A 52,821-nucleotide genomic window follows, 5' to 3' on the forward strand; every position below is an offset into this window, starting at 1 on the left:
GAATTCTCCTTTCATGAAGAGAAAAAAGACCAGTGATAAAAACAATCTCGGCCATCAGGCGGTGGTCATGAACCCGTTGGCTTGAGATGTAGTGTCCGATCGCCGTGTATCTGATCCTTGCCTGGGTGATGAGGCTTTGTAAAGTTGGATGAAAAAACGATGTACTGGAAAGGCTGAGCTCGCCGAACTCAGTGCCCGGCCAGGTCATCAAGAATGGGGCAGTCCGGTCTGTCGTCCCCATGGCAGTTGTGCAGCAGGCTCATCAGCGTGCGGCGCATGGCTTGCATGCCTTCGATACGTGCCTGCAAGTCGTCGACATGGTGCTGGGCAATTTGCTTGACATTGGCGCTGGCACGGCCCCGATCGCGCCAGAGGCTGACCAGCTCAGAAATCTCTGCCATGGAAAAGCCCAGGTTGCGCGCCCGTTTAATGAAGCGCAGCGTGTGCACGTCCGCCGTGGTGTATTGGCGATAGCCGCTCTCGGTGCGAAGTACCTCGCCCAAAAGACCGAGGGATTCGTAGTGGCGCACCATCTTGGCCGACACGCCGGAGGCTCGCGCAGCATCACCAATGGCCACGGGAAGCGTGTCAGCCAGTGCTTTGTTCATGGTGCAACTCCATAGCCTTCACCCACTATGGCGGCTGCCAGTGTATCCCGGGGTTGCATAGACCCGACCTCTACCCGACCGGCCGTCAGATCTATGGTGATTTCAGCCTGTGGGTCGATGTTCTTGATGGCCCGAGTCACTGCTCGTTCACAGTGAGCGCAGGTCATGCCCGTGACGGAGAAAGTATGGTTGGCTAGGTTCATGGCATAAGCTCCTTGTAACTGGCCTCATTCTGAACCTTCCCACGATGGCAATGTCAAGTCCAAGGTTGTTCTTTGGATGTAGGGCGCTGCGGAGATTTGGAGATGGGCGCTCGAATCAGTTCACACCTTCTTAGCGAGTCAGCCATTCCGGATCAGGGTCCGGCAACGCAATAGCAGCAATCAGAGCCCTTGTGTAAGGGTGTGAAGGTCCGGCAAAAACTTGGTCGGCAGGTGCAGACTCAACGACCTCACCTGACCGCAGAATGAGCAAGTCATCACAGAGGCTTCGCACCAAGGAGAGGTCGTGGCTGATGAAAATCAGAGACAAGCTCATTTCCTGACGCAGCCCCTCAAGCAGACCGACAATCCGCGCTTGTGCAGACACGTCGAGCCCGGATGTCACTTCATCTGCAATTAGAACTTCGGGCTCAAGTGCAAGTGCGCGTGCGATGTTCACGCGTTGGCGTTGTCCCCCCGAGAGTTCGTGAGGATACCTACTTGCATAGCTGGAAGGAAGTCCAACGCGCTCTAAAAGAGCAGCTGCGATGCTCTCAGGCTTTCGCTTGTTCAGTCTGCCAAGCGCTTCGAGTGGTCGCACGATGCTGACCCCGACGCGTTTGCGCGGGTTCAGTGCGGACATCGGATCTTGAAAGACCAGCTGAACCCGAGCCCGGTAAGCAGTCAAGGCAGATCCAGTTAGTCCCATAATCTCCTGGCCATCAAACACGATGCTGCCAGCTTGCGGCGGCATGAGCAAAGTCAGTGCACGTGCAAGGGTGCTTTTCCCGCTGCCAGATTCCCCTATCACACCCAATGAGCCACCTCGCTCCAAGTTGAACCCAACGTTGTTCAGGATGGTCCTCGGTGCAAGCTTCTGATGTCCTCGACCCGCGCTGGGGACATCCAAACGAAGGCCATTGACTTGTAAGAGCGGGAGGGTCATCGCGTGGCCTCCAGAAGGTCAAGTTGTTCGGCCTCCGCCATCAGCCTTGCAATAAGCTCGTCGTCCACAGGCCGGAGCTTATGCCCGGGGCGATCGAAACGAGGTGTCGCAGAAAGCAGTGCTCTTGTGTAGTCATGCTGAGGGTTGGCATACACGTCCGCAACCGCTCCCTCTTCGAGAATGCGACCTGTGTGGATGACGCTCATGCTGCGTGCAAGCTTTGCTACAACGCCAAGATCGTGAGTGACCAGCAGCACACCCTGTCCCTCGCTCGCAAGCTCCTGAATCAACTTGAGCACTTCCTTTTGCACCGTCACATCCAGTGCAGTTGTGGGCTCGTCACACAGTATGAGCTGGGGCTTACAAGCCCAGGCGATGGCAATAACTACTCGCTGGCGCATGCCTCCCGAGAGTTCATGGGGGTATTGACTGAGCACACGCTGCGGGTCGCGCATATGTACCCGCTCCAGAAGTGCAAGCATCTCGCGCCTTAGAGCGTCCCCGCTCAGGCCGCGATGTCGACGAAGAACATCGGCAATTTGGGAGTCAATGCGACGCACCGGGTTCAAAGCAGTGAGAGGGTCCTGAAGAACCATACTGACCATCGTCCCGCGCACGCTGCGCCATTGCCGCTCGTTCCAGTGCGTCACGTCCTCGCCCGCCAATCGAATGCGACCTTTCACTATGTAAGCGTTACGCGGGAGCAGGCCGGTGGCCGCTCGCGTCACCATGGACTTGCCGCCTCCGGATTCACCCACGAGCGCGTGCACGCTACCCGACCCTACGGAGAGATTGACTCCGCGAAGCACGCGACTTACTCGGCCGGCCGTGCGAATCTCCACGTGGAGATCTTCTATTTCAAGAACAGGTTTCTCGTTCATCCACGCACCACAGGGTCAAGTTCCTGGCGCAGGCCGTCGCCGAGCGCGTTGAGGCCTAGTACGACAACCATTGTTGCCAATATGGGAAGCACCATCAAGGACGGAGCCTGGTTGACGTACAGACGTCCTTCTCCGAGCATCCCGCCCCAGGTTGAGGCGCCAGAAGCAACAGATAGACCAACAAAGCTAAGAATCGCTTCAACAACGACCGCGATCCCCATCTCCAGGGTAATCAAGGTGATGAGCAGTGGCATGACGTTGGGCAGGACTTCGGATATCAGGATCCGGAGCGGGGACATACCGAGCATGCGAGCAGACGTCACGTAGTCCAAGGCGCGTTGTCCTTGGGTTTCCGCGCGAACCACACGGGCAAAGCGGGTCCAATCCACGACTGCGATGGCGATCACCACGGAGGTCAGACCGGTGCCAAGCAGAGCCACTAGAACAACGGCCAACAGGACAGGAGGGAAGGCCATCCAGACATCAACCAATCGTGAGACGACGGCATCAATTCGTCCTCCGAAATATCCAGCAGCGGCGCCCAGAGCGGTCCCTGCGAGCGCGGCCAGTAAAGTGGCCGCTACTGCGACTATGAGCGCGGTGCGAGCGCCCCAGATTAGCCGAGAAAGCACATCCCGTCCCAGATTGTCGGTGCCAAGCCAATAAGGGGTCTTGCCTTCCTCGGCTGGCGGTGCTGCTGCAGACCAGGCTGGAGGCTGAAGTTGCGAGAGGAAGTCCTGCTCCATCGGATCATGGGGCGCAATCCAAGGCGCAAAAAGCGCGCTGAAAACCAGCAAAGCCATGACGATTCCGCCGACGACAACGCGGGGGTTACGCACCAGGCGAGCTACAAGCGGTACAGCAGCGCGGCTCATCGTGGGGCCCCTCTAAGTCTGGGGTTCAGTGCAAGGGTGAGAGCATCCACTAAAAGATTGATCGTGATGAATAAGACAGCGAAGGTCAACACCAGGCCTTGAATCAAGGGCAGATCACGAGCAATGACCGCATTGATGGCCAGGCTGCCAATCCCGGGGTAGCTGAAAAGGCGTTCGATGAGCACGGTCCCGCCAAGTAGAAAGGCGAACTGGACTCCCGTGATCTGAAGCGCAGGCGTGACGGCATTCGGAAGGGCTTCAGTCAGTAGGACGCGGGATACGGACAGCCCCTTTAGACGAGCTAGAAGAACGTAGTCGGACGAGAGAGCTTCACGCATGGATGCCTTCAGAACGCGAGCGATGATGGCGGCCACAGGAAGGGCCAGAGCCAGTGAAGGGGCAATCGAGTGTTGAAAGACCGAAGAAGTAACGTCCCATCGGCCACGCAAAAAGCTCTCCAGAAAGACGAAGCCCGAGCGAGCTTCAAACTGCAGAAGGGGGTCGACCCGTCCGGATATTGGAAGCCACATCCATACAACGCCGAACAGCAGAATGAATATGAGGCCCCACAGAAAGTCCGGTACTGCCTGCACCAGAGCTGCGACACCATCGATAGCAGACGACATCCAGCGACCGTGGGTTGCGGCCGATACGATGCCGGCCAGGCCCCCAGCAGCTACGGCCAGGAACAGGGCGGTGAAGCCTAACTCCAGCGTAGCGGGAAGCCGCGAGGCAATCAGGGAGACAACCTCCTGACGCTGACTGATGGAGGTCCCGAACTCACCCTGCAGCGCCTGGACGATCCATAAACCGTATTGCTCCGGGATAGAGCGGTCTAAACCGTAGAAGGCTCTGAGTCGTTGGATATCCTCAGGACCTGCTCCCGGCGGGATCATCATGGCGATGGGGTCCCCTGGCACCACGCGCATCAACACGAAGACAACAAGGCTCACGCCCAGGAGCGTGAGCAGGATGTGTACAAGACGGCGCAACCCGATCCCCTGTGACGGTCAGCGTCGTGGCGCCCAGAGCTTGACCTTGGAGTTCTTCTCGTAGGCCATTCCCTTGGGGTAGCTGATCAGCTCGAGTTGCATTCCCCACGGTGTGAAGATGTAGGTAATGGCCTGGCCGGCCGCCGGGCCTTCCTTGACTTCAAACGGCCCGAGAAGCGTCTTGACGCCTTGAGCACGAGCTTTGTCGACCGCTGCCTTCAAATCATTGACGTAGAACGCGATGTGATAGCCCGCATGGTCACTGTTTCTAGGGCGTTCGCTCTTCTGGTCTGGTGCGCTGTATTGAAAGAGTTCGATGTTTGAGCCATCACCACAGCGCATCAAGACAATCTCCTTGATTTCAGCGCGGGGGTGCACGTCAAGGAGGTCTTGCATCAAGTTGCCTTGAGGGTCGGCTATCGGTCCGAAGCTCATCGCCTTCTGGCAACCCAGAACTTCCTGAAAGAAATTCACTGCCTGGGTGATGTCCGGCACCGTGAACCCCACGTGGTCGATGCCACGAACGCCCGGTAGTTTTTTCTGGCTTGCGTGGGCGCCACCAGAGAGGAATGTTGCGGCCATCAAAAGGCCGCCCAGAATGCTTTGAATTTTCATGGTAGCGTCTCCAGATTCAAGAACGACCGACGGTTTGTGGCAGCACGAAGCCGGCGCCATGCGGCGCGAATTTCAGGCCCTTGCGGAAGACCACGGTCTGGCTGTACTGGAACAGTGGGATGACCAACGCTTGCTCCGCGATGTACTTGTCCACCGCCTTGTAGCCTGCGAGACGCTTGGCCTCATCCTTTTCTCCCCAGAGCGGTGCGATCTTCCCGTCCAGCGTCTTGGGGTCTTTCCAGGCCGAGTGTGGTGAGTGACTGAACATGGCAAATCCCGTGGAGGTTGACGGGTCACCAATTGAATTCCCCCAGTTGTAGAAAGCAGCTGGCGCAAGCTTGTGCTGGGACCGCAACTCGAAATGCTTGGCGACTTCGTAGACCTCCAGCTCCACCTCTGCACCGATGGCCTTCCACATGCCCGCGATGGCTTGCATCACCTCGAAGTCTTTAGGCTTGAAGCCGCGCGTGGTTTGCACCTTGAACTTGAGCGGCTTACTGCGTGTGTATCCGGCCTCCGCCATCAAAGCTGCGGCACGCTTAGGATCAAAAGGAGCCTTGATGCTGGCGTCGTAGGCCGCGTAACCCTTTGCTTGCAAAGTGTCGATGGGTACGACGTGACCTTTCAGAAGTCGCTCGGCAAGCGCCTTTTTGTCAATGGCGAGCGCTAGTGCCTGACGCACTTTGTCATTCGTCATGGGCTCGACGTTGGTCAGGAAAATCATGCCGATATCTGAGACGGGCGCAATGCTGGCAGTAAAGCCTTTCGCGCGCAGACGTTCGGCTTCTTCGTAAGGAACCTCGAGCGTCAGGTCAGAGCGTCCAGATTCGAGCTCAGCAACGCGTGCCGAGGGGTCGGTCGTGAACTTGATCACCACGGTCTCGAAAGACGGTTTTGGACCGAAATAGTCTTTGAACGCACGAAGGCGCATGTGTGAGCCCTGTACGAACTCCTCGACCTGGTAAGGACCGCAGCCCACTGGCTTTTTCTCGAAACCTGAGGCGCCGACCTTTTCGTAGTAAGCGCGAGGCAGCACGTAGCCCGTCAAGAAAGCCATCCATTTAAAGAACGCGGGCTCAAATTCCTTCACGTCGGCGATGACCTTGTCGCCTTGCACACGCACGTTTGCGATCTTGCTCCAGACAAACTGGATGGGGTTGCCAGTTTTAGCGTCCCCAGCACGACGCAACGACCAGGCCACGTCCTCGGCGGTCACTGCACTGCCGTCATGCCATTTGGCACCGCTTCTCACGGTCAGACTGATTTGAGTCTTGTCGGCATTCCAACCCCACGCTGAGAGAAGGTCAGGTTTGAGTGTTAGATCAGGATTCTGGTCAATGAACTGCGAGAAGACTGCTTTGTAGAGCGACTGAATCGTAGGATTGACCGCGGACGGACCTACTGTGGGATCCCAGGAGGGGAGGTCTACGTTGTATGCGATCGTCAGGGTGTTCTGCGTCTGAGCGAGCACTTGAAGTGGGCCGGCGCTGCCAAGAGCAGCAAGACTCAGTCCGCTGTAGCGTAGGAAGCTTCTACGGTCGAATTCGGAATCTACGAACATGCTCATCTCCAGATTGATGGGTATTGGGGGGGACGCGAAAATCTTCTTATGTGCAGTCATCGACGACTGCAGTGACTTCAATCTCGACGAGGGCTTCGTCGTGCATCAGGGATGCAACTCCTACGGCGGTCATGGGAGGGAATTCCCGGCCGATTTTTTTGCAGTAGGTCATCGCGATAGCGGGCAACTGCCGCTGGTACTCGCGCTTGTCCGTGACAAACCACGTCATGCGCGTGATGTGTTCCGGGCCGGCACCGGAGTGGGAGAGCAGAGCGAGGATGTTGTCGAGTGCCTGCCCCACTTGGTCGACCAAGGCGTCCGAAACGAAGTTGCCTTCTTCGTCCCAGCCCACTTGCCCAGCAAGAAAGATATGCCGTCCACTGGCGGTAACTCCACCCACATGGCCGATGGGCCTGACCCAGCCAGGGACTTCGATGAGGCGCTCGCGTTTCATGCGGTTAATCCCAATTCTTGGAGTTGTGCACCAAGCGCCAATCCCTGGGCATCACGCAGCGCGGCTTCTCGCAAGGAGCTGAGCGCTTTCCCAGCATCGGGGCGACCAGCAAGCTCGCGTGAAGCACGCATCAGAACGTCAAATCGACCGGTGCCGCGGGCGTGTGTGTCGCTGTAGCCTTTGATAAGACGTCTGCAGCGAAGCAACTCCAGCGCCAGTTCGAGGTCTTGGGGCAGGACCCGATGTACCTCGGCAAGCCACATCTCCAGATGAGCTTTCTCCTCTGCATGGCGGCGGCTGCCACGGCGCCAACGTCGCATGCTGGCCATGAATCTCAATTGAAGATGGCCGCGAAGAGTATGAGTTTGGATTCGGCGACTCTTGTCTATCAGTGGAGCCAACCTGTTCTTCAGCTTTTCGGACTGATCTAGCCAGTTCGCCAGGCCACGGGGCAGCAAGCCCATGATTTCTTCAAGCCTGGGATGGAAGTACTCCTCGCTGCCAACCACATCACCTGCCTTGGCTCCTACTTCTCTGCGCAAGCGTGCGGCACGCTCACCGCGAGTCTTCAGATCTGCAACGCGTATGACGTCGTCGTAGCTCATGGCCACAGCGATCCAGCGTGCTGCTTCGACGGCCAAGTCCTTGTTGACTGGGGCCGCATGCGTCGCCAGTATGTGGGCCACGCGATCCAGGTACTCATGCCCGTAAGCGACGTCTTGATAGTCCACGACGCGTGCTATTCCTTCTCCCAGCCAATTCCACGCGACTTGAGGAAAGTCGCGGCGGATGCGGTCCAGAAGGGGCTGGAGGTTTGGGCTCGCTGCAAGCTCTGGCAAAGGTCGAGCATCAGTGAGCATCGGATCCGCTGGGGGCGGGGGTGGTTCGCTGCGTTGTGCGACACCGACCGCAGCGCGTAGCGCAGCGATGCTTGGCTTCACGCCCACGCCGCTTCGCTCCACCACTGCTTCGAAATCAGAGACGGAAAAGGGGAGGGCTCCGCTCCCTGCGAGCGCACCGAATAGGCTTGCAGAGATAACGCTGCCCTGGCTCACAGCCAGCGCCTGCATGTCATCGATGACGAGCTGGCGCGCCTGCTTTCTCACGATGTCAAGCACAGCTTCGCTATTGGCCACCCCATTGCCTGGGACCATTTTTTCTTCCACCGAGAAGGTGCGGTGGCTGCTGGTGATAACGGTGGTGCGCTCTGGTGTGACAAATCCTCGCTGTACAGCGCGTCCCGCCTCCATGAGCTCGGCTGCGATCAGCACATCGACATCGCCGGGCACCGCCATCTGGGCCATCACGGGCCGCAGTCCAGGTGTGGGCTCGACCAGTTCGATGTAGTAGATGGTGGCGCCGGTGCGCTGCGCAACGCCGGCTACCGAGGTGGACTGGGCGGTCCAACCTGCGTGCTCGGCCAAGTCCACGATCCAGTCCACCAACACGCCACCGCCTTGACCACCTAGAGCCAGGATAGCCAGGTGGATGGTGCGGGGTTTCAGAGGGTTCAGCCGGCTCATTTCAAGGACTCCAGCGGGAACAGAGCGCGCTCAGAGCGCGCGCGCCACTGACGTGCCTGCAGCCAGCCCACGATGTGCTGGCGGAGGCTGTCCCGCCAACGTTCGAGGCGCCCCGGGTTGTTGACCTTGGTGGCCTTGTAGAACGAAGGGCAAAGGACAGCGGCGTCGGCGACCTCGCCGCAGTGACCGCAGGCCACGCAGTGTTCATCGACACTTGCCACTGGGTCTGGCTTGAGCGCATCGCCGCTAGGCGCCAGCGTAAGACTCGGGCACCCTGAAACGCGCATGCAGGCGTGGTCACCCGAGCAGACGGCGGCGTCAACACCAAAGCGCTCCTTGAGGACTCGCTCGCCCGATTTGATCGCCTTGGCCTTTGCAGGCTTTTCACGTCGCTGGCGATTTAGCATGCACTCGCTCTGCGCAATGACTACCTTAGGACCAGATGTGGGGGTGCTAAGGGCTTCCGTGAGAGCAGCACGCATACCGTTCACGTCGTAGGTGTTGGTGAGCGTTCGTACCCAGTCAACTCCCACACCGCGAACAGCTCGCTCAATGGCGTGCATGGTGCTGCGATTGGGGTTGACTGAGCGTGACGAAGGAATGTCTTGCCCACCGGTGGCCGCCGAGTAGTTGTTATCGACGATCACGAACACGTTGTCCTGCTTGTTGAACACCGCGTTGGCGATTCCAGATGTCAGGCCGTTGTGCCAAAAACCTCCATCGCCCATAAACGCGATCGCACGTTTGGAAGCTCCGAGTTGTGCACCTGCCGCGAAAGCTGAGGCACTGGACCCACCAAGGCCATAGCCCATGGTTGTGGCGCCCAGGTTGAACGGAGGCATGATGGAGAAAAGGTGGCAACCGATGTCAGCCGACACGTGGTGCATGCCCAGCTCTTGCTCGACCAACTTGAGTGAAGAGAAAATGGGACGCTCGGGGCAGCCCACACAGAGACCAGGCGGACGCGGTGGCAGCAAGGGCGCAAGCGCGACCGCTGCCGACAAAGGGGCTGCCACAGGCGCCTGATCCACGCCCTCGTCTACAACCGCGCGGCGAGTTGGCATCGCGAGTGCGACTGGCTTCGCGAACGCCGCAGGGTGATGCCGTTCCAGGAAACCGCGCACGCCCTTCTGCAGCACGTCCACCGTGTAGTCGCCGCCCATCGGCAGCAAGTCTTTGCCGTGTACGGCGGTGGCCAGTCCTTGGCGGCGCAAGATAGTGTTGAGATTCTGTTCAAGGTAGTCAGGCTGACCTTCCTCGATCATCAGCACTGCTCGCTTGCTTTGGCAGAAACGGACTACCTCCTCCTCAATCAGCGGGTACGCCACGTTAAGGATGTACATCGGTACCCGAGTGTTTCCAAACAGGTCCGCTTGATCCAGATTCTTCAGCGCCCGCATCACGTTGTTGCTCATGCCACCGAGCGAAATGATGCCAATGTGATCAAGATCCCCCTCAACAAATTCGTTGAGCTGATGCTGCTGTATGAATTGCACCGCTGCGGGCCAACGTTGCTCTAGCTTCTCCTTCTCGTGAAGGAAGGAGGCGGGCGGAAGAACAATTCTGTTGACGTCGCGAGTCGGATTTTCCAGGGCGTCTTTGAGGGTAAACCGAGGGCGCTTGTTCTCGCGCGTGATGAAACTTCCGTGCAAGTGGCACGAACGGATACGCAACTCCAACATCACAGGAGTGTTCGTAGCCTCTGACAGTGCGAAGCCGTCGTGGACAGCCTGGACAATCGCTGGCAGGTTAGGCTTGGGGTCGAGCAACCACATCTGTGACTTCATCGCGAAGGCGTGGGTACGCTCTTGCATGATGGAAGAGCCTTCGCCGTAATCCTCCCCTACGATGATCAGCGCCCCCCCGGTGACGCCTCCTGATGCCAGGTTGGCGAGTGCGTCCGAGGCTACATTGGTGCCTACTGTGGACTTCCACGTGACCGCGCCTCGCACGGGGTAGTTCACCGATGCTGAAAGCGCGGCGGCCGCAGCGGCCTCGCTGGCCGCAGGCTCGAAGTACACGCCCAGTTCGTTAAGAATGGGTTGGGCGTCGGCCAGTACGTCCATCAGGTGCGATATCGGCGAGCCCTGGTAACCGGTGACGTAGCTTACTCCCGACTCAAGCAAGGCCTTGGTAACGGCGAGGATGCCCTCACCGCGAAATTCGGTACCTGCGGGAACGCGCAACTGCTGCACTTCCCTGGCAAATGATCGCTCGGCCATGTGATACCTGAGAACCGTTCTGAAGTTCGTTTACTTGACGAGTGCCAGCACGCGCAGTGGGCTTCCCGAGCCGCCCTTGATCTTGAGTGGCGCGGCCAGGATCAGCGCGCCTGTAGGTGGCAACTGGTCGAGGTTTTGAAGGCACTGCAGGCCGTACTTGTTGGCACCGTGCATGAAGGTGTGGCAGGGGTAGGGGACAGGCCAGGCGTACGACTGGCCTGCATCTGTGTTGATGGTCTCGACGCCAAAGCCGCGCACGTCTCGCTCTTTGATTAGCCACTCCACTGCTTCTTGAGTGGGGCCTGGCGTGTGAGCGCCGTCCTCACGCATGTTCACGAAAGTCTCGGGCTGGTTGATGCGTTTCGCCCAGCCGGTCCGGAACAACAGCCATGCACCAGCGGGGATGCGGCCGTGCTTGTCCTCCCAGGCCTTCAGGAAATCGACCGTGAGCAGCCAGTCGTCGTTCTTCGCGACCTCTTCGCTCGCGTCCACCACTACGGCCGGTCCGATGAACTGGCGAGGATCAATGGTGTCGACCGCATTTTGTGCATGGTCCTTGCCGGTGATCCAGTGGGCCGGTGCGTCGAAATGCGTGCCCGTGTGTTCCCCGCAGGAGAAGTTGTTCCAGTACCAGCCTGGGCCGGCCTCGTCGTACTGTGAGATACGTTCAGACTTGAAGGCCCATACCTGGCCAAACTGCGGAGGCAGTTGCAAGGCCGGGAAGTCATCAGACAGGGTATGCGTCAGGTCGATGACGCGCAGGGCGCCAGTGGCGATGTCTTGTGCGAATTGGGTCAGTGAATCAGCCATGGGAATCTCCTGCGGTTTCGTGGGGAAAGAATTGGGAACGTCGGGGAAAAGATTAGACAGCGCCGAATGACTTAGCGAGCAAGAAGCCCGATCCGCCGCCCAGCCCGGGGCCGGGATGGGTGGAGGCACCGATGTGCCAGAGATGGGCCACATGCGTCTCATGGTTGCGCGCGGCGCGCATTGGGCGCCAGAGGAAGGACTGGTCCAGGCTGCAATCGCCGCCGTAGGCGTCGCCGCCAACCAAGTTCACGTTCAAGGCCTCAAGGTCCCCCGGCGAGATGACGACGCGCGCCAGGATGCTGCTCTTGAGGTTGGGAATTTGGCCCGAGAGCCTCTCGATCACTCGGTCTGCAAACGCTTCACGCAGCGCAGGGGTCCAGCGTTTCCCCGGTGGTATCTCTATGACGCCCGCCGCATCTCCCACCGGTTCTCTCGGACACTCCGGTAACTGAATCCAGAGGATGTGTCGACCAGGGGGCGCGCGGCTCGGGTCCAGCGCAGTGGGTTGGGCCACGCAGATGGTGGGGTCGGCCGGAAGCAGGCCTCGTTCGGCTTCATTGACGGCTTTGGATATCGCGTTGGCGCCGCTGGTAAGGTGGACATAACCCACTTCACTCAAGGACGCGTCAGGCCATTGCGGAGCTTCGGACAGGGCCAAGTGGATCTGCATGTTGCCTTTACCGTACCGCCATTGACGAGCCTGAGTAGCGATGTCTTCCGGAAGCTGAAGAGGGTCAAGCAAACGTTGGTAGAGCTGCGTAGGCGTGACGTTACAAACCACTTCCCTGGCCCGGAACTCGCGGCCGTCTACAAGACGAACGCCTACGGCCCTTCCGCCCTCGACGATCACGCGTGTGGCGTCGGTGCCTGTGTGCAGTTCGCCGCCTGCTTCGCGAATCAGCCGTTCGAAGGCTCGCACTGTGTTGGCGTTTCCGCCCTTCACCATAGGCATGCCAACCGCTTCCAGGGTGAAAGCAACGACTTTCGCCATCAAGGCAGAAAGTGGCGCGTCCGGGCCTAATCCACAGTGCAATACCCAAGGTGCGAGCAAGGCTCCGGACAAGTCAGATTGAAAGTTGCTCTCGAGCCAGGGCCTCGCAGGCGTCAGAGCCTGCCCAAAGAAGCCGGACAGCGCAAAGGGGCCTTGTTTCAAGGCAGCGGAGGCGAGGGTCTTCACAGTACCCAGGCGCCAAAGCTCTTTCCCAAGTAGCGAAAAAATCAGAGGCGCCTGTGTGCCCACTTCGCCTAGAGCGGTCCCGTACGCAATGCCATCCCCGGGGTGAGCCGCCTCGAAGCGCTGAATGTTCGCGTCTCGCGATCTGGCCAAAATCAGGCTCCTGCCATCCGGCGTGAGCACGGCAGTGGGCGAGTTGGTGTTGCAGTACTCCAACCCAGCTTCATGCAAGGCCTTCCCGAGTGCGGCATAGGCCGGACCCACCAAGAACAGGGGGTGCGCGGTCGATAGCGTGTCGTGGAAAAAGCCCGGCAGAGTGAGTTCGTCGGTGCGGATGCAGCCCCCGAGAACAGCTTCGCGCTCGAGAACGCAGACTTTGCGGCCAGAACGTGCAAGCAGCGCAGCGCAGACAAGGGAGTTGATCCCGCTGCCGACAAGCAGAACGTCGTAGGAGCGCGACCTGGAACTCTTCATGGCTCGAATCTTGCAACTTTTGCTTCGATCAGGCTATCCGATTTCCGCTCAGCACAATCCGAATTCCGAGAGAAAGGGATACAGGGAAAGCCCTAGTCCGCTTTCATATGCTTTAGCACTAAATTAATGATAATTCATAGGTCTGCACGATGGACACAGCCGCATTCCCACAACTGCTAGACACTTTCCCCCTTGTACGTTCGCACAACTTGGAGGAGGCCAGTGACCGTATTGGTCGCGTCTTCTCGCCCCACCGGCTGGAGCTGAAGAACCGGGCTGGGCAGCTGGACGTAAGCCACAATCAGGTGCGTCTGCGCGATGTTTCGCTGAATGTGCTTCACTATGGTGCAGACGTGTTGATTGACCCAGGGGAGCGGGGTGACTTCTACATGGTGCAGCTCCCCTTGAGCGGCGGAGCGCAGCTTTCTTGTGGCAAGGAGGAGGTGTTTGCTGACTCAAACGTGCTGAGTGTCCTGCAGCCTCAGAGCAAAAGTCGCATGGTGTGGTCGGGTGATTGCAGCATGATCCTTGTGCAGGTTCCACGCAAGGTCGTTCATGATCGCGCTATGGCGTGGGGGGTCAGCAAGACGCCAAAATTTGCACTAGCTCGCTCCCGTCAGTCGCCAGAGGTAGCCGCCTGGTGGCAAGCGGTTGTGGATCTCACCAAAAATATCGACCGATTTGGCCAGCAGTGGCTTCGCCATCCTGCCGCTTTTTCGGCTATGGAGGAATTTCTTCTAACGGCTTTCACATCACTTCTGTGCGAGCGCGAGGAAGAGCAGCGATTTCCCGACAGGGGAGGCGATCGTTGCCTTCGTCGCGCGAAGGAATACATCCACGCCAACTTGGAACGCTCTTTGACTTCCGCTGAGATTGCGGCGCACACGTGCGTTTCACCCAGGACGCTCGAGACGGTGTTCAAGCGCTTCGGGGAAGTCTCACCTCTTGCTTATTCTCGACGCTGCCGCCTGCAGGCCGTCCATGACGCCTTGCGCGAGGCCCATCAAGAGTGCCGAGCCATTAACGTGACCGAGGTGGCGCTTTCTTACGGGTTTATTCACATGGGCCGTTTTGCAGCGCAATACCGGGAAATGCACGGTTGCAGCCCCTCGAACACGGCACGTCCACATTAGGGCGTGTTAACACGCCCTAATCATCTGATGACATACGACGCGATAGTTGTAGGGGCCGGCCACAACGGCCTTGCCTGTGCCCTTCACATGGCTACCAGGGGCTGGAAGGTTCTAGTTCTGGAGCAAGCAGACAGCCCTGGGGGTGCCGTTAAGACCGCAGAGGTGACCTTGCCCGGTTTTCGACACGACCTCTACGCGATGAACCTGAGCATGTTTGCGGGCTCTCCATTCCACGCGGAGCACGGGCAGCTGCTGGCCAAACATGGGCTTGAGTTCGTTGGTGCCTCAAAGCCCTTCGCTTCGGTGTTTCCGTCAGCCAAGGAGCCAGAATGGCTTGGGGTCGAGCAGGGGCTGGACGCGACGGTAAAGCATATTGCGCGCGTGAGCACTCGCGATGCGGAGGCTTGGCGGTGCATGGATCAACGCTTTGAGCGCGAGGCACCCCACATTTTCTCCTTACTGGGATCACCAGTGCCTTCTTGGCAGCTCGCTAAAGGCTTGTGGAACATGTGGAGGGCGCTCGGCGTCTCCGGGATGGCCGAAACAGCTCGGCTTCTGATGAGTTCTCCACGCTCTTGGCTCGAAGGGCAGTTCGAGAGTGACACTGTTCGCAGCCTTCTCGCTACATGGGGCTTACACCTGGATTTTGGGCCGGACGTGGCTGGAGGTGCTCTATTCCCGTACTTGGAGGCGATGCTTGGACAACGTTTTGGCATGACGCTGGGGCGCGGAGGGGCAGACACGATCGTGCGCTCGATGGTTTCCGCATTGCAGGGGGCTGGAGGAGAGGTTCGAACAGGAGCGCGTGTGCGACGTATCCTGGCGACGGGTGGCAAAGTGCAGGGAGTGGAGCTGGAAGGCGGTGAGCGGATCACAGCACGGCGTGCTGTAGTGGCCAACGTTCATCCAAAAGCCCTGTATGGGGGTTTGCTCGGAAATGAAGCTCCTGTGGGCAGCGAAAGCGCGAGAGCTCTCCGGCCTGGGCCCGCAACGATGATGATTCACTTAGCGCTGGAGGCCTTGCCAGAATGGGGTGCTGGGCGCGAATTGCAATCTTTTGCCTACGTGCACTTGGCGCCATCCCTGGACCACATGGCCAAGGTTTACGCACAAGCGCTTGCTGGGGTCTTGCCGGAAGAGCCTGTGCTCGTTGTTGGCCAGCCGACCGTCTTCGATCCTTCCCGTGCGCCTGTTGGGAAACATATTCTTTGGGTTCAGGTTCGTGTGTTGCCGTCGAGGCCGATATCTGATGCAGCCAGCACTCTGGCTGCCGGGCCTTGGGATGGAATAAAGGAAGCCTACGCTGATCGTGTCCTAGACATTCTGGAGCGTTATGCACCTGGTCTGCGTCAGTCGGTTCTGGCTCGCTGCGTGTTGTCGCCTGAAGATCTCGAACGAGACAACCCGAATCTCGTAGGAGGGGACAGTCTTTCTGGCAGCCATCACCTGGATCAATTTTTTGCTTTCAGGCCATCCTTCGGGCGTGCTCGGTGGCGCACAGGCGTAGAAGGCCTCTTCCACATTGGCGCCAGCACTTGGCCTGGGGCGGGAACTGGCGCTGGCTCCGGATACATGCTCGCTCGCGATCTGACCTAGTTGGTTGCTTTCCTCATTCTTATGGATTGACAGGTAAACATGAGCCGGCCGAAGCTCGTAGTGAGCCATTGAGAGAAGTTAGCGGGGCGATCGGCCTGGGTCACCCACCTCTGGCCTTGCACCCTCCGGTGGGCGATGCAAGGCAATCAGTTCGAGCAGCACTTTTTTGAGTTCTTTGGAGCGTTTGGCGCCGAACGGCTCCAGTACCGAGGCTTCGTGAGCGTGCGCTTTTTGGATGAGGCCCGCGATCATCTTCTCCCCTGCTCGGGTCATGCGCACCAAAGTGAGACGTCGGTCTTTGGCCGCAGGCAAGCGTTCGATGAATCCTTGTTGTTCCATGCGATCAAGAAGGCGAGTCACCGTCGGCTGCTTACTGACACTTTTCTGCGCCAATTGACCGATGGTGATGGGGCCACTGTCTGCCAGTGTGGCCAACACTCTCCATTCGAGCACCGAGAGGCCGTTCTTCCGAACGATGGCGTGAAATTCAGTCGAGATCAGTTGAGAGGCCTGGGCAAGGAGCGCGGGCAAGTAGGCATCCACAAAGGGCTGATCGTTGGGCATGATGTTCGCTGCCATCGAGAAGCTAGCAGCTGTGGAAGGGCAAAGTGCGCATTGTAGTTTTAGCGTTGCCCCAGGGACCATGTAGCCCATGTCGGCGTCCGCCGCTGAATTGGATGGACGGAGTAGTTCATTCGAACTTGCCGAAAAGCAGAGATGGTTTCGGCTGAAACGGGGTCTGCTTCGCGCAGATTGTCGGGCGTCGCATCCGAGCACACCAGGGGGCCGCCTCCGAGGCAGACGAGCTTCATCATGGGTCTGCTGTTCAAGGATCGGCTTGGGTTAGCGGGTTAAGCTGCGCTTAGGGCATTGCGCAGCTGCTCTGGAATGGGGATCGCTGTGTGAGTAACTAAAGAGGTGGTCACAACCGTCTGCTTGACGCTCATTCGTACAACACCATCTGTGCCGGTGCATGCGAGTGCCAGGTTCAGAGACTTGTTGCCTAAGCGCTCAAGCTCAATCGAGAGCACCACTTCATCCCCCATGCGGCTGATGGCGCGGAAATCGGCCTCTAAATGCACGGTAGGAAGGCCGCATCGCTTTTCACTGATGTAGCCAGCGAAGCCTTCGGGCAGGAGTGAGTCGATCCATGCTTCCATGAGGTCGTTGAAAAGCACAAAGTAGTTCGGATAGAACACAATGCCTGCTGGATCGCATTCCGAGAATCGAATGCGGTGCTTCACTTCAAAACGGGGGGTCGCCATGGGCTTCTCCGGATTAGTTTGCGCAGTCCGCGCCCATGGGTATCGCATCAGCCCCGTGGATGCCTGGGCGCCTGCCCAGGTAGTCGAAGTACGCGAGACCCATTGTTCAGACGCGTATTGTCTCGCGCCCGCCGCCGCGAGCTCGGAAAGCAGGCAGCCCCAGGGTGATCAATACGAACACGGCGGTGGCGAGTTTCAGGTCACCGGGTTTCAAGCCACTCGCAAGGCCCAGCGACACCAGTTGATAGTAAATAACACTACCAACCACAGGTGCCAACAACTGTCGGGTAACAGAGCTTCTGCCAATGATGGCCTCTCCGATGACCAAGGAGGCCAGCCCATTAATTAACACACCCAGGCCCATCCCTACGTCAACATAGCCCTGCAGCTGAACAATCAAGGCACCTCCCAGACTGGTCAAACCGTTGGCTAAGGCGAGGCCCGCGATGGTGTAAGTCCAAACGCTGATGCCTAGTGATGGCGCCAGCTCAGCGTTGACTCCTATCACGCGTAGCGCGGCGCCAGACTCAGTAGACAGATACCAACGCAAAGCAAGAAGTACAAGCAACGTGAGCGCAGCAAAGAACGCGATCTGCAAGGTGACGGACTGTGTGAGGTCCGGGTGGATCAAATGGAACAGACTGCTGGTATCGAACAACGCTACGTTGGACTGTCCCAAGATGCGCAGGTTGATGCTGTAGAGCCCTGTGAAGACGACGATACCTGCGAGTAGCGGGCTCAAACCAAACTTCAGATTGACCAGCGCCGTAGCGGCGCCTGCAAGCAAGCCAGCTGCCACCGCTGCCAGGGTAGCAGTGACTGGGTGCCACCCCATTAGCAGCAGTGCCGCGCAAACACAACCACCCAGTGGAAATGAGCCTTCGCAAGTGAGGTCGGGAAAGCCCACGAGTCGAATGGGCAGCATGATGCCCATGACCAGAAGCGCATACACCAAGCTCTGCGCGAAAGTCACAGGAACTAGGTTCAGGAAAGAGTTGAGGATTTCCATGGGAGGTCAGTGCTTGAGCAACATGCGGTCGTTATCAATCTGGAAGCGCTCAACCAGAGATTCAGTGGTCAAGGAGGCCTTCTCGGCATCGCGAACATCAAAGACGATGCGGCCCGCATCCATCATGATCAGCCGATTGCCAGTCGCAATAGCCTGAGACATGTTGTGTGTGACCATCAAAGTCGTCAGACTACGTTCAGAGACCGCACGCAGAGTGGCCCCCATTACCCGATCAGCGGTGCGGGGATCTAGCGCTGCCGTGTGCTCGTCGAGTAGAAGCAGGGCGGGTTGCGAGACAACGGCCATCAAAAGCGATAAGGCTTGGCGCTGTCCCCCAGAAAGCAGGGCGACCGAGGTATCGAGCCGGTTTTCCAGCCCTAGCTCAAGTTCCTTCAGCCATTCACGGTAAACGGTGCGGCGGCCATCCGTGAGCAGGCGTCGCGCACGGTGCGAACGGCCCCTGCGCTCGGCAATGGCGAGGTTTTCCTCGATGGTCATTGCCGCCGCAGTTCCGGCCATGGGGTCTTGGAAAACCCTCGTCACCAGGCTGGCGCGCTTGTGTGGCGCCAGGTGAGTGATGTTCTGGCCTGAAATCTGAAGTGCGCCCTGATCCGGTTGAATCGCGCCGGCGATTGCGTTGAGCAAGGTGGACTTACCCGCGCCGTTGCCACCAATCAGCACAACGAAGTCGCCTTTGGCGATGCTCAGGTCTACTTTATTCAGCGCAGGCCGGGACTCGGGCAGATCCTTGTTGAAGGTCTTCGTCAAGCCTTGGCAGACTAACGTCAGTGGGGCATTGCTCACTTCAGAATCCAAGGGCTGTTCGCTAGAGTGGAAGGCACCGACAGGCCAACGGCCTGCAGGCCTTGGGGGCTGATGAGTGCATCGAAGTCACTGGCCTTGGGAACGTAGGGCGCAATGTTGGCCGGTTTCTCACCTTTGAGGATTCGGTTGGCGATGTCGGCCGCGTGTTCACCGTTCTTGGTGTACGAGACCGCGTGAAAGCCCGCGAGCTGGTGCTTGAGCTGCTCCGAGTAAACCGAATTGAACAAAGGAATCCGGTTGCGTCGCGCCACTTGTGCGACAACCGGGATCGAGGTTTGGACGATGTTGGACTGGATCTGGTAGATCGCATCGACCTTGCCCGCAAAGCTCTGCGCGCGCTGGGGAATGTCATTGGCATTGTCAACCGGAACGGCCACGACCTCCAGGCCCACTTTGCGCGCGGCCTTGTTGTAGAGATCGATATTGGTCTTATCGTTGTCCTCGCCAGGGTTGTAGAGCGTACCTACGCGCTTCACAGTGGGAACTACCTGCTTAACGAACGCGAGAGAAGCCTCGAAGTCTTGCAAAATCGTGGCTCCACTGCTCCAGGCCGATCCATGTTGCCAATCTGGAACAAGCCCTGCGACCACAGGGTCGACCACTGAGCCAAAGACAATGGGAATGGATTTGTCCTTGATGCCGCGAACCGCTGCTTGGTTCAGCGGTGTCGTGATCGCGAAAATGAGGTCGGGCTTTTTCGCTTCTGCGCGTTGAAGAATCTGCGGTACAAGGCTGCGGTCAAAATTGGCATGCATGAAGTCGTACGTCACTTGACGGCCCTCCACGTAGCCAAGTTGAGTCATTCGGGCTTTGAACCCCTCTGCCACCTGGTTGAGCGCGGGATGCTCTCCAAAGCTCGCGATCGCAATAATCTTGGGGGTGGGTGCTTGCGCGAACGCGGCACTGGCCAGAGTGATTGCGGCTGCGCCAAGAAGTTGTTTAAGTTGCATGAGGAGCCCTGGGAAGTGAAGGTTTAAAGTGCGGGTGCTACTGCCAGTTGAGGCTGGCTACACGAAGGAAGTTTTCGCCCAGCACGCCAAGAATGGCGTCTTCGTCGTAGCCTAGGCGCTGCAGTGCTTCGACTATTTCGGGTAACGACTCGGGTTTCACATCTGCCCAAGGCGGACGCGGATAACCCCGCTGCGCCATCAGAGGACTTGAGTCGAACAGCTGGGTCATGAACGCCTGGTAGAAGACGACATCCAGGCCCAAACCAACATGCTGTGGGCCTACGAGTTGAGCAATGTGGTCGATGTGGCGAACAACACCTGCCACTCCAGAGCTGTTGTCTTCGGCGACGAAAGCGCCAATGGAGTTGATGCCAACAACGCCGCCTCTCTGCGCCAGCGCCCTGATCTGCTCGTCGGTGACATTGCGCTCATGCGTCTTGATCGCGCGTGCGCTGGAGTGCGAAAAGATGACCGGCTTGCTCGAGTGTTCAATCATGTCGAGCGATGTCTTGATTCCCGCGTGGCTGGCGTCGAGCATCATGCCTACTCGATTCGCCTCGCTTACGAAGGCTCTACCCAACATGGAAAGACCAGCGTCGGATGGTTCATGGCAGCCATCGCCCAGTGGGTTGCGTGTGTTGTACGCAGGGATAATCCAGCGCACTCCCAGGCGGTACCAGGTAGAGAGAAGCGCCGGCTCATAGGCGAGAGGCCCAGCACCTTGCAGATGAAAGCTCACGCCAAGCAGGCCGTCGGTCTTGGCTTTGCGGATATCGCTGACACTTTCAACCACACGCAGATGAGGTTGATTTTCGAGCCAACGGCGTTGGTGTGCAAAGTGACGCAGCGTTGGTTCTGGTTTGTCCCAGTCAGCACCGATGGTAAGTGAGGCAAACGAAAAGCCGCTCGCGTGAAAGCGCTTGAGCATCTCAGGCCCTTCGGCCAAGCACTCAGGTGTCCAGCCGACAGCACTTTCCCAGACGAGCGCTCTTTTAACGAGCGCTGCGGATGAACTTTGATATGGATGCGCCGCGCTCACTGAAGGGGACCTCGTGTAAGTTGCGTAAGAGGAGCATTGACATCGAAGCTGTGTGCCACGATGTCCTTGATCCCGAACGTTTGGAGTCGAGCGGCGTGCTTGGCGTGATAACGCGCTGCATCAGCCGAATTGCTGAACAAGTAGATGCCTCCTGCGCGCCCTGCAGCGGCGTTCTCGGTCCAGATCTTCCACAGCAGGCCGTCTTCGCTTGCAATGTCGGACGCGAGGCCCTGCATGGCTTCGGTGAATTCTTGTCCCCACGGACCAGCGAACGGAAAGTCGAACTGAAGCAGGGTAAGAGGGGCGTTGGTGGTCATGATGCTTTTAGATGGATATCTTGCGAGCCGCAGGTATTGCTTGGAGAAAAAAATCAAAAGCTCAGAAACGATACGTCGAAGAAGCTCAGTGCACAAGGATCAAGTTGGCATTTGGATATTCTTTGTCATACGTACGCCGCTTCAAAGTACTGAGGTCAGACGTTGGCCGAGATAGATTACATTTCATGGATTGGTTACGTCAAGTGAACTTATGAGAGAACCAGAAGATCTTCTTGACCCTTTGCCAGCTGGCTGTGGGGTCGCTCGCTTTTTGGTTCTGCTTGATGGGCCGTGGGCCACTTTGATTGTTCGTGAGCTGCTCGCAGGACCGAAGCGCTTCAGTGACCTTCGAGAGCAATTGCCTGGCATCAGTGCCAACACCTTGACGCGCCGGCTCCGCCGATTCGAGGCTTATGGAGTGGTTGAGCGCACCACCTATGCCCAGGTGCCTCCACGTGTCGAGTACGAGCTCACTCCTCTTGGACAGCAGTTGACACCTGTCCTCGCCGCGATGGCTCGATGGGCGTTGTCAGTACCAGAGCCTGTGCATACCCCGTAGGTTTACCGGACCTCGCGTGAGGCGAAGGCTTGGGTTACCGCAGGCATCTTGCGGTAAACGGATAGGGGTCTGCGGCAGAGGGATAGCGGCGAGTCTCGTTGCGGTTCAAACTCACGACGAACAAAAATGGACACCCGCACAAACTCACTGGACGATCTGGCGTGGTTCATTCGTATCGCAGAAGCCGGAAGCCTTTCCCGTGCCTCGCGAATACTGGATGTCCCAAAATCTACCTTGTCTCAACGCCTCTGCCGACTCGAGGAGGCCTGGGGGATTTCCTTGGCGCTAAGAAACTCGAGAAGTTTTTGCTTGACTGATGCAGGCCGGCAGTTGATTGATGAGGTCGGTCCTTTGGTGCATCGGTTGCAGCTGACATCGATGGCTTGTCTGGAAGGAGGGCTGACCACGCGAGGCCTTGTTCGACTGGCAGCGCCTGTCTGGTTCGGGGGTGCATTGATCTCTCCTCGACTGGGCAAATTCTTACAGGCAAATCCCGGTGTTCGGTTAGAGATGGAACTCACCGATCGCCCCGTGAACTTGCACGAAGAAGGTTTGGACTTCTGTATACGCCATGCTCCTTTGAGTTTGTCCAATCTCAAGGCGCGTAAATTGGCGTCATTCACTCAACTGCTGTGCGCCAGCCCGCACTACCTGCAGCGCTACGGGGCTTTGGACCATCCCAGCGAGCTTTTGCATAGAAGCTTTTTGGCGCCATCGCGTGCGAGTACAACGCTACGTTTTCAACATGCAGCGCATGAATGCGTGCAGATCAACCTGCTTTCGCGCCTTGTTCTCAATTCAGCCGAAGAGTTGGTTCGCCTTGCGCAGCAGTCGGTAGGCGTGGCGCTGCTACCAGATGAGTTGGTGCGCGAAGCCATTGAGGACGGAATGCTCGTGAATGTGCTACCAGGGTGGAGCCTCCCGCCTCAGGAGCTGCATCTTCTTTATCCGGACGAACGCCACAAATCGCCACTTGCGCGAGAGCTGATGGATTTCCTCTGCTCCTTCGAGCCAGCGCGAGCGGAAGCTGAGGAGGCCCAGCCTTCGTAGCGCACGGCTTGCATAGACGCCAGTGTCTCTTAGCGTGGCATCTTCACGAAGAAGCCGTCTCGATCGAGTTTGTCCCAGATCACTTTTGCAGCGCGGCCGCCACGTTCCTTGAGTCTGCTCTCGTCAGCGAACGTCAGGGCACCGTCGCGTACTTTCCAGTCACCGTCGACCATCACGTTTCGCACGGAGAGCCCGTTGGCGTACATCAGGTTGTTCCAGGGCTCTCGTGGCGAGGCGCCGTTGCCCACAAGCAGGCTACTCACGTCGACAGTACACAGATCAGCTTTGGCGCCTGCTTCCAGTCGGCCAAGATCCTTCCGACCCAGACCCTTTGCGCCGCCCAACGTGGACGCTTGAATTGCATCCCAGACGGTAGGTTCTTTCAACTTCACGGGGCTGGTGCTCTGCAACATGCGCGCTCGAGCACGTCCGCCAATAGTTGCCAGTTTCAGGTTTTCGACGAAGTCATTCGAGTGGGTGTCGAAGCCGATGGAGGTGTTCACGCCCGCGGCCAGTGCTTCGGGGTACGGCTGACTGGAGGCCGATTGCCCTGCCCCACCGGCAGAAGGGCAGTGTACGTAGGTGAAATTGGGGTTGGCCATGATGGGGAGATCCTTCGCCAAGTCTTCCAACCCGATGCAGTGTGCGCCAAACAGTCGCTGGTCCAGCAGGCCCTGGGCTCGAATAATCTCCATCTCACGCATGCCCCATTGTTCTTGTTGCAACTTCACATACTTGGGGTTGCCGCCAGACTGGATGTGCAGGTGAATTCCGGTTCCCAATTGCTGAGCGGCATCGCGCAAAGCCTTGAAGGAGGTGGCTGTGAAAACGGGCGTCACCGAAGGGCCCATCATGGCGAAGATGCGGCCGTCGGCGGAACCGTTGATAGACAGCGAATAGGCCAAGTTGTCTGCAATCTCAGCCAAGGTGCCTTTGTCTGCTTCTTCAAGTACGTTGAGTTGCCCAGGGTTACGGTTCCAGATGGGACCAAGACGGGTCATTCCGGGAACCATGCCGCTTGCGTAACCACGCAGTCCGTACTTGGTGGCGACGCGCACGTAAGACTTCATTTGCCTTGTGCTCAATGACATTTCCACCTGGGTCGTGCAGCCGCTTCGCACCATTTCGGCGACGTTCAGCGCTGTGAGGTCGTCAAGTTCCTCGTCGGACAGGGTGTCAATCAAGGCCATCGCCGGGAAGTAGCTTCGCGATGGGCCAGGAACAAGACGTGGGTTTTCCTCAATCCAGCCCCGGGTCAGGGTCCCCGCAGCTGCGTGCGAGTGGCCAGAGATGAAGCCGGGAAAAAGCATCTGTCCCTGCGCGTTGACTTTCGGGTCCGAAGTGGGACGACGCGGTCGAACTGCTTCGATCTGGTCCGCCTTGATGATGACGTCATGGTCCTGCAACACGTTGAAGCCGCCCTCGCTGGCAACCAGCACCCAGCTGGGCTGGACGACCCAAACACCCCGTGAGGTGCGCGTGCGTGGCCGCTGTGGCGCTACGCGAGCATCCACTTGAGCGACCAGCTGGCTGTCCGCGTAGGCAGACGGTCGCCATGTCGGTTGGTCGACAACGTCGCTTCGTCCCATGGCTTGACACAGGATGCAGCCGTCCGGTTGATGGCCCACGGAGCCATTTGGTAGCCAGGATTGAGCGTGCAGAGAGCGGCCGGCAAGGAGGCCACCGGCCATGGCGCCGGCGAGAAGATGGCGTCGATGGATGCCGATGTGATGTTGTGGCTTCATGGCGTTGGTTGAAAAGTTGAACAGGAGCTGAGGCTTGGTGTGGGCCTCACCGCTTGTCATTCTTTTCTTCAGGGCCAAGTTTGGATAGCCAGGGATCGCAGACGCCGCCGTTCCAAACCCCGGACGAGACTGTGGACCAGGCAAAGGTAGCTTCAGCCATCCACGTTACACGCCGCGCCAGGCGTGTTTTCGGGTCTGCTGATCAAGGTTGGCTGGAGGCTTTATTTGCAGTTAGAGTTGAGCCTTTCTCCCCGGAGTTCGTTGTTCGGTATTACTTATATTCTTTTATATATAAATAGATAGTTGTAGTAGAGCTCTGTGGATTTGTGGAAAGAATAGATTTACCTTGGCGTGACAAGCGCTTGCCCTAGAAATTGGGGTGTGCGCAAAGTGACCTGGGCAAAAATGCCAAGAGGGAACAACTTGGACTGATGGTGGCGGACTGTGGATAACCGGATAGTTATCCCATTTTTATCCACAGAGTTGTTCTTGGACTCTGTTGAACGCCTTGAACAGGCCCTAGGGCGTGTCATCAATTAAACCCCCCACGCGCTGATTCGCCCTAAGGCAGGAACGCGGGTGACAACAAGCGCAGGCCAATCGAGAACCACCGCTCCCCTCCGCCCAAACGGTTTCCGTAAGTGGCGTCGACTTGCACGCGATTGGGGACAACCCAGTAGCGAAGTCCGGCCTGGTAGAGCGGCCGGCCTTCGTTTTGGCCGAAGGTCTCGCCGATCAACCAGACTCTCTCGCTCAGTTGGGTTTCCGAGCCAATTCCCCAGGTCATGAAGTTGCGCTGTGACTGAGCCTCACGCAACCAGCCCAGGTTCAGATGAAGCACCGAGCGGTCATCGAACAGCGAGCGGCTCACAGGCACATAGGCATACCAGTCGTGACCGCTGAACGGTTGGCCATGCCGCACTGTGCCCGCCGCGAGCCCCCAACCCCAACCATTGGTCTCCAGCGGCTTGAAGACGGTCTTGGCTTGAAGCATCACGCTGTTGTGGCTGCCTTCACTTTCCCCGCGGGTATGCGAGCCCCCTGCTGAGAGTTCCAGGTTGCCAGTGGGATTACAGGCGGGCATGACCCAGAACTCAGTCGAATCAGCGTTCTTGCGTACCCAGCTTTCGACTTGGCAGGCTTTGGGATCTACGGTTCGCGCGTCATCCGTGTTCATGGGCCTCGCTGCATGTGAGGCCGTGGCCGTCAGCATGAACGCCAACAGCGCCACTCCCCGGTCAGCCATCCGGAATCGATTGAGGTGAACAGGAAAGCGACGGCTCATGGTTCAGGTCTTTCGAAAAGGGCGCAGTCGGATGAGGACTGCCCGGCACTCTATCAGTGGACGGTGCCATCTTGATGACCCCTTCAAAAAATCCGCCATTGATGGGCTGGCACAGCTTGATGAACTAAACTCCCCCTTAGTATCCAACGAGCTCGCCGATGCCTCACTCCCCTGAAGACAAAAAACGCGCCATTACTCGCCTGCGCCGCATTCGCGGCCAGGCCGAAGCATTGGAGCGCAGCATTGCTGAAGGCAGCGAATGCGGGCCTGTGTTGCAGCAGTTGGCTGCCATGCGCGGGGCCGTCAACGGTTTGATGGCCGACGTCCTGGAAGGCCATTTGAGAGAAACCTTTGGCCACGCCGATTGCGACTCTGCAAGCCTCCATGATCCAGAACACGCGCATATGCACCAAGCCATCGGCGAGGCTGCCGCGCTGGTGCGGAGGTATCTGACTTGAATCACCAGGCTGAATTCCCCCTGAGGCGCTTACGCGCCTTCCCCTACGCCGGGCGGCCGGCTAGGAGGCGCCTTTTGATCAACCAGGTTTGAGTAGCCCACAAGCGCGCACCACTTCGTTTAACCGCTTTTTTTTCGAATCAATCACCTAAGGAGAATCCCATGAAATCCCGCGCCGCAGTTGCATTTGAAGCTGGTAAACCACTGCAGATCGTCGAGATCGATGTCGCGCCGCCCAAGGCAGGTGAGGTGCTCATCAAGATCACCCACACGGGTGTGTGCCACACCGATGCCTTCACCTTGAGCGGTGATGATCCAGAAGGCATTTTTCCGGCCGTGCTGGGTCATGAGGGCGCAGGCATTGTGGTGGAATGCGGTGAAGGCGTGACCAGTGTCAAGCCGGGCGATCACGTGATTCCGCTCTACACTGCCGAATGCAGGGAATGCCTGTTCTGCAAGAGCGGCAAGACCAATCTCTGCGTTTCCGTGCGCGCCACTCAAGGCAAGGGCGTGATGCCCGATGGCACCACACGCTTTAGCTACAACGGCCAGCCCATCTACCACTATATGGGTTGCAGCACGTTCAGTGAATACACCGTGGTGGCTGAAGTGTCCCTGGCGAAGGTAAACCCCGAAGCCAACCCCGAGCAGGTGTGCCTGCTGGGCTGCGGCGTGACAACGGGCCTGGGCGCAGTCAAGAACACCGCCAAAGTGCAGCCAGGCGACAGCGTGGCCGTATTCGGCCTGGGCGGGATTGGTCTGGCGGTCATTCAAGGTGCCAAGCTGGCAGGCGCTGGCCGCATCTTCGCCATTGATACCAACCCCGGCAAGTTCGATCTGGCCAAGACCTTTGGTGCCACCGACTGCGTTAACCCCAAGGACCATGACAAGCCTATTCAGCAAGTCATCGTGGAGATGACCACCTGGGGCGTGGACCACAGCTTTGAGTGCATTGGCAACGTGAACGTGATGCGCGCCGCGCTCGAGTGCGCGCACCGCGGCTGGGGCCAGAGCGTGATCATTGGTGTGGCAGGTGCGGGCCAGGAAATCAGTACCCGGCCATTCCAGCTGGTCACCGGACGCCGCTGGCTGGGTACCGCATTTGGTGGCGTAAAAGGCCGCAGCGAACTCCCCGGCATGGTCGAAGATGCCATGGCTGGCAAGATCCAGCTGGAGCCCTTCGTGACGCACACCATGCCTCTGACCGGCATTAACGAAGCCTTCGATCTGATGCACGAAGGCAAGTCGATCCGTTCCGTCGTGCATTACGCTTGAGCGAAGAGGTCTTACATGCTTCGAATTGAAAACCACGCCAGTTTCGGCGGCCGCCAGGAGGTCTGGAAACACACCAGCACCAGTACAGGCACGGAGATGAAAATCGGCGTTTATCTGCCCCCTGCAGCCGTGGCGGGGCAGAAATGCCCTGTGCTGTATTGGCTTTCAGGCTTGACCTGTACCGAGCAGAATTTCATCACCAAGGGGGGTGCTCAGCAGTACGCGGCAGAGCATGGTTTGATTCTGGTGGCGCCAGACACCAGTCCGCGCGGAGAAGGGGTGGCCAATGACCCCGCTTATGACCTGGGGCAGGGGGCGGGCTTTTACCTCAATGCGACCCAGGCGCCGTGGGCCAGCCATTTCCGCATGGAGGATTACGTGGTGGATGAGCTGCCCAAGCTGATAGAGCAGCATTTCCCAGTGACCGATGCGCGCGGCATTTCCGGCCACAGCATGGGCGGGCATGGCGCCTTGACACTGGCGCTGCGCCATCCGGGCCGTTACCGCAGCGTATCGGCCTTCTCTCCCATCGTGGCACCGGCCAGCGTGCCCTGGGGACAGAAAGCCTTTGCTGCTTATCTGGGTGACGACCCAGTTGTGTGGCGCGAGCACGATGCAGTTCATTTGATCGCCAAGAGCCAGGAGCGCCTTCCAATGCTGGTAGATCAGGGCGGAGCCGATGAGTTTCTGGCAGATCAGCTCAAGCCGGAATTGCTGCGCACGGCTTGCGAAAAGGCCGGCTACTCACTGACATTGAACCTGCGGCCAGGCTACGACCACAGTTACTACTTCATCGCCAGCTTCATTGGTGAGCATATCGCGCACCATGCTCGCGCCTTGGCAGGTTGATACAAACGGCCTCAAGACCTCTCGTTTCGCGAGTTCCGCTGCCCCCGAAAGGGGGCTTTTTTTTGGGGGAGACGGTCAGGCAGTGAGTGCAGCGCCTGGGCGCTGTGTGGTGGAACTCGGTCTTCGATGACGGGCTGCGGGATTTAGTTCGTAACTCGCTAAGAAATTCGTTAAGGTTATTTGCAATAAAGCAAAAAAACAGTCAATTAATCAAAAACGTAAGTTCACTTTTTCCATTAAAAACCTGTGGCGCCATGTCGATGCTGTCAGTGATGCTTTTTTAAAAGGGGCGTTGCTGAGACTTTGATCTGGGGGAAAAAGCAAAAGTAAGTTTTTCTAGTTCAGTTTCGCAAGCGACAGCATTTCGCAAACGCTTGGCGACTGATCTTTTAGCTTCCGAGGAAGAGGATCTAATGACATTTACACGATCGGCTCGTCGAAGGACCCGCCTGAGCCAAACAACCTCTGCACTGGCTTTGGTGCTGGGCATCGGGTTTATCGGCATGGGCAGTGTGCAGGCCGCCAATCTGACCTGTGGCACACCGCTTCGCATCCACACCGCTAAAGATACCTGGTCTGCTGATGCACGCTATGCCAGTGCTCCCCAAGGGGCGGCTGTCCCGCTGAGAGACGATTACCAATGGACTGGCGGGGTTGGGGGATGGCTGGACAAAACCACGACCAATCACCTTCCCGAGGCCAGTGAGCTGTCAGGGTCCAACCTGACTGGGCCCATTCAGGGCGACTGGATTTCGTTCGGCGAGAGTCCGTCCGTTATCACCGATGGCGTTGTCGCCAATGGCGCTTTGGTGGCAGGACGGGTGTCCTTCACCTACAACGAAAAAATCACCATTGCCAACAACGTTAACCTGTCTTCCATCAAGATCCGGGGAACGGGTGGCTTTGACAATTACGCCCTGTTCCTGGTCAAGCCAGACAGCACGCCCGCCAGCGCCACCAACGCCACCAACTGGGTTCGCACCACTGCTGGCTCTGGCGCGGGCATGGAGAACGACGCAGCCCCAACCCTCATTTCGCTGGATGGCGACGCGACCGGGCTGGGTTTTTATTACGGCGACAACACGATTGGCTTCGCCATTCGGAACTTTGCCTCTGCAGACACAAGCCCCAGCAACGTCACGGGCGTGATCGCCGACTTCGAGATCACAGCCGACTGTCTGGGTGCCCCTGCACCGCAGCCCACCACGGCCTTGATGTGCCCTGCGGGTAACGTCGCAGGCGACACGGTCCGCATCGGCCCGTTCACCACCAACGCACGCGACTGGAAGTGGACCTGGCGTACCAACGCGGGCCAGCTGGAAAACGTTGAACAACCCTTGTTCGACAGCTACCGCTTTCGCGACTACTTTGACCCCACAGCGCTCACAGGCACAGACGCGACCACCGCTCGCTGGATCAGCCCGGGCACAACGGATCCTGCAAGTAGCGACATTCCGGGCGTGCCGTATCCCGCAGCCACTGGACAATCCAACGGTGGCGTGAACGGGTCGACGTTCGTGATGAACCAACCCATCAACGTGGGCAACAACGTTGATTTGGCCAGCATCAAGCTCGAGGGTCGGTTTGGATTTGACAACTATGGAAACTCCGTCTACGTGCTGCCCGCAGGCGGTACAGCCAGCTATGGTGGTCAGTACCTCCCCAATATTTACACGGCATATTCACCCGTGGTGGCTACACCCAACATCGCCGGTTTTGCACGTGGTCAAAACACCATTGGCTTTATGGTCGATGGTCTGGAAGCTAACAATAGCTGCAGCGGAGGTATGTGTGCGTTGGCAGCCATCGCCCAGTTCGACGTGATAGCCACTTGCACGGGCGTGGACCCCGTCGTCGTGACGCCACCCGTCGCCGCGACACCCACGGCTGTGCCGACGCTGGACGTCGCTGGTCTGGGCTTGCTGGGCTTGCTGAGCGCCGGCGTAGGTGCCCTGGCTCTGCGTCGTCGCAACCGCAGCGCACGCTGATAGCAACACTTGCGCCAGGCTTTCGCTTGGCGCAAGTGGCTCCTAGGGAGCCTCTGCAAAACCCCTCAACGATCGGTTTTGCAGAGGCTCCCTTTGTTTTTGCGTGCTCAGATTTCCGGCGTATTTTTGGCAAGCAAGTACACAACAAGCTCCGCCGTCCGAAAAAAGACGATGGTCGATGATCTCGCAGATGTCGTCATGGATCTTGCTGCGAAACAAGCGGGCTTTTGACGCCCGCCAGGATGGTCCCTCCGGCCCAGTGACCGTTCCTCTCATCGTCCCGGAATTGATCACCACGCGGCCAATCCTGTTGGATGCCTTGGACGCACGAGCGTCTTCACTTTTCTCATTCATGAAAAGTCTTTCGCATATGTGAAAGATGGCCCTGAGAGCATTGCTGACAGTCTGGGTCGACCGACATACTCGTTCTTCAAGGAGACACGACTATGTTCAAGAGTTTGATCGTCGAAAAGAACGGGCCGGTGTGGCGCGTCGTCCTGAACCGTCCGGAGGTGCGCAATGCGCATGACCTCGACATGTTCAAGGAACTGGTACAGGCATTTACCGAGGTCGAAGACGACCCGGATTGTCGCTGTGCCATCCTGACGGGTGCGGGCAGCATGTTCAGTGCTGGGCAGGACCTGAGCTTTACGCGCTCAGCAGATGCGCAGGCCATTGATGCCTATGGTCGCTGGAACACCATGGCGCGCCAGCGGATCCAGCGCAACTTCAAGCCGGTGATTGCGGCGGTCAATGGACCGGCCATCGGTGGTGGCTGCTATCTGGCTACGGCTTGCGATCTGGTCGTCGCGGTCGACACGGCCTTTTTCCAGATGCCAGAAATCCGTGCGGGCAATCACGCCGGCGGTGCCTTCCTGTTCACCGTAGGACGCGCTCGTTCGCTTGAGTTGACGCTACTGGGCCGCCGAATCAGCGCGCAGCAGGCTGAGCAATGGGGTTTGATTAACCGGGTAGTTGGCGCGCAGGAGTTGGATGCCGCTGTGGACGAGTACGCGCAGGCACTTGCGAAGCTGCCGCCGCTTGCGCTTCGCTACACCAAGACTGCTTGCAACCTGCTGCTGGACTCGGCGGGCTTCTCCGGGCATATGGAAGCAGGCGGGCCAATGCAGCGCTATCTCGGTTTGACGCCTGACGGTCGCGAAGCCAAGCGCGCATTCGTCGAGAAGCGCGAGCCCGCGTTCACTGGCGCCTATCCCAAGGTGGTCGAATGAGTACGCGCGCGCTGGAGGGTGTTCGCGTCCTCGATTTCACCCATGTGTTGTCCGGTCCGATCGCTACCTACCATCTCGCGCTGCAGGGCGCTGATGTGATCAAGGTCGAGTCCGCGACAGGCGACACCATGCGCCATTACTCCGGACACGCGCACGCGGATGCGGTCAGCCCTTCGTTTGCCTCGGTGAACGCGGGCAAACGCTCCGTCGTGCTCGATTTAAAGAAAGCGTCTGACATCGAGAGCGTGCGCCGGTTGGTGGCGCAGTCCGATGTCGTGGTCGAGAACTTCCGACCCGGAGTGATGGAGCGACTGGGCTTGGGCTACGAGGTGTGCCGGGCATTGCGACCCGATCTCGTGTATTGCTCGATTTCCGGGTTCGGGCAGAACGGCAGCTTGCGTGGCAATCCTGCCATCGATCAGATCATTCAGAGCATGTCGGGTCTCATGACTTTGTCCGGTGAGCCAGGCAGCCCGTCCATGCGCGTGGGTTTTCCCATCGTCGACACCTTCACCGGCGTGCTGGCTGCCCACGCGATCACTACCTCCTTGCTCCGCCGAGAGCGCACCGGGGAGGGCGAGTACCTGGACGTCGCCATGCTGGATGCAGCGATGAACATGATGATCTCAGTGGCCGGTCCGTGTCTTGCGGGCGGCGTTCGGCCGCGCAAACAGGGAAATCTGGGGTACAGCAATTCGCCGACCGCCGACACTTTTCCAACGGGCGATGGCGAGATCACGCTGGGTGTCGTGCGTCAGGAGCAATTCGCCCAGCTGGCAGCTGCGCTCGGGCGAGAAGACTTGATGACGGACCCGCGCTTCGCCGATCGTTTGGCTCGTCAACAGAACGCCGTAGCGTTGCGCGATGAAGTGATCGCGGCGCTTGCGCCGCGCAGCGCGCTGGAATGGGAAGCGCTCTTTGCTGACCGGGGCGTTGCAGCCAGCGCTGTCCGCGACTTGCCCACCGCGCTGGTGCATCCGCATCTGGATGGTCGTGCACTGAAGCTCGCCAGCGAGTTGCCGGATGGGACGCCGATCCAGGTGCTCGGCCCCGGCTACATCGCCATGCATAACGCCGTGCCCCCGCCGACCAGGCCGCCGCGCCTTGGAGAGCACACCGCCGAGGTTCTCGCACAACTGGGCGAGTCCGTTGGTCGCTGATCTGCAGCCGCCAGGCTGCCAACCAAAAAACTTGAAGGAGACAAACGTGCAAAGACGACAGCTCATTTATTCCACAGCGGCCTGGATGCTGCTGGCTACTACGGCGTCGCAGGCCCAAACCGGTGATTGGCCTTCGCGGCCGATCCGGATGGTGTCGCCATTCGCTGCAGGCAGCACCAGCGACACATCGGCCCGCTTCATCTCGCAGCACTTATCGACCGCATTGGGTCGGTCAGTCACGGTGGAGAATTTCCCCGGTGCCGACGGTCGTCTGGGCATGATGCAGGCCAAGAATGCGCCAGCGGATGGCTACACCATGGTCTTGGGCAGCTGGACCAACCTGGCAGTGAACGCAGTGTTGATCAAGGACATGCCGTACGATCCGCTCAAGGATTTCAAACCCGTGGCGGGTATTGGCCGCAGCATGCTGGGTATCGCTGTATCCGGGCAATCCAGCATCAAGACCTGGCAGGAATTGGTGGCAGCGGCGAAGAAGGATCCGGGCAAGCTCAACTATGGCAACTTCGCCACTGGCTACCGACTGGCGACCGAATGGTTCTCCAATCTGGCGGGCATCAAGTTCACGTATGTGCCTTACCGGACAACGGGCCAGATGAACACCGATCTTGCCGGCCAGCAGATCGATGTGGCGATGGACGGCGTGACCTCCATGTCATCGCTGGTCAAGTCAGGACAGCTGCGGCTGCTGGCCGTGACAGGTGAACAACGCCACCCGGATTTCCCGAACGTGCCTGCGCTGAAGGAGTTCTATCCCGAATATGTGGTCTATGGCTGGTCGGCAATCATGGTCAGAACAGATGTGCCGGATGCGATCGCGGACCGGGTTGCGAGCGAGGTGCAGAAGATCATGTCTTCGCCCGAGGGCAAAGACTTTGCGCGTCGCGCTGGGTCTGATCTCCTTTTGCGCAGCACAGCAAGCATGCGTGAATTTCAGCTCAACCAGATCAATACTTTCAAGCGCGTCGCTGACGCGGCGGGGATGAAACCCGAATGAAGCACACCGATATAACCAAGGGAGAGGATCAATGAAGCTAGGGACATTTCTACGTGGTGGCCGACAGGTGCCAGTCCTCTTTGTCAATGGTGCGGCGCACGACCTTCAAGAGGCACTCGCCGGGGCACCGTTTCTTGAACGCGAAGGATTGGCGCGGCACGGCTTTTCGTTGCTGGACCTGATCGCCGCCGGTGACACCGCGTTGGACGCGCTGAGAACCGTGGCCATGGATGCAGAGTTGCTGGCGCGCTCACGTATTGCCGATGGTGAGGGCCAACCGTTGGCTCCGATGACACGCCCGCCGAAAAATGTCTTTTGTCTTGGGCGCAACTACGCGGAACACATCCGCGAGGACAACGTGTCACGAGATCAGAAGACCGAACTGCCGAAGTACCCACAGTTCTTTACCAAGCCGCATACGGCCATCGTTGGGGACGGTGCCGACATTCGCTATGACGAACGTGTGACCCGGCGGCTCGACTATGAGGTGGAATTGGCGGTTGTGATCGGTCGGGGCGGGCGCGATATCCAGGCGGGAGATGCGCTGGGGCACGTATTCGGCTACACCATCGTCAATGACGTGACTGCGCGCGATCTACAGCGCCGTCATGATCAATGGTTCAAAGGCAAAGGCCTGGACACCAGCTGTCCCATGGGGCCGTGGATCGTCACGGCGGACGAGATCCTTGACCCTCACGCGCTTCGTATCGAACTTTCGGTCAATGGTGAAGTGCGGCAGGATGCCAGCACAGGTGACATGATTTTCCGGATTCCGGAGACCATCGAATCGCTATCGGCGGGTCTCACCCTCGAACCGGGAGACGTGATCGCCACCGGCACCCCATCGGGTGTGGGCTATGCCATGGAGCCGCGCCAGTTCCTGGCCGATGGGGACGTGGTCGAATGCCGTGTCGAGGGGGTGGGGGTGTTGCGTAACACTGTTCGAGCCGTGTCCTGATTCATGGGCCGCAGGCCCTTGCGCGCCGTCAGCGCTGCGGGGCCGAAAACGTCTGTGGCAGTTGCTCCATGTGCTCGCGATGGACTTGCACCACCTGGGCCAGCGCTGCCCGGTACCGTTCGCGATGGGCACGCAGCGCAGGAATCCGGGCGGCAAGGCCCAGCACCATAGGCGGTTGGTGCCTTGGTGCGGCCAGCAGCATGGCGATGGTGCCCGACCCAGGGGTTGCGATCCCTTCGCTATAGGCGTATCCGCGTTCCCGGCACTCATCGAGCTTGGTGACCAATTCGTTGAAGCGAACCGGTGGGCGCGACGAGTCTTCGGCATTGATGCGCGTTACCAGCGCGCGGAGTTCCGCGCGAGGCTTGAGCGCCAGAATCACCTGGCCCATTGCAGATCTCAACAGTGGGCGGGTGGCGCCCGCCAGGACATCCGTCATGCCAGCCACCGCTCCGCCCTTCACCACATGGATGTACTGGACCTGGAAGCCACTTTGTATGCCCAGTGTGACGGTGCATTCGGTTTCGTCGCGCAATTTGTACATGAGCCGCACCACCGTGCCATCGGCCAGCAGCGCATCGTTTACCCACAGTCCCAGCAATGCCGCACGAACCGTTGGCACATAGGTCCGATCTTCGCGCGAGTAGTCGAGGTAGCCCAGGTCGCGCAGCGTGTTCAGCAGGGCGAAGGTGCTCGACGGTGGGAAGTCGAGGCCGGCGGCGACCTGCGACAAGGTGGCGGGGGCGCGCCGCTGTGCAAAGTACTCGAAGACTTCAACGACACGTTGAGCTGATTTGACGGGGCCGGGCATTGGCAAATGGATTAGCAGGGAGAGGCGAAAAGCAAGGCTTCAACCGCGAGATAGAGATGGTACTCCCCTGGCTTCTGCAGGCATTCTCCTGATTGGCAGTGCCCTGGGAGCTGATGCCCTCATGGGCTATGCGCTGAGGTTGAACCCTGCGCCGGGCTATGACAACCAGTCCTGCATTGGCAGTTTGGGACAGGCGAGCACATTACCCTCTGTGCGCGATTTGCCAAGGGGATAAAAAACGCCCGGTCCAGAGGGCCGGGCGTCAGACTTGTCATGAAGACAAGTTTTAGTTTGCGAAGACTGTAGAGAACACTATCAAGGTCGCTGAGTAGGCGGCGGATTAGGCGTGGTGCCTGGACCTTGGCCGGGGCGCATGGATGGCGCCGTACGGGGTTGGCTTGCTGGTGGCATGGCGGGTGTCAAGTCCGCGGGCAGGCCGTTGCTGTTCACACTGCCCGGTGCTGGGCGTGCCGGGTTGACACCAAGGCCAGTGCCAGAACCCTGAGGGGCCAAGCCGCCACCCTGTGGGGTGCCTGCGCTTGCGGGTGGTGGCGTTTGTGAATTGCCGGTGGTGCCGGTTTGCGCTAAAGCAGGCAAATTCCAGGCAAGTGCTGTGGTCATTAACAAGACTGCGGGAAGATGCCGCATGCGTCGGTTGGTCATCAGGGAGAACCCTTTCAGGTGTTGAACACGATGCCAGTCTGCCACCTGAGCCGGTTACATGGTGGTCTGAAACGTTGAAGTTGTAATGATGAGTGCTGCCTAGCCGCAAGCGGCACGGGGTGTATGTATTGTGAAAACGCTCTGCACGAAGCAAGCGCCTTGTGCCGGGGGCGCTCAGGCGCGCACACTGCTGGGCCCATATTAACTTTTGGTTAAACAGCGACGAATTTATTTCGCTTTTGCTTTCAAGCCGAAGTTCCTAGACTTCGCTCGTTCTTATAAAGCTCCAGGGAATCCGATGTCTGTTTACCGCGCCGCGAATGTGCGTTTGAGTGAAGCCGTGCGCCCAGAGTTGGCCGATGTGTGTCTGCCCGGCCCTGATGAATCTGTACTGGGAGAGTACGCACGCATGCGGCCTCAACTGGGCGCCTTTCATGCGTTCGATAAAGCCCATATCGTGATGCTCGCCGAAGAGGCGCTTCTGCCACGAGAAGACGCGGCGGCGATGTTGCGCGTGTTGCGCACTTTGGAGAGCCAGAGCGGCGGAGCCATGGCGGCACGGGCGGCCACAGCAGAACATATGCATTCCGGTGAGGCACTGCTGACCCAGGCGCTGGGTGGAGAGATCGCCGGAAAAATGCACCTGGGACGCAGCTCTGGCGATCTGCTGACGGTGTCCTTTCGCTATACCTTGCGCGAAAAGCTGCTGCGCATCGCCGGGCAATTGAATGCGTTGCGCCGCGTGGTGCATGACTTGGCTGCCCAGCATGTGAACACCGTGATACCCGGAAGCACCCATCTGCAGCATGCTCAGCCTGATACCTTCGGCCACTACCTGCTGGCATGGGCAAGTGCATTCGATCGTGATGCGGAGCGCCTTCGCCAATACTATGTTCGCCTGAACCTGAGCCCGGCAGGTGCTGCCATCTTGAACGGTTCGGAGTTCGCTCTGAACCGGGAACGGGTGGGCGGCTTGCTCGGCTTCGATGGACTGGCGCTCAACACGCGGGATGCCGTCTGGGGGCGCGATATCGAAATCGAAGCCCATACGCTCACCATGCTGCTGGCCGGCAATTTCAACCGCCTGGCGGAAGACCTGATGCTGTGGTCTTCGCCGGAGTTCGGCTTGGTTGAATGCGCTGACGGTTTCTGCGGTACGAGCAGCATCATGCCGCAGAAGAAGAACCCCAATGCGCTCGAATGCCTCAAGGGCATGGTCGCTGTGTGCACGGGCCATCTGGTGAGTACGGTGATGGTGCACAAGAACCCATCGACTGTTCCGGTGTTCGAATGGGTCCGCTCCATGTCGGATGCCTGGCGTGGTTACGACGAGATGGCGTCCGCGCTCCCCCTCATGACCGCCGTGCTGAAGACCCTGAACGTGCGGAAAGAGCGCATGCGCGAGCGCGCAGGCGCTTTCTGGGCCACGGCCACCGATCTGGCGGCAGCCATCGTTCGGCATGCCGATGTGCCGTGGCGGGCGGCCCATCAGATCACCGGGATCACGGTGCGACTCGCCCTTGATGCGGGCTTGTCGCCCTCACAGATCAACACGGCGCTGGTGGATCAGGCGGCACGCGCGCATTTCGGGCGCGACATCCAGTTGCCAGCAGACGTTCTGGCTTCTGCCATGGACCCCGCGGCATCTGTCGGGCGGCACAAGTTGCCGGGTGGGCCGGCGCCCGAGCGGGTTCGAGAAGCCTTGGTCATGCACGAGACAGCGCTCGCCGAAGACGAGCGCTGGCTGGCTGCCACGCTGATGCGCCAGCAGCAGGCACAGGCGGCGCTGGAGCGGGGCATTGATGCGCTCCTTGCTTTCTAGTCCAGTGCATTGCACCCCCCATAACTGATTCAATGACATCAAGGAGACATTTCCATGTTTAACGTTTCTCGTCGCCACATGTTGCGCGCCTCTGCCTATGCCCCGCTCCTGGGTACCGGTGTGTTGGGCTGGGCGGGTGCCGCGCAGGCTGCTGCCTGGCCCGAACGGCCCATTCGCATGCTGGTGGGCTACAACACCGGGGGCGCCACGGACGGCGTGGCGCGTCCCATCGAGGCCAAACTGCAGGCCACATTGGGCCAGCCCCTCCTATTCGAATACAAACCGGGCGCCGGTGCCACTGTGGCCGCTGCGCTCGCGTCTAAGGCAGCGCCAGACGGCTACACCCTGCACATTACCGACAGCGGGCCCATGACCATCCTGCCGAATGGCAAGGCGGTCGGCTATGACCCTCTGACAGCCTTCACCTCGTTGGGCATGGTGTGCGAAGGCTGTTCGGTCATCGCCGTTCACCCCTCGCTGCCGGTGGAGAATCTCGCAGACCTGGTGAAGATGGCTCGCGCCAAGCCGGGGACGCTGTCATTCGGTACGTCTGGCATGGGGGGCTCTGCGCATCTGGCTGGTGAGCTGTTCCAGGTCATGACGGGTACCGAGCTGGTGCACGTGCCTTACCGCGGTGGTGCGCCGGCGGCGACGGATCTGGTCGGCGGGCAGATCCCCATGTTGTTCGCTTCTACCGGCACCGCCCTGCCATTCATCGAGCAAGGACGCATGCGTGCGCTGGCCGTGACCTCGCCCAAGCGCTCAAGCTCGCTGCCCAATGTCCCCACGGTAGCCGAGCAGGGCTATCCAGGCTACGACGCCACCGTTTGGTTCTCCATGGTGGGGCCGGCTCGCTTGCCACCGGCCATCATCAGCAGGTTTCATGGGGCATTGCAAGGCGCTTTAAGCGATGCCAAGGTGCAGCAGGCCTTGCGCCGCCAAGGCTACGAACCCCTGCTGGGAGGCTTGGATATCCAGGATCGCCGGGTGAAGGAAGATCTGGCGAAATGGGGCCATCTGATTCGGGAGAAGAAAATCCGTTTCGAGTAAGACTTAAAGCTCTGTTCGTTCTAACGCCAGTCGGCAAAAGTGCAGGGCTGCCGGCCGCAGGGGCAGGGCGTCATTCCAGATGATGCCCACCGCATCCCGCACGGGTGGCACGGCCATGGGCAAGAGGGCACCTATGGGCGGCGCAAGATGCTGTCTGGCTACTCTGCCAGGCACGATGGTCACATAGTGGCCCAGCGTGAACAGCGGGCCCACCATGGTCATGTCGCTGGTCTCCACATATTCCCGCGGAAGGCCCAGACGCCGGGTGTGAAGAATTTGCTCCAGATGATCGCGCATCAAGGTGCCGGAAGCGGGCAGACACCAGCGTTGGCACACCAGTTCGCGCCAGGTTGTTCGGGCCTGGTTTGCAAAGGGGTGGTCATGGCTGGCTACCAGCACCACATCGTCACTCAGAATAGGCGCCGTGCGCAGGCCGGACTGGACGATATCGGCACTCAGGCGTGCGAATAGCAGCTGTATGTGCCCTTTTTTCAATTGGTCTTGCAGATGCTCGGCACTGCCGTCTACGAGCCTGATCCGCACCAAGGGGTGCAACTGCGCAAACGCGGCGATCGTGGCCGCCAGGAAGGGGTGCAGAGAGACCGCCTTGGTACCAATCACCAACTCCCCACGGTAGCCCCCGTGCAGGCCGTCCACGGCATCAGAGAGGTTGTCGAGTTCGGTGTTGATCGCGCGGGCGCTGGCCAGGATGGTCTCGCCAAGAGGCGTGAGACGCAGCCAGCCCCGGCCGCGCTCGAATACGGGTCCCTGAAAGACTTCTTCCAATTCTGCCGCCGCCTTGGATACCGCGGCTGCAGAGACATGCAGGCGCTCGGCGGCCTGCGACAGGTTTTGCACGTTGCTCAGCGTTTCCACCAGTCTCAAATGGCGAATCTTGACTCCGCGCATTTGCATCAACGCTTCACCTGAAAACTGCTTGGCTTCTCTGGCACGCGCACCATGCGAATAGCGTCGAATGGGCAACGCACCGCGCAGAGCGCACACCCCGTGCATGCTGCGGGGTCATCCAGGGTGGAAGACTTGCGCCAGCCCGTGACGTGCAGAGACAGCACGCGGGGCTCACACACGGCCACGCACCATCCGCAGCCGGTGCATCGATCTGCATCAACGGAGGGCAGGGCGCGGCGGACGCGAGGCATGGTGCAGTTCAAAATGTCCCGTCATGAGCCACTGGCTGGTTTCATCTGCCGCACGCGCAAGACGCTGAAGATGGCCGCCACCGCAGCCGCGACTGCGCTCAGCGACAGCGCGATGACCGGGCCCTGTGTACCGTCGTGCGGAGGCCACATGCTGAATATGAAGGCCGCCAATACAGCGCCCACGGTCTGGCCGGTCAGGCGGGCGGTGCCCAGCATGCCGCTGGCGGCACCGCTGCGATGACGCGGCGCGGAAGTGACTATGGTGTGGTTGTTGGGCGATTGGAACAGGCCAAACCCCATGCCGCAAAGGGCCATGCGCCAGGCAATGTCCGTATCCGAAGGCGATGACGGCAAGCCCGCCAGCAGTGCCAATCCGCTGGCCATGAAGAGCATGCCTACGCCGCCCAGCAGACCATCGGGAATACGGCCTATCAATCGGCCTGCTATGGGTGCCGTGACCACAATCGCAAGAGGCCAGGCGGAGATCAGAAGGCCCGACTTCAGATGCGTGAAACCATAGCTTTCGAGCAGCATGAATGGCAGCGCCACATAGGACAGCATCTGCGCACAAAAGGCGCAGACCGATCCGCACATGGACAAGCCGAAGATCGGCAGCCGCAGCAGATCGACCGGGAAAAGCGGTGCCACCAGGTTTCTCTGCCGCCATACATACAGCACGCCCACCGCGACACCGGCAGCCAGCATGGCCAACCCATCGAGCGGGATTTTTCCGCCCCCACCGCCGGCCACACCCAGGCGATCCACGCCGATGAACACCAGCGAGAACATCAGTATGTTCAACACCACATCCAGCGGGGCAATGCGTGAGCCCGCCGCGGCGGCTGCCGAGTTGGGCGGAAGCACGCGCAAGCCGAGCGTGATGATCAACGCCCCGAGCGGCAGGTTCAGGGCCAGCAACCAGGGCCATGAGGCCACCGAAAGAATGGCTGCGGACAGCGAGGGGCCGGCCACAGAAGCCGTGGCGACCACCATGGAGTTGAGTGCGACCCCGCGCCCCAACTGTGCGGAAGGGTAGATCATGCGCACCAGCGCCGTATTCACGCTCATCACGCCGGCGGCTCCCACGCCTTGCAATGCGCGCGCCGCAATCAGCACACCCAGGTTGGGTGCGCACATGGCCAGCGCGGAAGCCAGCGTAAACAAGGCCATGCCACTGAGGTACACACGCCGATAACCGAGCAGATCGCCCAGATTGGCAAACGGCAGCAACAAGGCCAGGGCGGCGATCTGGTAGGCGTTGACCACCCAGATGGAGTGCGCTGCCGTGGAGTTGAGATCTCGCGCAATATCGGGCAGCGCAAGGTTCATGATGCTGGTGTCCAGCACGGAGATCATCAGCCCCAGCATCATCACCAGGACGGCGTGTCGGCGCTGCGGTTGAGGCAGCCCGTCCTGCTTGCAAGGCGGGCTGGCCTGAGTGCCCCCTGACATCAGGAAGTGGCAGCCAGCGTGGGATAGTCGGTATAGCCGTGCGCGCCGCCGCCATACATCGTCGCCTTGTCCACCTCGGCATACGGGCCGCCGCGGCGCAGGCGTTCGGCCAGGTCCGGGTTGCTGATGAAAGACTTGCCGAAGGCCACCAGATCGGCCTTGCCGCTGTCCAGGGCCTCATTGGCCAAGGTAGCGTCATAGCCGTTATTGACCATCCAGGCGCCTCGCCCGCCGGCCTCTCGGTAAGCTGATTGAAGGGCAGCGTAGTCGAAGGGGCGGCCATCAACCTCACGCGGGCCTCCGGTGGCACCCTCGATGACGTGAATGTAGGCCAGGCCCAAGGGGGCCAGCTGGCGGATCAGGTAATCGAAAAGCGGCTGCGGATCTTCATCGACAATGTCGTTGGCAGGCGTCACGGGGGAGAGTCGGATGCCTACACGGCCGTGGCCTACTGCGTCCGCTACCGCGCGGGTAACCTCCAGCATCAGACGGGCGCGGTTTTCAATGCCGCCGCCGTAGTCGTCCTGGCGGTGGTTGGCGCCCGTTTTGAGAAACTGGTCAAGCAGGTAGCCATTGGCTCCGTGGATTTCCACGCCATCGAAGCCACAGGATTGAACCGCGTTGCGCGCCGCAGCAGCAAACTCGTGCACGATGGTGGGGATCTCCTGCCGATGCAACGCGCGGGGCTCGCTGGTGGGCGCAAAACTGCCCTTGCCCTGCTCGTCGATCAGATAGGTCTTGGTATGCGCACGAATGGCAGAAGGTGCCACAGGGGGTTCATTGTTGGGCTGCAGGGCGGTGTGCGACACGCGGCCCACGTGCCACAGCTGGCACACGATCTTCCCGCCGGCGTCGTGCACGCTCTGTGTGACCCTCTTCCAGCCATCCAGTTGATCAGAGCCGTACAGGCCAGGCACATCGGCGTAGCCTTGGGCGGTGGCGGTGATGGCGGTCGCTTCAGTAATGATCAGGCCGGCACCCGTGACCGGATCTGCACGCTGCGTGTAGTACTCGGCCATGGTGGGTGTGGGAATCGCATCCGGCGCGCGGTTGCGCGTGAGAGGCGCCATGACAATGCGGTTGGCCACTTCAATGGCACCAACTTGAGTAGGTGTGAACAGCTTGGATTTCATGCCGGGGTCGCTCGAGATGGAGAATGGCGAAAAAGGAGTTCTGCATTTTGCGCCACCTTGGCGTTTGCTGCTGGACAATGGAGACAACATGGCCACCACCGCTCTGCCTTTGCGCAGGCTTCTTCTGATTGCAATAGCGTTGTCTTTTGGCGCCGCCGTGTCCCTGGGCGTCGCGCGTTTTGCGTATGGGCTTCTTCTGCCGGTGATGCGGGACGACCTGGGGTGGAGCTACACCTTGGCCGGCGCCATGAACACAGCCAACGCAGCGGGCTATCTGATTGGAGCGCTGTTGACCCCTGTGCTGATCCGGCGCTTTGGCTCATCGTTTGTGCTTCTGTCTGGCGCGCTGCTGACCAGCGGTTTCATGGCCGCCTCGGGGTTTTTCACGGACGCCTGGCCGCTGTTGCTGCAACGCTTGTTGGCTGGCGTGGCCAGCGCATTCATGTTTGTGTCGGGTGGGTTGATGGCTGCTCGTCTGGGGGCGCAGGCGCCCCAGCATTCAGGCCTGCTGCTGGGCGTGGTGTACGGCGGTACGGGCTGGGGCATTGTGGTGTCGGCACTGGGGGTTCCTGCAGTGCTGAAGGCTGCCCAGGGGGTGCCGCATGGTTGGGCATGGGCATGGTGGGGACTGGCGCTGGCTTGTCTGATCGGCACGGCCATTCTGGTTTGGCCTGCCCGGGTACTGCGCAGCGCGCCCCCACCCGTTGATGTTCCGGAAAAGCAAGGTTCAGCCCAAGCCCCCTCTTCATTGCCCTGGAAATCGATGATGCCTATTCTGAGTGGCTACACGCTGTTTGGGGTGGGCTACATCGGGTACATGACCTTTGTGATCGCCTTGCTCCGGGAGCGCGGTGTTGACGAAGGCGCCATCACCGTTTTCTACGCCCTCCTGGGGTTGGCGGTCGTGGCCTCGGGGCGCATCTGGGCAGGCTTGCTTGACAGGTCAAAAGGCGGAGGCGCTCAGGCCCTGCTCAACGGCCTGTTAGGGGTGGCGACCATCTTGCCAGCACTCACCAGCGCATGGCCGGTGGTTCTGGCGTCTGGTTTGTTATTCGGCGGGGTGTTCCTGTCTGTCGTAGCGTCCACCACGGCTTTCGTACGCCACAACCTGCCTGCGCCGCAGTGGCCTGCAGGGATCAGCGCTTTCACGATCTTGTTTGCTTTCGGTCAGATCGTAGGACCCACCGTCGTCGGCTGGGTCTCGGACGGAGCAGGGGGACTGTCAAGAGGTCTGCTGTATTCAGCGCTTGTCTTGTGGGTTGGCGCTCTGCTGGCCTGGAGACAGGTGCCCCTGGGAAAGAGGTAGCTCCGCCGTCTGACGCACGGGCTACCTAGGTTCCTAGATCAAGCCTTCGGCCTTCATGGCGGCCTGCACTGCTGGCCGTGCTGCCACACGTTCGCGGAATGCAACCAGGTTCTTCAGTGCCGACAGATCGATGTTCAAGGGCTTGGCCCAGTTGGTCACAGTGAAGAGGTAACCATCGGCCACAGTGAAGGTGTCACCCGTCAGATAGGCCTTGTTGGCCAGCAGGCCGTCGACGTGCTGCAGCCGCTCCAGTACCTTGGTCTTGGCTGCCTGCTTGGTGTCGTCGGAAGAGGCGGGGTTGAACATGGGACTGAAGTTCTTGTGGACTTCCGTGCCGATGAAATTCAGCAAGCTTTGCAACTTATAGCGCGCGACCGTGCCATTGGCTGGAGCCAGATTTTTCTCTGGTGCCTGGTCTGCGATGTACTGAACAATGGCAGGGCCTTCGCTGAATCCGGTACCGTCGTCGAGCACCAGGTAAGGCACGTAGCCCAGTGGGTTGACTTTGCGGTAGTCGCTGCCATCGGGCAGTATCTTGGTCTTGGTGGGAGCGGAAATGGCCTCGTACTTCAGGCCGGCTTCTTCCAGCGCGATGTGAGGAGAGAGCGAGCAAGCGCCAGCAGAGTAATAAAGCTTCATGGTGTTCCCTGGTTTTGAGGTTTTGATTTCAATGTCCAGATCCCGGAGGCTGTCGGCCTCTCAGGCTCCAGGCATGGACGGTAGAAGGCACCGGTCCGAGGCAGGCGATCAACAAGCCGCGGGTGGGGTTGTCCTATCGCGCTTCGCAGCGAGCGTCCTTCTGCCGCCCACGCACAGATAGGCTGCGGTCCACAGGGTATCAAACACTGGGCAACCTTGCAGGGGCCTGGCTTCGCGCACGGACTTCCACTGGTTGTCTGGGTATTCGGTATCCCCCTGGGACCGCCGAGCTCCTGCTCGGCATTTTTTGTCCCAGGCGCGATCCGAATGCCCACGACAGCGAAGCTTTGAAGATCAGGCCGTGAGTTTCATCCCCAGCCGCCGTGCGAGTTTATGCAGGTTGCTTGCATCCATACCCAGACCCTTCGCTGCGCGTGCCCAGTTTCCGTCATGGCGTTCAAGCGCAGTCCGTATGCATGCCCGCTCACAGGCTTCCACGGCTTCGCGCAGGGGCAATTGCCGCTCATTGGGCTTGGACGGTTTGGCTTCTTCTGCTGAGGACAGCGGCGCTGCGTCGTCGAGGTCAAGCAGATCGGCTTCCAGCGTCACGATGTCGCTCCGCTTGGCGCCCCGGCTCAAAGCCTTCAGGGCGGCGCGGCTAATGACATGTTCCAGCTCGCGGACATTGCCAGGCCAGCGGTAGCGGCGCAGCGCCTCTTCTGCGCCGGTGGAAAGGCGCAGACTGCGAAGACCCAGGCGTGCTCGATTCAATTCCAAAAAACGCCCGGCAAGGAGCAGTACATCATTGCCGCGATCGCGCAGGGGTGGAATAGGGATAGGGTAGACCGACAAGCGATGGTACAGGTCGGCTCGGAAGTTTCCTTCGGCCACCTGTTCGCGCAGATTGCGGTTCGTGGCCGCAATCACGCGAACATCCACCTTGCGTGGACGATCCGTCCCCAGGCGCTGGATTTCCCCGTTTTGCAGGACACGCAGCAGCTTCGCTTGAATGGCTAATGGCAGTTCCCCGACTTCGTCCAGAAGCAGCGTGCCCCCCTCAGCGGCCTCAAAGCGGCCAGGTCTATCACTTACGGCGCCGGAGAATGCCCCGCGCACATGCCCGAACAACTCGCTTTCCGCCAGAGACTCAGGCAATGCCGCGCAATTCACGTGCACCAATGCACGGGCCCCCCGCCGCGAAAGCCTGTGCAACCGGTGGGCGAACATCTCCTTGCCCACACCCGTCTCGCCCAGCAGCAGCACTGGCAGCTCACTATCTGCCACCACTTGCAGCTCATTGAGCAGGCGCGACATGGCCTCGCTATGGCCCAGGATCTCCCCTTCTTCCCCCTTGGGCGAACGCTCAGCTGCAACAGCGCCAGAGTGGTGCGACGCTCGTAGCGCAGACTCCAGCCGCGATACACGCACTGCAGCTTCTATCAGCGGCAGCAGCTGTGCCAACTCCCGCTGTGCGGCGACGTCAAACGTGCCTATAGTGAGCGCGTCCAGAGTCAGCACGCCAAAACGCTGGCCTTCCAGGTCCAGTCCCACGCCCATGCAATCATGGACATGAAGCGGCTGGCCGGTGCGCTCAATGAGCAGTCCGTCATAAGGGTCCGACAGCCCACTGTCATGGTGGAAACAGGTCACCTCTCGGCGCTGGAGGATGGCAGCCAGGCGCGGATGCTCCTTGATGACAAATCGCCGGCCCAAGGCTTCATTGACCAGACCGTCCACCGCAATGGGCCGTAACAGCTCACCATGGCCGTCCAGTTGCAGCAGGGCCACTGCGCCGCAGCGAAAGTGCAGGCGCAGCGTTTCAACCAGACGTTGCTGGCGGACCGCCATGGGCAATTCGCTGGCCAGATCTGCCAGCAGAAGGGCGTGAATCGTGCGTATGGTGATATTTACCCTTAAATGGTGAATCTAACCCTTATTTTATAGGGTATTTTTTACCCTTAAATTTATAAGTAATTGAAATGTAGTGAGTTTTTTCTGGTCCGGTGTTTGCTTTGATCACTTCATAGTTCAATCAACAGTGCAGAAGGAGCCACACCATGAGTTACCTGGATCAATCATTGGGTCAATTGGCCCGTCGCATTCCAGGCGCGACACGTCTGTTTGATCAGCATCGCCTGGATTTTTGCTGCGCAGGCAATCGCACCTTGCGCAGGGCCGCACAAGAGGCCGGCCTGGACAGCGAGCCCATCGTCCATGAATTGCACGTACTTCAACTACGCATTGGCGAACAGGCCGACCGCGACTGGAGCCAGGCCACGGACTTGGAGTTGGTGGATCACATTCTCACCCGTTACCACGCCGTGCATCGTGAGCAGCTGCCGGAACTTGTACGCCTGGCGCGCCGAGTCGAGCATGTACATGGTGATCGGCCGAACTGCCCGCTTGGTCTGGCCGATCATCTGGAGGCCATGGCACTGGAGCTGGAAAGCCATATGCGCAAGGAAGAACTGGTGCTGTTTCCCATGATTTCGCAAGGGCAGGGCGTTCGGGCTGACATGCCCATAAGCGTCATGCGCATGGAGCATGAAAGCCACGGGGAGGAGTTGCGTAAGCTCGCCGAACTGACCAATGACATCACCACGCCGCGTGATGCCTGCAATACCTGGCGCGCACTGTACCTGGGGCTTCGCACTTTCCGTGAAGACCTGATGGCGCACATCCATACCGAAAACAACATCCTGTTCGAGCGCTTTGCGCCCGCGCAGATTCACTAGGAGTTCAACGTGGGTCCATACAAGAAACACTGGTTCACACTGATCGCGCTATGCATCGTGATGTTCTCTGTGCTGGGTTACTTTGGAGCGGACATCTACCGCTCGGCACCGCCTATTCCCGCGCAGGTGTCGAGCAGCGACGGAAAGGTCCTGTTCGGGCGGGAGGACATTCTCGACGGCCAGACGGCTTGGCAGTCGGTAGGGGGTATGCAATTAGGATCCATCTGGGGTCACGGGGCCTATCAGGCACCCGATTGGACTGCGGACTGGCTGCACCGCGAACTCATAGCCTGGCTTGACCTGGGTGCCCAGGAACGCCACGGCAAGCCCTATGCGCACCTGACTGAAGGGCAGCAGGGCGCTTTGCGCGCCGAACTCAAAGCCGAATACCGCAGGAACGCGGTGGACCAGAGTGAAAATTTGGTTGTGAGCGAGCGGCGCGCCCAAGCCATGGCGCAAACTGCCGTCTATTACGAGCAGCTTTTCTCCGACGCCCCTGCGTTCCAGAAAAGCCGAGAGAGCTTTGCAATGAAAGAGAACACGCTGCCCAGTGCCCAGCGGCGCGAGCAGCTTACGCACTTTTTCTTCTGGACTGCTTGGGCAGCTGCCACCGAAAGGCCCAACAGCCAGGTCACCTATACCAACAACTGGCCACACGAGCCGCTTATCGGCAACACCCCTAGCAGTGAAAATGTGGTGTGGTCTATCGTCAGCGTGGTGGTGCTGTTGTCCGGCGTGGGCTTTCTGATCTGGGGCTGGTCATTCTTGCGCAAGCACGACGAATCCTTACCCGATGCCCCTAGGCAAGACCCTCTGACCACCTTTGCACTCACACCTTCTCAGCGGGGACTGGGCAAATACCTGTTCCTGGTGGTGGCGCTGTTTGTGTTTCAAGTGTTCATCGGCGGTTTCACGGCGCACTACACCATTGAAGGGCAGAAGTTCTACGGCGTCGACGTCTCGCAGTGGTTCCCCTATGCGCTGACCCGCACCTGGCATATCCAAAGCGCCTTGTTCTGGATCGCAACGGGCTTTTTGGCTGTCGGCTTGTTCCTGGCGCCTGTCATCAACGGGGGAAAGGACCCCAAGTTTCAGCGGCTTGGTGTAGACGTGCTTTTCTGGGCGTTGGTTTTCGTCTGCGTGGGCTCCTTCGTGGGCAACTATCTGGCGATTGCACACAAGATCCCGACCGAGTGGAGTTTTTGGCTGGGCCACCAGGGTTATGAGTATGTGGATCTGGGCCGGCTCTGGCAAATCCTTAAATGGGTAGGTATCTTGCTTTGGCTGGTCCTGATGCTGCGCGGCGTGTTGCCCGCACTTTTCGCACGCAACAAGGAAGACAAGAACCTCTTGGCACTGCTCACCGCTTCAGTGGGTGCAATCGGTCTTTTCTATGGCGCGGGCCTGTTCTACGGTGAACGTACCCATCTCTCCATCATGGAGTACTGGCGCTGGTGGGTGGTGCACCTGTGGGTGGAAGGCTTCTTCGAAGTGTTCGCCACCACAGCGCTGGCTTTTGTGTTCAGCAGTATGGGACTGGTCTCGCGCAGCATGGCGACCTCGGCCAGCCTGGCCTCGGCATCGCTGTTTTTGCTCGGCGGCATTCCAGGCACGTTCCACCACCTGTACTTTGCGGGCACCACCACACCGGTGATGGCTGTTGGCGCCGCGTTCAGCGCGCTTGAAGTCGTGCCGCTGATCGTGTTGGGCCACGAGGCTTGGGAGAATTCGCGTCTCCAAAGCCGTGCTCCGTGGATGGCCAAGCTCAAATGGCCTCTGGCCTGCTTCGTGGCTGTGGCCTTCTGGAACATGTTGGGTGCTGGCGTATTCGGATTCATGATCAATCCGCCGATCGCGCTCTATTACATCCAGGGTCTCAACACGACGCCGGTTCACGCACATGCCGCGCTGTTCGGGGTCTATGGCTTCCTGGCTCTGGGCTTTACGCTGATGGTGTTGCGTTATGTGCGTCCAAATATGGTGTTCAGCGATGGCTTGATGAGAATAGCTTTCTGGGGCCTCAACGGCGGCCTGTTCTTGATGATCGCCACCAGCCTGCTGCCTATCGGCGTGATTCAGTTCCATGCCAGCGTTTCGGAAGGTCTGTGGTACGCCCGCAGCGAAGAGTTCATGCAACAACCTTTGTTGCAGACCTTGCGCTGGATCCGCACCTTTGGCGACGTTGTCTTCATCGTTGGCGCCGTGGCCATGGCCTGGCAGGTCGTATTGGGACTTGCGGGGAAAGGGAGCGTTGGCCATTCACAGCAACTGGCTCCGGGTATCGGCCGCTAAGAAGGCTCTGGAGGATCAACGGCCGGTTCATTCCGGCCTGGCTTCTGTCCCTCTTGTCTCAAAGGCAAGGGGGTTTTCTTTGGCTGGTCTTGCCTGGCTCGCCTACGGCTGCGTCACCTCAACTGGCAGTGGCTCTCTCCAGGCTTTCCAAGAAGTGCATGGCGTGAACCCCATCATCGTCCTTGTCGCCACACATTTCGAGGGAGGGCTGCAACCCTCCGCATACCGCCGGGCGCTCGGGCTGTCCGAAAATCCGGCACCCGAAGTTCTCATCCAGTTGTATGCATGGCACGCCTGCTGGTTTGCCATGTGGCATGCCTGGAATAGCTGAGCTGATGGAAGGTGCGATGCAGCACGCCCCGCATCGTGGTCTGCAAGAAATAGTGGCAGTTATCATTTCAAAATTCCGCTGCCTCGCGGTCGCATGAAGCCTGGGCGTGGCCTGAGATCATAGTCTTCGTATTTGTGCTTCTGTTGTTGAATTACGGTCGGAGGCCGGGGAGTGCGCCCGGCAGCGCAGCCACCTTCTTTCGGCCGGCGCTCCGGTGGTCCGCCCCCGGATGGCCGGCCCCTCGCCCTGCGCTGCTCAGCACGTCCAGAGGGGTGGGACACTCACTCGGGCCATTGCTTCGCTCGGCCCTACACGTATCAGTCGCAAGCGACGTTTGAAAACACCCTCTCCCGCAGGAGTGAGAGGGTCCCCATCAAAAGGCCGCGGAGCAGGCCATTCGTGAGTAGTCGCGGAGCGGGCTTTGCCCGGCCGCTGACTGCGTCCCCCTGGGGGGGAAGGCGCGTAAGCGCCTCAGGGGGGGTCAGGGATACAGTCCGCGGAGCTCACGAGCATGGAGAATGCGCGTGCAGGCGACGATGAACGTGGCCGTGCGCAAGCTCACCTTGTGCTGCTGCGCCGTCTGCCAGACGGTGGCAAACGCATCTTTCATGATCTTCACCAGGCGCTGGTTGATTTCATCTTCGCTCCAGAAGAAGCTGGAGAAATCCTGCACCCATTCGAAGTAGCTCACCGTTACACCCCCGGCATTGGCGATCACATCTGGTACGACCAGGATGCCTTTGTCGCCCAGGATATCGTCAGCCTCTGGCGTGGTGGGGCCGTTGGCGCCTTCAATGACCATCTTGGCCTTGACCTTGCCGGCGTTGGCCTTCGTCAATTGACCTTCCAAAGCCGCAGGAATCAGGATATCGCACTTGTAGCCCCACAGCTCGCCCAGCGGCAAAGCTTCACCGCCCTTGAACCCGGCTACGCCACCTGTCTTGGCCACATGCTCCAGCAGTTTCGGAACGTTCAGGCCTTTGTCGTTGCAGATGCCACCTGTGTGGTCTTCCACCGCCACTACCAGTGAGCCTGCTTCGGCAAACAGTTTGCCTGCTATGCCGCCCACGTTGCCGAAGCCCTGCACCGCGACACGCGCACCTTCTATGCCCAGGCCGATCTGTCCTGCGGCCTCTACCGCGACTGTGAATACGCCACGCCCTGTCGCCTCACGTCGGCCCAGCGAGCCACCCATATCGATAGGCTTGCCGGTGACCACGCCCGTGGCGGTGGCGCCCGTGTTCATGGAATAGGTATCCATCATCCAGGCCATCACCTTTTCGTTGGTGTTGACGTCTGGGGCAGGAATGTCCTTATTGGGGCCGATGATGATCCCGATCTCCGAGGTGTAGCGCCTGGTCATGCGCTCCAACTCGCCTTGCGACAGATTCCGGGGGTCGACCCGAATGCCACCCTTGGCGCCACCATAAGGAACGTTGACAGCGGCGTTCTTGACCGACATCCATGCCGCCAGTGCCATCACCTCAGAGAGAGTCACGTCCTGGTGAAAACGCACGCCGCCCTTGCCGGGGCCGCGGCTGACGTTGTGCTGCACGCGGTAGCCCTCAAAGTGGGCGATGGTGCCGTTGTCCATTTCAATCGGCACGTCGACGATCAGGGCGCGCTTGGGGCGTTTGAGCGTTTCCACCCAGCGAGCCAGGTGGCCAAGGTAGGGCGTCACCCGGTCGACCTGCTGGAGATATACACCCCAGGGGCCTAGGTGCTGGTGATCCAGGTAAGAGGGCAGCGCGTGAGTTTGCGCTTTAGGCGCCGCAGGGGTCTTTGCGGCGGGTTTTTTGATGGCCATCAGGCTTCTCCTCATGATTGAGACCCTGAGCTTACCTGCGTAGACGAACTCTAGGGTAAGCACTGAGGATGCTAGGGCGTGTTAACACTAAATTCACCCCCGCGTGCGGCACTGGCTAGCCGCAATCAAGGCGCAAACCGCAACCGGGTTGGACACCCGGCGAGGTTTGCACGCTCTTCATCCAGATACCGATAAATGCTTTTGAGGTCGGCGATTTTCTGTTTGATTTCTGCCATTTTCTTTTCAATGAGCTTGGCGCCATCAGCACAATCGATCATCTTGTTCCGCTGCGCATTCAGAATCTGGCCTATTTCCCCAAGCGAGAAACCCATGCTTTGCGCGCGCTGGATAAAGTTCAGATCCTGCAGAGTCTGCGCCGTGTAAACGCGATAGTTGTTAGTTCGTCGCATCGGCGAGATCAGGCCAATTTGCTCGTAGTAACGCAAAGTATGGCGGCTGGCGCCGCTGCGGGTCTCAAGTTCTCCGATTCTCATGAAAATACCGCTTGACTATAGAGTTAGGTCGACACTCTACATTTGATTCCTCACCTTATCAAGGAACAGGAGAATGAGCGTGGA

50 protein-coding genes are annotated in these 52,821 nt (G+C 59.4%); 17 read left to right on the forward strand and 33 right to left on the reverse strand.

Annotated elements, in window-relative coordinates; translation table 11 throughout:
- Nucleotides 1-188: 188 nt before the first annotated feature.
- The 13 genes from cueR to ABIE13_RS11930 form a co-directional block, all read right to left on the reverse strand.
- Complete coding sequence (gene cueR / locus ABIE13_RS11870) at nt 189-608, reverse strand: Cu(I)-responsive transcriptional regulator (RefSeq protein ID WP_354443592.1); 420 nt, start codon at nt 606-608, stop codon at nt 189-191.
- Nucleotides 605-811: a heavy-metal-associated domain-containing protein gene (locus ABIE13_RS11875; RefSeq protein WP_354443594.1), complete on the reverse strand. Its 207-nt coding sequence runs from the start codon at nt 809-811 to the stop codon at nt 605-607. The genes cueR and ABIE13_RS11875 overlap by 4 nt, the downstream gene beginning before the upstream one ends.
- Nucleotides 812-941: 130 nt before the next feature.
- Nucleotides 942-1,754: an ATP-binding cassette domain-containing protein gene (locus ABIE13_RS11880; RefSeq protein ID WP_354443596.1), complete on the reverse strand. Its 813-nt coding sequence runs from the start codon at nt 1,752-1,754 to the stop codon at nt 942-944.
- A complete protein-coding gene (locus ABIE13_RS11885) occupies nt 1,751-2,635 on the reverse strand; it encodes an ABC transporter ATP-binding protein (RefSeq protein ID WP_354443598.1) in 885 nt (294 codons plus the stop codon). The genes ABIE13_RS11880 and ABIE13_RS11885 overlap by 4 nt, the downstream gene beginning before the upstream one ends.
- Entirely contained in the window at nt 2,632-3,510 is an 879-nt protein-coding gene (locus ABIE13_RS11890) for an ABC transporter permease (RefSeq protein WP_354443600.1), read from the reverse strand. Before ABIE13_RS11890 ends, ABIE13_RS11885 begins: the two co-directional genes overlap by 4 nt.
- Nucleotides 3,507-4,502, reverse strand: coding sequence for an ABC transporter permease (locus ABIE13_RS11895; RefSeq protein WP_354443602.1), 996 nt, complete (start codon nt 4,500-4,502; stop codon nt 3,507-3,509). The genes ABIE13_RS11890 and ABIE13_RS11895 overlap by 4 nt, the downstream gene beginning before the upstream one ends.
- 18 nt (nt 4,503-4,520) lie before the next feature.
- Nucleotides 4,521-5,117, reverse strand: coding sequence for a VOC family protein (locus ABIE13_RS11900; protein WP_354443604.1), 597 nt, complete (start codon nt 5,115-5,117; stop codon nt 4,521-4,523).
- Between the two features lie 16 nt (nt 5,118-5,133).
- Nucleotides 5,134-6,678, reverse strand: coding sequence for an ABC transporter substrate-binding protein (locus ABIE13_RS11905; RefSeq protein WP_354443606.1), 1,545 nt, complete (start codon nt 6,676-6,678; stop codon nt 5,134-5,136).
- 46 nt (nt 6,679-6,724) lie between these two features.
- A complete protein-coding gene (locus ABIE13_RS11910) occupies nt 6,725-7,132 on the reverse strand; it encodes a RidA family protein (RefSeq protein WP_354443607.1) in 408 nt (135 codons plus the stop codon).
- Complete coding sequence (locus ABIE13_RS11915; protein ID WP_354443609.1) at nt 7,129-8,655, reverse strand: indolepyruvate oxidoreductase subunit beta family protein; 1,527 nt, start codon at nt 8,653-8,655, stop codon at nt 7,129-7,131. The genes ABIE13_RS11910 and ABIE13_RS11915 overlap by 4 nt, the downstream gene beginning before the upstream one ends.
- On the reverse strand, nt 8,652-10,877 hold the full coding sequence (locus ABIE13_RS11920; RefSeq protein WP_354443611.1) for an indolepyruvate ferredoxin oxidoreductase subunit alpha: 2,226 nt from the start codon (nt 10,875-10,877) through the stop codon (nt 8,652-8,654). The genes ABIE13_RS11915 and ABIE13_RS11920 overlap by 4 nt, the downstream gene beginning before the upstream one ends.
- A gap of 30 nt (nt 10,878-10,907) precedes the next feature.
- Nucleotides 10,908-11,687: a cyclase family protein gene (locus tag ABIE13_RS11925; protein ID WP_354443613.1), complete on the reverse strand. Its 780-nt coding sequence runs from the start codon at nt 11,685-11,687 to the stop codon at nt 10,908-10,910.
- Between the two features lie 52 nt (nt 11,688-11,739).
- Nucleotides 11,740-13,335, reverse strand: coding sequence for a phytoene desaturase family protein (locus ABIE13_RS11930; RefSeq protein WP_354443614.1), 1,596 nt, complete (start codon nt 13,333-13,335; stop codon nt 11,740-11,742).
- Between the two features lie 149 nt (nt 13,336-13,484).
- On the opposite strand from ABIE13_RS11930, the gene ABIE13_RS11935 reads away from it, so the two are divergent.
- On the forward strand, nt 13,485-14,468 hold the full coding sequence (locus ABIE13_RS11935) for an AraC family transcriptional regulator (protein WP_354443616.1): 984 nt from the start codon (nt 13,485-13,487) through the stop codon (nt 14,466-14,468).
- Between the two features lie 27 nt (nt 14,469-14,495).
- Complete coding sequence (locus ABIE13_RS11940) at nt 14,496-16,064, forward strand: phytoene desaturase family protein (protein ID WP_354443618.1); 1,569 nt, start codon at nt 14,496-14,498, stop codon at nt 16,062-16,064.
- Nucleotides 16,065-16,142: 78 nt separating this feature from the next.
- Here the strand turns inward: ABIE13_RS11940 and ABIE13_RS11945 are convergent, their stop codons facing one another.
- The 7 genes from ABIE13_RS11945 to ABIE13_RS11975 all read right to left on the reverse strand — a co-directional run bounded on the left by ABIE13_RS11945 (nt 16,143) and on the right by ABIE13_RS11975 (nt 21,469).
- Complete coding sequence (locus ABIE13_RS11945; protein ID WP_354443620.1) at nt 16,143-16,643, reverse strand: MarR family winged helix-turn-helix transcriptional regulator; 501 nt, start codon at nt 16,641-16,643, stop codon at nt 16,143-16,145.
- Between the two features lie 272 nt (nt 16,644-16,915).
- The gene (locus ABIE13_RS11950; RefSeq protein WP_354443622.1) at nt 16,916-17,329 is read right to left on the reverse strand and encodes an acyl-CoA thioesterase; all 414 of its coding nucleotides are present in this window, start codon (nt 17,327-17,329) and stop codon (nt 16,916-16,918) included.
- A 106-nt stretch (nt 17,330-17,435) separates the two neighbouring features.
- Nucleotides 17,436-18,338, reverse strand: a complete 903-nt coding sequence (locus ABIE13_RS11955; protein ID WP_354443624.1) for an ABC transporter permease — start codon at nt 18,336-18,338, stop codon at nt 17,436-17,438.
- A 6-nt stretch (nt 18,339-18,344) separates the two neighbouring features.
- A complete protein-coding gene (locus ABIE13_RS11960; protein WP_354443626.1) occupies nt 18,345-19,142 on the reverse strand; it encodes an ABC transporter ATP-binding protein in 798 nt (265 codons plus the stop codon).
- A complete protein-coding gene (locus ABIE13_RS11965; RefSeq protein ID WP_354443628.1) occupies nt 19,139-20,113 on the reverse strand; it encodes an ABC transporter substrate-binding protein in 975 nt (324 codons plus the stop codon). The genes ABIE13_RS11960 and ABIE13_RS11965 overlap by 4 nt, the downstream gene beginning before the upstream one ends.
- Before the next feature lie 37 nt (nt 20,114-20,150).
- Nucleotides 20,151-21,041: a dipeptidase gene (locus ABIE13_RS11970; RefSeq protein WP_354443630.1), complete on the reverse strand. Its 891-nt coding sequence runs from the start codon at nt 21,039-21,041 to the stop codon at nt 20,151-20,153.
- Between the two features lie 107 nt (nt 21,042-21,148).
- Complete coding sequence (locus ABIE13_RS11975; protein ID WP_354443632.1) at nt 21,149-21,469, reverse strand: monooxygenase; 321 nt, start codon at nt 21,467-21,469, stop codon at nt 21,149-21,151.
- Between the two features lie 211 nt (nt 21,470-21,680).
- On the opposite strand from ABIE13_RS11975, the gene ABIE13_RS11980 reads away from it, so the two are divergent.
- Nucleotides 21,681-22,028, forward strand: a complete 348-nt coding sequence (locus ABIE13_RS11980; protein WP_354443634.1) for a winged helix-turn-helix transcriptional regulator — start codon at nt 21,681-21,683, stop codon at nt 22,026-22,028.
- A 126-nt stretch (nt 22,029-22,154) separates the two neighbouring features.
- Nucleotides 22,155-23,078: a LysR family transcriptional regulator gene (locus ABIE13_RS11985; protein WP_354443636.1), complete on the forward strand. Its 924-nt coding sequence runs from the start codon at nt 22,155-22,157 to the stop codon at nt 23,076-23,078.
- A 29-nt stretch (nt 23,079-23,107) separates the two neighbouring features.
- On the opposite strand, the gene ABIE13_RS11990 is transcribed toward ABIE13_RS11985, so the two are convergent.
- Nucleotides 23,108-24,823, reverse strand: a complete 1,716-nt coding sequence (locus tag ABIE13_RS11990) for an amidohydrolase family protein (RefSeq protein ID WP_354443638.1) — start codon at nt 24,821-24,823, stop codon at nt 23,108-23,110.
- Between the two features lie 562 nt (nt 24,824-25,385).
- Nucleotides 25,386-26,108, reverse strand: coding sequence for a hypothetical protein (locus ABIE13_RS11995; protein ID WP_354443640.1), 723 nt, complete (start codon nt 26,106-26,108; stop codon nt 25,386-25,388).
- 158 nt (nt 26,109-26,266) lie between these two features.
- Between ABIE13_RS11995 and ABIE13_RS12000 the strand changes: the two genes are divergently transcribed.
- The 8 genes from ABIE13_RS12000 to ABIE13_RS12035 all read left to right on the forward strand — a co-directional run bounded on the left by ABIE13_RS12000 (nt 26,267) and on the right by ABIE13_RS12035 (nt 35,042).
- Nucleotides 26,267-26,566, forward strand: coding sequence for a metal-sensing transcriptional repressor (locus ABIE13_RS12000; RefSeq protein ID WP_354443642.1), 300 nt, complete (start codon nt 26,267-26,269; stop codon nt 26,564-26,566).
- Nucleotides 26,567-26,727: 161 nt separating this feature from the next.
- Nucleotides 26,728-27,840 carry an S-(hydroxymethyl)glutathione dehydrogenase/class III alcohol dehydrogenase gene (locus ABIE13_RS12005; protein ID WP_354443644.1) on the forward strand — a complete coding sequence of 371 codons (1,113 nt, stop codon included), beginning with the start codon at nt 26,728-26,730 and terminating at the stop codon, nt 27,838-27,840.
- A 15-nt stretch (nt 27,841-27,855) separates the two neighbouring features.
- A complete protein-coding gene (gene fghA, locus ABIE13_RS12010; RefSeq protein WP_354443646.1) occupies nt 27,856-28,689 on the forward strand; it encodes an S-formylglutathione hydrolase in 834 nt (277 codons plus the stop codon).
- 1,787 nt (nt 28,690-30,476) lie between these two features.
- On the forward strand, nt 30,477-30,677 hold the full coding sequence (locus tag ABIE13_RS27525; RefSeq protein WP_436278405.1) for an IPTL-CTERM sorting domain-containing protein: 201 nt from the start codon (nt 30,477-30,479) through the stop codon (nt 30,675-30,677).
- A 446-nt stretch (nt 30,678-31,123) separates the two neighbouring features.
- Nucleotides 31,124-31,909: an enoyl-CoA hydratase/isomerase family protein gene (locus ABIE13_RS12020; protein ID WP_354443650.1), complete on the forward strand. Its 786-nt coding sequence runs from the start codon at nt 31,124-31,126 to the stop codon at nt 31,907-31,909.
- Entirely contained in the window at nt 31,906-33,069 is a 1,164-nt protein-coding gene (locus ABIE13_RS12025) for a CaiB/BaiF CoA transferase family protein (protein WP_354443652.1), read from the forward strand. Before ABIE13_RS12020 ends, ABIE13_RS12025 begins: the two co-directional genes overlap by 4 nt.
- Nucleotides 33,070-33,115: 46 nt before the next feature.
- Complete coding sequence (locus ABIE13_RS12030; protein WP_354443654.1) at nt 33,116-34,084, forward strand: Bug family tripartite tricarboxylate transporter substrate binding protein; 969 nt, start codon at nt 33,116-33,118, stop codon at nt 34,082-34,084.
- A 31-nt stretch (nt 34,085-34,115) separates the two neighbouring features.
- Nucleotides 34,116-35,042 (forward strand): fumarylacetoacetate hydrolase family protein, encoded by a 927-nt coding sequence (locus tag ABIE13_RS12035; protein ID WP_354443656.1) that lies wholly within the window; start codon nt 34,116-34,118, stop codon nt 35,040-35,042.
- Between the two features lie 28 nt (nt 35,043-35,070).
- Here ABIE13_RS12035 and ABIE13_RS12040 read toward each other — a convergent pair whose 3' ends face one another.
- Together ABIE13_RS12040 and ABIE13_RS12045 are read right to left on the reverse strand one after the other, a co-directional pair.
- Nucleotides 35,071-35,853, reverse strand: a complete 783-nt coding sequence (locus ABIE13_RS12040) for an IclR family transcriptional regulator (RefSeq protein WP_354443658.1) — start codon at nt 35,851-35,853, stop codon at nt 35,071-35,073.
- 315 nt (nt 35,854-36,168) lie between these two features.
- Complete coding sequence (locus tag ABIE13_RS12045; RefSeq protein ID WP_354443660.1) at nt 36,169-36,474, reverse strand: hypothetical protein; 306 nt, start codon at nt 36,472-36,474, stop codon at nt 36,169-36,171.
- A 340-nt stretch (nt 36,475-36,814) separates the two neighbouring features.
- Here ABIE13_RS12045 and argH point away from each other — a divergent pair, with 340 nt between their 5' ends.
- Together argH and ABIE13_RS12055 are read left to right on the forward strand one after the other, a co-directional pair.
- Complete coding sequence (gene argH / locus ABIE13_RS12050; RefSeq protein WP_354443662.1) at nt 36,815-38,338, forward strand: argininosuccinate lyase; 1,524 nt, start codon at nt 36,815-36,817, stop codon at nt 38,336-38,338.
- 54 nt (nt 38,339-38,392) lie between these two features.
- Nucleotides 38,393-39,388 carry a tripartite tricarboxylate transporter substrate binding protein gene (locus ABIE13_RS12055; protein ID WP_354443664.1) on the forward strand — a complete coding sequence of 332 codons (996 nt, stop codon included), beginning with the start codon at nt 38,393-38,395 and terminating at the stop codon, nt 39,386-39,388.
- Between the two features lie 3 nt (nt 39,389-39,391).
- Here the strand turns inward: ABIE13_RS12055 and ABIE13_RS12060 are convergent, their stop codons facing one another.
- Genes ABIE13_RS12060 through ABIE13_RS12075 form a run of 4 tightly spaced genes read right to left on the reverse strand, consistent with a single transcriptional unit; the run spans nt 39,392 to nt 43,133 of the window.
- A complete protein-coding gene (locus ABIE13_RS12060; protein WP_354443666.1) occupies nt 39,392-40,303 on the reverse strand; it encodes a LysR substrate-binding domain-containing protein in 912 nt (303 codons plus the stop codon).
- Nucleotides 40,303-40,548 carry an ATP-binding protein gene (locus tag ABIE13_RS12065; RefSeq protein WP_354443668.1) on the reverse strand — a complete coding sequence of 82 codons (246 nt, stop codon included), beginning with the start codon at nt 40,546-40,548 and terminating at the stop codon, nt 40,303-40,305. The genes ABIE13_RS12060 and ABIE13_RS12065 overlap by 1 nt, the downstream gene beginning before the upstream one ends.
- A gap of 21 nt (nt 40,549-40,569) precedes the next feature.
- Nucleotides 40,570-42,000 (reverse strand): MFS transporter, encoded by a 1,431-nt coding sequence (locus ABIE13_RS12070; RefSeq protein ID WP_354443670.1) that lies wholly within the window; start codon nt 41,998-42,000, stop codon nt 40,570-40,572.
- Nucleotides 42,000-43,133, reverse strand: a complete 1,134-nt coding sequence (locus tag ABIE13_RS12075) for an alkene reductase (protein WP_354443672.1) — start codon at nt 43,131-43,133, stop codon at nt 42,000-42,002. The genes ABIE13_RS12070 and ABIE13_RS12075 overlap by 1 nt, the downstream gene beginning before the upstream one ends.
- 88 nt (nt 43,134-43,221) lie before the next feature.
- On the opposite strand from ABIE13_RS12075, the gene ABIE13_RS12080 reads away from it, so the two are divergent.
- Entirely contained in the window at nt 43,222-44,439 is a 1,218-nt protein-coding gene (locus tag ABIE13_RS12080) for a YbfB/YjiJ family MFS transporter (protein WP_354443710.1), read from the forward strand.
- A gap of 33 nt (nt 44,440-44,472) precedes the next feature.
- Here ABIE13_RS12080 and gstA read toward each other — a convergent pair whose 3' ends face one another.
- Together gstA and norR are read right to left on the reverse strand one after the other, a co-directional pair.
- Nucleotides 44,473-45,078: a glutathione transferase GstA gene (gstA, locus tag ABIE13_RS12085; protein WP_354443674.1), complete on the reverse strand. Its 606-nt coding sequence runs from the start codon at nt 45,076-45,078 to the stop codon at nt 44,473-44,475.
- 354 nt (nt 45,079-45,432) lie between these two features.
- Nucleotides 45,433-46,977, reverse strand: a complete 1,545-nt coding sequence (norR, locus tag ABIE13_RS12090; protein ID WP_436278406.1) for a nitric oxide reductase transcriptional regulator NorR — start codon at nt 46,975-46,977, stop codon at nt 45,433-45,435.
- Nucleotides 46,978-47,135: 158 nt separating this feature from the next.
- On the opposite strand from norR, the gene ytfE reads away from it, so the two are divergent.
- Both ytfE and ABIE13_RS12100 read left to right on the forward strand, forming a co-directional pair.
- The gene (gene ytfE, locus ABIE13_RS12095; protein ID WP_354443676.1) at nt 47,136-47,813 is read left to right on the forward strand and encodes an iron-sulfur cluster repair protein YtfE; all 678 of its coding nucleotides are present in this window, start codon (nt 47,136-47,138) and stop codon (nt 47,811-47,813) included.
- Nucleotides 47,814-47,822: 9 nt separating this feature from the next.
- Nucleotides 47,823-50,105: a nitric-oxide reductase large subunit gene (locus ABIE13_RS12100; protein WP_354443678.1), complete on the forward strand. Its 2,283-nt coding sequence runs from the start codon at nt 47,823-47,825 to the stop codon at nt 50,103-50,105.
- 118 nt (nt 50,106-50,223) lie between these two features.
- Here the strand turns inward: ABIE13_RS12100 and ABIE13_RS12105 are convergent, their stop codons facing one another.
- The 3 genes from ABIE13_RS12105 to ABIE13_RS12115 all read right to left on the reverse strand — a co-directional run bounded on the left by ABIE13_RS12105 (nt 50,224) and on the right by ABIE13_RS12115 (nt 52,737).
- Entirely contained in the window at nt 50,224-50,487 is a 264-nt protein-coding gene (locus ABIE13_RS12105; RefSeq protein ID WP_354443714.1) for a YkgJ family cysteine cluster protein, read from the reverse strand.
- A gap of 430 nt (nt 50,488-50,917) precedes the next feature.
- Nucleotides 50,918-52,243, reverse strand: a complete 1,326-nt coding sequence (locus ABIE13_RS12110; protein WP_354443680.1) for a Glu/Leu/Phe/Val family dehydrogenase — start codon at nt 52,241-52,243, stop codon at nt 50,918-50,920.
- Nucleotides 52,244-52,368: 125 nt separating this feature from the next.
- Nucleotides 52,369-52,737 (reverse strand): MerR family transcriptional regulator, encoded by a 369-nt coding sequence (locus ABIE13_RS12115; protein ID WP_354443682.1) that lies wholly within the window; start codon nt 52,735-52,737, stop codon nt 52,369-52,371.
- Between the last annotated feature and the right edge of the window lie 84 nt (nt 52,738-52,821).

It is taken from the genome of Ottowia thiooxydans, from assembly GCF_040548795.1.
Taxonomy (GTDB): domain Bacteria; phylum Pseudomonadota; class Gammaproteobacteria; order Burkholderiales; family Burkholderiaceae_C; genus Ottowia; species Ottowia thiooxydans_A.

What these genes read in the sequence shown, in the direction of transcription:
- cueR (WP_354443592.1), bottom strand. Translation starts at nt 608, where the DNA reads ATGAACAAAGCACTGGCTGACACGCTTCCCGTGGCCATTGGTGATGCT.
- ABIE13_RS11875 (WP_354443594.1), bottom strand. Translation starts at nt 811, where the DNA reads ATGAACCTAGCCAACCATACTTTCTCCGTCACGGGCATGACCTGCGCT.
- ABIE13_RS11880 (WP_354443596.1), bottom strand. Translation starts at nt 1,754, where the DNA reads ATGACCCTCCCGCTCTTACAAGTCAATGGCCTTCGTTTGGATGTCCCC.
- ABIE13_RS11885 (WP_354443598.1), bottom strand. Translation starts at nt 2,635, where the DNA reads ATGAACGAGAAACCTGTTCTTGAAATAGAAGATCTCCACGTGGAGATT.
- ABIE13_RS11890 (WP_354443600.1), bottom strand. Translation starts at nt 3,510, where the DNA reads ATGAGCCGCGCTGCTGTACCGCTTGTAGCTCGCCTGGTGCGTAACCCC.
- ABIE13_RS11900 (WP_354443604.1), bottom strand. Translation starts at nt 5,117, where the DNA reads ATGAAAATTCAAAGCATTCTGGGCGGCCTTTTGATGGCCGCAACATTC.
- ABIE13_RS11905 (WP_354443606.1), bottom strand. Translation starts at nt 6,678, where the DNA reads ATGTTCGTAGATTCCGAATTCGACCGTAGAAGCTTCCTACGCTACAGC.
- ABIE13_RS11910 (WP_354443607.1), bottom strand. Translation starts at nt 7,132, where the DNA reads ATGAAACGCGAGCGCCTCATCGAAGTCCCTGGCTGGGTCAGGCCCATC.
- ABIE13_RS11915 (WP_354443609.1), bottom strand. Translation starts at nt 8,655, where the DNA reads ATGAGCCGGCTGAACCCTCTGAAACCCCGCACCATCCACCTGGCTATC.
- ABIE13_RS11920 (WP_354443611.1), bottom strand. Translation starts at nt 10,877, where the DNA reads ATGGCCGAGCGATCATTTGCCAGGGAAGTGCAGCAGTTGCGCGTTCCC.
- ABIE13_RS11925 (WP_354443613.1), bottom strand. Translation starts at nt 11,687, where the DNA reads ATGGCTGATTCACTGACCCAATTCGCACAAGACATCGCCACTGGCGCC.
- ABIE13_RS11930 (WP_354443614.1), bottom strand. Translation starts at nt 13,335, where the DNA reads ATGAAGAGTTCCAGGTCGCGCTCCTACGACGTTCTGCTTGTCGGCAGC.
- ABIE13_RS11935 (WP_354443616.1), top strand. Translation starts at nt 13,485, where the DNA reads ATGGACACAGCCGCATTCCCACAACTGCTAGACACTTTCCCCCTTGTA.
- ABIE13_RS11940 (WP_354443618.1), top strand. Translation starts at nt 14,496, where the DNA reads ATGACATACGACGCGATAGTTGTAGGGGCCGGCCACAACGGCCTTGCC.
- ABIE13_RS11945 (WP_354443620.1), bottom strand. Translation starts at nt 16,643, where the DNA reads ATGGCAGCGAACATCATGCCCAACGATCAGCCCTTTGTGGATGCCTAC.
- ABIE13_RS11950 (WP_354443622.1), bottom strand. Translation starts at nt 17,329, where the DNA reads ATGGCGACCCCCCGTTTTGAAGTGAAGCACCGCATTCGATTCTCGGAA.
- ABIE13_RS11955 (WP_354443624.1), bottom strand. Translation starts at nt 18,338, where the DNA reads ATGGAAATCCTCAACTCTTTCCTGAACCTAGTTCCTGTGACTTTCGCG.
- ABIE13_RS11965 (WP_354443628.1), bottom strand. Translation starts at nt 20,113, where the DNA reads ATGCAACTTAAACAACTTCTTGGCGCAGCCGCAATCACTCTGGCCAGT.
- ABIE13_RS11970 (WP_354443630.1), bottom strand. Translation starts at nt 21,041, where the DNA reads ATGCTCAAGCGCTTTCACGCGAGCGGCTTTTCGTTTGCCTCACTTACC.
- ABIE13_RS11975 (WP_354443632.1), bottom strand. Translation starts at nt 21,469, where the DNA reads ATGACCACCAACGCCCCTCTTACCCTGCTTCAGTTCGACTTTCCGTTC.
- ABIE13_RS11980 (WP_354443634.1), top strand. Translation starts at nt 21,681, where the DNA reads ATGAGAGAACCAGAAGATCTTCTTGACCCTTTGCCAGCTGGCTGTGGG.
- ABIE13_RS11985 (WP_354443636.1), top strand. Translation starts at nt 22,155, where the DNA reads ATGGACACCCGCACAAACTCACTGGACGATCTGGCGTGGTTCATTCGT.
- ABIE13_RS11990 (WP_354443638.1), bottom strand. Translation starts at nt 24,823, where the DNA reads ATGAAGCCACAACATCACATCGGCATCCATCGACGCCATCTTCTCGCC.
- ABIE13_RS11995 (WP_354443640.1), bottom strand. Translation starts at nt 26,108, where the DNA reads ATGAGCCGTCGCTTTCCTGTTCACCTCAATCGATTCCGGATGGCTGAC.
- ABIE13_RS12000 (WP_354443642.1), top strand. Translation starts at nt 26,267, where the DNA reads ATGCCTCACTCCCCTGAAGACAAAAAACGCGCCATTACTCGCCTGCGC.
- ABIE13_RS12005 (WP_354443644.1), top strand. Translation starts at nt 26,728, where the DNA reads ATGAAATCCCGCGCCGCAGTTGCATTTGAAGCTGGTAAACCACTGCAG.
- fghA (WP_354443646.1), top strand. Translation starts at nt 27,856, where the DNA reads ATGCTTCGAATTGAAAACCACGCCAGTTTCGGCGGCCGCCAGGAGGTC.
- ABIE13_RS27525 (WP_436278405.1), top strand. Translation starts at nt 30,477, where the DNA reads ATGTGTGCGTTGGCAGCCATCGCCCAGTTCGACGTGATAGCCACTTGC.
- ABIE13_RS12020 (WP_354443650.1), top strand. Translation starts at nt 31,124, where the DNA reads ATGTTCAAGAGTTTGATCGTCGAAAAGAACGGGCCGGTGTGGCGCGTC.
- ABIE13_RS12025 (WP_354443652.1), top strand. Translation starts at nt 31,906, where the DNA reads ATGAGTACGCGCGCGCTGGAGGGTGTTCGCGTCCTCGATTTCACCCAT.
- ABIE13_RS12035 (WP_354443656.1), top strand. Translation starts at nt 34,116, where the DNA reads ATGAAGCTAGGGACATTTCTACGTGGTGGCCGACAGGTGCCAGTCCTC.
- ABIE13_RS12040 (WP_354443658.1), bottom strand. Translation starts at nt 35,853, where the DNA reads ATGCCCGGCCCCGTCAAATCAGCTCAACGTGTCGTTGAAGTCTTCGAG.
- ABIE13_RS12045 (WP_354443660.1), bottom strand. Translation starts at nt 36,474, where the DNA reads ATGACCACAGCACTTGCCTGGAATTTGCCTGCTTTAGCGCAAACCGGC.
- argH (WP_354443662.1), top strand. Translation starts at nt 36,815, where the DNA reads ATGTCTGTTTACCGCGCCGCGAATGTGCGTTTGAGTGAAGCCGTGCGC.
- ABIE13_RS12055 (WP_354443664.1), top strand. Translation starts at nt 38,393, where the DNA reads ATGTTTAACGTTTCTCGTCGCCACATGTTGCGCGCCTCTGCCTATGCC.
- ABIE13_RS12060 (WP_354443666.1), bottom strand. Translation starts at nt 40,303, where the DNA reads ATGCAAATGCGCGGAGTCAAGATTCGCCATTTGAGACTGGTGGAAACG.
- ABIE13_RS12065 (WP_354443668.1), bottom strand. Translation starts at nt 40,548, where the DNA reads ATGCCTCGCGTCCGCCGCGCCCTGCCCTCCGTTGATGCAGATCGATGC.
- ABIE13_RS12070 (WP_354443670.1), bottom strand. Translation starts at nt 42,000, where the DNA reads ATGTCAGGGGGCACTCAGGCCAGCCCGCCTTGCAAGCAGGACGGGCTG.
- ABIE13_RS12075 (WP_354443672.1), bottom strand. Translation starts at nt 43,133, where the DNA reads ATGAAATCCAAGCTGTTCACACCTACTCAAGTTGGTGCCATTGAAGTG.
- ABIE13_RS12080 (WP_354443710.1), top strand. Translation starts at nt 43,222, where the DNA reads ATGGCCACCACCGCTCTGCCTTTGCGCAGGCTTCTTCTGATTGCAATA.
- gstA (WP_354443674.1), bottom strand. Translation starts at nt 45,078, where the DNA reads ATGAAGCTTTATTACTCTGCTGGCGCTTGCTCGCTCTCTCCTCACATC.
- ytfE (WP_354443676.1), top strand. Translation starts at nt 47,136, where the DNA reads ATGAGTTACCTGGATCAATCATTGGGTCAATTGGCCCGTCGCATTCCA.
- ABIE13_RS12110 (WP_354443680.1), bottom strand. Translation starts at nt 52,243, where the DNA reads ATGGCCATCAAAAAACCCGCCGCAAAGACCCCTGCGGCGCCTAAAGCG.
- ABIE13_RS12115 (WP_354443682.1), bottom strand. Translation starts at nt 52,737, where the DNA reads ATGAGAATCGGAGAACTTGAGACCCGCAGCGGCGCCAGCCGCCATACT.